The organism is bacterium (assembly GCA_023150945.1).
GTDB lineage: Bacteria > Zhuqueibacterota > Zhuqueibacteria > Zhuqueibacterales > Zhuqueibacteraceae > Coneutiohabitans.
Map to the genome: position 1 here is coordinate 173,015 of JAKLJX010000008.1, position 57,671 is coordinate 230,685.

The window sequence follows — 57,671 nt, forward strand, 5'->3', positions numbered from 1 at the left end:
CGCAAAAGCTGCGCTCGCTGTTGACCCTGATCGGCATCATCGCCGGCGTCGCCTCGATCATAGCGGTAATGACCGGTATTTCCGTCATTCAAAACACCATGGAAAAGGAAATGAGCGTCCTGGGGACGACCACCTTCCAGGTGCAAAAATGGCCCGCCGGCGGCTTCAATCATGACGTCGACTGGCGGAAGATTCAACGGCGCAAACCCGTGACCGTTGCCCAGGCCAATGCCATCCGGGAAAACGTCAAAGCGGCGGATCTGGTGGGCGCGGAATTGTGGAGTTTCGGACACCTCGCCCGCTTCCGCGGCGAGGCCACCAATCAAAACCTGACGATCTGCGGCGGCACGCCCGAATACTGCGCCAACAACACTCACTTCGTGCGTCTGGGCCGCAACCTCACCAATCAGGACGTGAACACCGGCAGCTTTGTCGCCGTCATCGGCCCGAGCGTGGCGGAGACTCTTTTTCCGTTCAGTGATCCTCTCGGCCAAACGATCAAAATCGATGACCGCAAATACCGCGTGATTGGCGTGCTGGAGGAGAAAAGCTCGGCGATGGGCGGCAACTACGACAACTATCTCCTTGTCCCCATCACCACCTTTCAGCAGGTGTATGGCATGCGTGATCAGCGTGGCAATGACCGCTCGGTCAACGTCACGGTGCGGGCGCGCCGTCCGGAAATGTTGCAGGACGCCATCGAAGAAACGCGGCTGGTGCTGCGCGCGGTGCGCAGAGTGCCGCCGCGCGAAGAGGATGACTTCACCGTTTTCACCAACGACAGCATGATCAAGTCATTCAATCAGGCCACTGCCGGCGTCAAGCTGGGCGCATTTGTGGTGGGCATTGTGGCGCTGGTGGTTGCCGGCATCGGCATTATGAACATTATGCTGGTGTCGGTGACGGAGCGCACCAAGGAAATCGGCATTCGGAAATCACTGGGCGCCAAACGCAAGAGCATTCTTACACAGTTCTTGATCGAGGCAATCGTGTTGTGCAATGTCGGTGGGGCAATCGGCGTGCTGGCCGGTTTTGGTTTGGGGAATATCGTGTCGATTATGACCGGCTTTGCGGTGTCGGTGCCGCTGGAGTGGGCGTTGGGCGGATTGGCCTTTTGCACGATCGTCGGCCTCACTTTCGGCATGTGGCCGGCGATTGTAGCTTCCAAGCTCGATCCGGTGAAAGCCCTGAGCTACGAATAAACCCCGTTACAAGCAGCCGGCAATGTCAGCTTGCGGCTCCCGAAAACAGAAAACCCAGTGCCGGCACTGGGTTTTCTTTTTCTGCAATCTGTCCGCACTGTTGCCAGCGCCTTGTGCTTATTGTGCGTTCAAGCTCGCCTTGTAATCCTTCAGATTGGAAAATCCCGCCTTTCGCGCTTTTTCCCAAAGCAGCTTCATCGACGCAGCGGTTTTGCGATTGCGTTTGCCTTTCAGGCTGGCGGCGGGTTTCGCTTTCTTGGCCTTGACTTTGGCCTTGGCCTTGGCCGGCGCTTTGGCTTTGCGGCGTTTGACCACCGTGCGCACCGCGGGCTTGGCCGGCGGTCTTCCCGTACGAAGCTGCGCTTGTAGTTCCGCGATTTCAGCGTCAACGCGGCTCCGCTCGGCCATCAGGCCTTCCAACGCGAGAGTGAGCACTCTTTTCCGATCGACCGACATGTCGTGTTCCTTCCTTGTGATTAAAGTTGATTCTTATGGGGCACCATGAAGTCATCAAAAGTCTCTTTTCATACCAAGCTTCATTGTGCTCATAACAGCCGCCCTAAGAAGAACAATATCGCGGTAAATGTCAAGTGATTTGCTGCCAGGCGTGCCTTGGGCAATTTTCCGGGAAGGGTATGGTCGAGATTGCGAGAACCGCATTGCGGATATACCTGATTACTCTGCCTTCTTTCGTTATCAAACTCAAAGCGCTGCTACAGACTTCATTCGTTTCTTTGAGTTGACACCTGTCGGATCGAGCCGAGATGAGCTTCCAGGCCATAGGGCGCGCAAAGTCAAAGTAAGATTCTGAAAGATTCTTGACCACAAAGCAACCGCTTGCGCCGCGGCGAGCGCGGAGTCTTGAAATCAAGAGAGTCCTTCTCCGCGTTCTTCGCGTTTCGGCGGTGAGCTTTTGAGGTGAATGGCACGGCAGTGTGCCCCAATCTTCACAAGATCCTTGCTGGATGACAGCGGTGGTGGATACTTCGTGCGAGACAACAGTGTATGAATCGGGCCTATTGCCGCCCGCGGGCTTGAGGTTTCAGCTTGTCTGAAACCTGGCGTGGTTTCTTTAAGGTGAAATCGTTGCCTTAAAGGCAAGAGATCCCTCCAACGGATTGAAACAACCCAGCGGACTAAGAAGAATTCGCTGGGTTGTTTCAATCCGTTGACGATTTCGTTTGTGTTGCGGTTTATCCGCCTTGGCCTTTAGCGTTTCAAAACCAGAACAAAATTCTGAAAGATTCTTGACCACAAAGCAACCGCTTGCGCCGTGGAGAGCGCGGAGTTTTTGAAATCAAGAGGGTCCTTCTCGGCGGTGAGCTTCTATGGTGAATGGCGCGGGCATGTGCTTCACTCTTCACAGGATCCTTACCGGATGACAGTGGTGGTGGATACCTCGTGCGAGACAACAGTTTACGAAACGGGCTTATTGCTGCCAGCAGGGCATCGGGTTTCAGCTTGTCCATAACCTGGCGTAGGCGCTTATAAGCGCCCTATCGACAAAAAATTGTCGATAGCAAAGAAGTAATTCTGTTGCTGCCCGAAGGGCCACTTTTCCCAGGCGAAGTCTTGGGCAAAGCATAGCTTTCTTGTAGCGTTTTTCAAGTGCGTGCACAGGAATCGTAGTCTTACCTCCTTGATGGGCACTGTGGCAACCGCGAATCTACTGGCTTTGACAGCCGCCCACCAGGGGCGGGGACTACGAACCTGCTCACCCAATTGAAAACCTCTGTAGCTTGTTGAGCATTGATGCAGTCACGCATTTCATGACCCCGAGCGCCGCCCACCAGCCGCGGATACTGCGAAAGATTTCCGATTTTGAACGTCAATCTTCAGAAGAGACCAATGAGTGCAAAAAATGCAAAGAAGTTCACGCCAAGATGCAGAGCCGCAATGGTTCCGCAAAGAAAAGCTTTGCGGTTTCCTCGCGGCTTGGCGTGAGATTTCTCTTTTCGGTTCCGGTTCGTCCGGGATGGGCTATGATTCTTGTTCCATGCCTGGGTGGCAACCATTGCAATGCAAGACTTGGGTATTTTCACCCACCGCAACCACGCGATTGTCTCGCCGGTGCTCGGAATTGCGAGCAAATGTTTCAAAAAGTTACAGCGCCATAACAGACTGCCTCCAGTGATCGATTTCAAACCATGCTTTTCTTCTCGCTTCGAAATCATTAGCTGCGCGGCTCTGCATTGATAAATATCGACTTGACTCCCACAATGCCTTTCTTTGGTGCACGAGTAGCCACATCCAGACGGCAAGAAGGAATGTTTGTGGCACGAAGACGACTTTGGCAGCAAAGTTGCGATAAGCACAGGTGATTTGTCCGGCCTTCCTGACAGCAAGCCGGCCGATGACATGCAATCAAGTTCCAGGTGCTTTGCAACCAGAATATCTGAGCAAGGAGTGAGGTCGATGAAACGAGCGAGTTTACGACGTTATGTTTTACATGGCCTGTTGATCTTTCTGAGTGCCGCCGCCTCGGCGCAGGAAATCAAAGTCTGGACCGGCGCCGCCTCCCGCGACTGGTCGGATGCCGGCAACTGGCTGCCCGCCGGCCAGCCGCAGGCAACAAACACCGTCATCATCAAGAAGCCGGCAAACGGCAACCTGCCGCTTCTCACTGACAATCCCACCGTGGAAAATCTGACCATCGAGCTGGGCGCCAACTTGACGATCAACGGCCACACGTTGACCGTTGCCCGTGATTTCAAAGTCGGCACCAGCGGCATCGTGAGCGATCACTTGATTATGACCAATGCCGCTGATCAGATCATCATCAATGGCAACGCGACATTCGCGGCGCGCACCCGGCTGGAGGCCGGCCGGCTCGTGCTGCGCGGCAATCTTGTGCAAGAGGCCGTGAACCTCGCGCTGCAACCGGCGGGCACCGTGATCATCTTCGAAGGCAGCGCGCCGCAAAGCGTGCGTTTCCAGCGGCCCGGCACCAACAACCAATCTTTCCTGCGCGATGTCATCGTGCGCAACCCGGCAGGTGTATCGTTCTTAAGTGAAGTGCACGTGACCGGCTTGCTGCAGTTGCAAAATGGCGGCCGGCTGGTGCAAGCGGATTCGGTGGCAACCTATTTTCATCAGCAACTGCCGCTCACCTCCGCGGGCGACTATCGCGTGCGCAAAACTCTCGTGGCCAGCACGATGGTGATGGATGCCGATCGCGCACTGCCCAACGCGGAAAACGACTTGACCATCCTCAGCCGGCAGGCACTGACTCTCAACGGCCACAAGCTGGTTGTGGGCGGAACTCTGACCGTCAAAGCTTATGGCGATCAGAAGCATCTGATCCTGGCGCAGGCCGCAGACATGTTGGAAGTCGGTGGTGACGCCATTTTCGAAGGCTACAGCACGCTGACCGCGGGCACGATCGTCGTGCGCGGCGAATTGCGGCAACGCGTCAGCAGCGCGGCCCTGCAACCTGCCGGCACCGTGTTCGTGCTGGAAGGCACGCAGCCGCAGACGGTGAGCTTCGAGCGGCCCGGCTTGGTGAATCGTTCTTTTCTGCAGGATTTGATTATCAGAAATCCCGCCGGCGTTCACTTCGCGAGTGATGTCTACCTCACCGGCCGGTTGACCATCGCAGCCGGCGCCGTTTTACAGGGAAGCGGGCAGGGCACATACTTCACGACTGCGCTGCCGAACCTCACGGGCGGCAGCTATGCCATCACCAACAGCTTCGTTGCCGGCGCGCTGGCACTCGACAGTGATCTGGCGCTGCCCGATGCCGGCAATCATCTCACGATCTTGCCGCGCAACTCTCTCACCCTCAACGGCCACACGCTGCGGGTCGGCGGCAATTTCACTGTGCGGGTGTTTGAAGAATACAAGCATTTGTTCATGACCCAGGCCGCGGATACGCTGGAGATCAACGGCAACGCGGAGTTTCAAGGGCAAAGCGAGTTGACCGCGGGCGCGATCATCATCAAGGGTGATCTGGCGCAGAAGATCGGCGGCAAATCGCTGCAACCGGCAGGTACGCATTTCATCCTCGCGGGCCGCGCGCCGCAAACCGTGTTCTTCGAGAAACCCGGAACCGGCAACCGTTCTTATCTCCAAGACCTCACCGTGCGCAATGCCGCCGGTGTGACTTTCGCCTCCGACATTTACGTTGCCGGCAAGCTCGAGCTCGAAACGGGCGCCTTATTGCAGCAGCCCGCCGGCTTCAGCACCAACTACACCACCGCCCTGCCGGGCATCGCGGCGGGCACCTATGCCATCCACAACACCAACATCGCCGGCGCGCTGGTCATGGAGCAGGACTTGCTTCTGCAGCAACCGGCAACCAACGTCACCATTCTGCCGAAGCAATCGCTGACGCTCAATGGCCATACGCTGGAGGTGGGCGGCAACTTCAAAGCCGGCGTGTTCAGCGCGGAGAAGCATTTGATCATGAACCACCTTGCTGACCGCTTGATCGTGAACGGCGAGGCCACCTTCGAAGGCTTGAACGTGCTGCAGGCGGGCACCGTCGTGCTGCGCGGCAACTTGACCCAAACGATCAGCGCCGCGGCCATTCAACCGGAAGGCACGGCCTTCATTTTCGACGGCAGCAAGCCGCAGATCATTTCGTTCGAGCGTCCCGGCACCGGTACGCGTTCTTATCTGCGCGAAGTGACGGTCGACCGCGGTGCCAGTGTGCGCGCCATCACCGATGTTTTTGTCACCGGCCAGATCAACAACTTCGGCACGTTCGAAGTCATCGATACCCGATCGCTGTTCCTGGGCAGCGCCGCCGGCATCAACCACCAGGGCGGCACGCTGGTGGGTAACGGCACGGTGAGTACGCCGGCGCTGTCGCTCACCAACGAAGGCGTGGTGCGGCCCGGTGCCTCTCCCGGCATGATGCGCATTGCCGGCTCCTACGAACAAAAGCCCGCCGGCAGGTTGATCATCGAGATGGGCGGATTGCAAGCCGGCACGCAGTATTCCCGGCTGGTGGTGACACACAACGCGATCTTGGACGGCACGCTGGAATTGGAACTCGCTCCCGCCTACCGCGCGAGTGTGGGAGACAGTTTCCGCGTGATGGAGTATGGCTCGGCCAGCGGCCAATTCAGCCAGGTGATCAGCAACCCGCCCAAGAACATCGAGTTTCAGGTGCGCTATCAGCCCAAGGGCGTGGATGTCTTTGCCGTCGCGGCGGCCAATCGCGCGCCGGTGGCACAGCCGGACTCCATCACCACGCGCATGAATACGGCCGTCACCATCGCGATTCTGCGCAATGATCTCGATGCCAACGACGATGCCCTGCGCGTGACCGCGCTCGAGCTGACCAACACCATCGGCCAGGCTAAGATCGCGAGCGACAGCAGCGTCATCTACAGCCCGCCGGAAAATTTCCACGGCAAAGATTCTTTTGGTTACACCGTCGAGGACGGCCGCGGCGGCAGCAGCACGGCGCGCGTGTACGTGACGGTGACCGCGACCAACCGGCAACCGGTGGTGGCCGCTGCCATTCCCGATGGCACAATCAAGGAGAACAGCGGCGCGGTGATTTTGTTTGACAAAATGCGTACGGTTTTCATTGATCCCGATGGCGATGCGCTCACGCTCAGCGCCAGTGCCACCCCCGGTCTCACGGTTTGGCTCAGCGGTGATTCGCTCTGGGCCTCGCCGCAGCAGGATTTCTCCGGGCCGGTGCAGGTCACTGTTACCGCGCGCGATGACTCGAATGCCGCGGCGATGACGAGCTTCACCGTGAACGTCATCGGCGCGAACAAGCCGCCGGCAGCCTTCAGCCTGTTGCAGCCGCAGGACGGTGCCATTATCAATCCGCTGGTGCCGGTGATCATGCGCTGGCAGGCCGCCAGCGATGCCAACGGCGATTCACTGGTGTACAGCGTGCGCCTTTTCAATGGCAGCATCGATACCACGATTGCCGGACTCAAAGCGCCCGAGCTGCGCTTCAACGGCAAGGGCTTTCTGCGCGGCGCGACGACTTACCACTGGCTGGTTCATGTTCGCGATGCGGAATTCACCACCGCCAGCACGGACACGTTCAGCTTCACCACAGTGGCGGTCACCGCGGTGGAAAATCACGCCGGGCAGGTGCCGGCAACCTTCGCGCTCGAGCAGAACTATCCCAATCCCTTCAACCCCAGCACGACGATTGGCTTTGCCCTGCCGCAGGCGGGTGAAGTGAGTCTGGTTGTTTTCAACAGCAACGGCCAGTTGGTGAAACGGTTGGTGGCGGGCAGGATGCCGGCCGGACGGCACAGCATGGTGTGGGATGGCACGAATGATCAGGGCGAGCGGGTGGCCACCGGGATGTACTTGTATGTGATCAAAGCCGGCAACTTCACCGCGCAACGCAAGCTGGTGCTGGCGAAGTAAGCGCGCGCCGCCAGGCGCAGTTGTTGCGATCCCTTGGTGACCAGCTCATCCGGCGTGATGGGCTGGTCATTTTGTTTTATATGGGGCAGCGACGGTGCTCATGCGTCGCGCGGCAACAGGATCACGAACTCGGCAAAACGGCCTTCTTCGCTCTCCACGGCAATCTGGCCGTGATGCTGTTGCACGATGATGTCATAACTGATCGACAAACCCAAGCCCGTGCCTTGTCCGGCCGGCTTGGTGGTGAAGAAGGGCGTAAAAATCCGGTCGCGAATTTGCGGTGGGATGCCGTTGCCATTGTCGCGGATGCGGATTTCGATTTGGTCGCGCAGGTTGCGGGTGCGCACCGTCAGGGTGGGGGAGAAGCCTGTGGGGTTCAGCTTTTTCTTCTCATTGGCCGCAAAGCAGGCATTGTTGATGAGATTAAGAAACACGCGGCTCAAATCCTGCGGGATGACGCGTAGCGGGCCGATGCTGTCGTCATATTCTTTTGTAATGGTGATGTTGAACGACGCATCGTTCGCGCGCAAACCGTGATAGGTCAGATTGAGCGCCTGATCCACCAGCGCGTTGATATCGGTCCATTCGCGCTCGCCGGTTTTGCCGCGCGAGTGCTGCATCATGCTCTTCACGATGCTGTCTGCGCGTTTGCCGTGCTGGTTGATCTTCTCGGCGTTTTGGATCAACGTATCGACAATCTCCTCGATCATGCCAAAATCAGCATCATCGATTGTCTCCTGGTCCTGGCCCTTCGTCCGGCGCTTTTCCAGCTCCTCCCGCAGCTCCTTCGCCAATTCCACGGAAAGCACGGCGAAATTGTTCACGAAATTCAGGGGGTTTTTGATCTCGTGCGCGATGCCGGCGGTAAGCTGGCCCAATGACGCCAGTTTTTCCTGGGTGATCAGTTGCTGCTGGGTGGCTTTCAGATGTTCATGCGCCTTGCCCAGCGCCTCATACGCCGTGCGCAGCTCGGCCGCCTTGCGCAGCTCCAATTCCTTGCGTTCATTTTCTGCTTGCAGCACCTGCGCCTGCGTCTCGTTGACGCGCGCTTGCGCCTCCGCGGCCTGCGCGCGCAGCTCCGCCTCGCGAATTTGCGCCTGCGCCCGCTCTTTGGCCAGCAGCCGCTGCCGCTGGATGCGATCCACCGCGAAAATACCGGCCAGCAATAACGCACCGTAAGCGGCATAGGCCCAGCGCGTGCGCCACCACGGCGGCGTGATCGAGAAATGCAAATCCGTTCCCGCCTCATTCCACACGCCGTCGTTGTTGGAGCCTTTCACCCGCAGCGTATAATCCCCGGGGTCAAGATTGGTGAAGGTGATTTCGCGCTTGTTGCCGAGTTGCAGCCAGCGGTCATTCAATCCTTCCAGCATGTAGGCGTATTGGTTTTTCGCGCTATTGCGGAAATTGAGCGCCGCCACTTCGAAGGTGAGAATCTCATCTTTGTAAGAGAGCCGGATCTGCGGTCGCGCCGCCACGCCCTTCTCCGCGAGGGCAACGCCTTCCGCCACGTCGGTGTTGTGGCGCTTCAGGCCGGTGATCACCACCGGCGGCAGATGGGGATTGTCCTTGACGCTGTCCGGATGAAAAACGTTGAAGCCATTGATGCCGCCGAAATACAGTTCGCCGTTGCGGCCGCGAAAGGCAGCCTCGGCATTGAACTCGTTGCTTTGCAGGCCGTCGTGCACGTCGTAATTGCGGAAGCTCTCGTTGCGCGGATCAAACTTGGACAAGCCACTGTTCGTGCTCAGCCACAGATTGCCGTGATCGTCCTCCAGAATGCCGTAGATCACCGCATTGGGCAAACCCTCCTTCTCCCGGTAGTGCTTGAACGTTTGCGCCTGCGGATCAAAACGATTGAGGCCGGCGCGCGTGCCGATCCACAAGATGCCGGCGCGATCTTCATGCATCGACCAAATCGTGTTGTTGCTCAGGCTGTTGGGATTGGCGGGATCGTTGCGATGATGCCGGAACGTTTCGCTGCTGCGGTCGAATTCTTCGAGGCCTTCGGCTTCCGTTGCAATCCAGAGCCTGCCCGCGCGATCTTCATGAATCAGCCAGATGGCATTGGAGCCGATGCTGAGCGAATCGCCGGGATCGTTGCGAAAGTGGCGAAAGGTCTCGCTGGCGCGGTCGAAGCGGTTGAGTCCCCCGCCCCAGGTGCCGATCCACAACACGCCGGGCCGGCTGCGGTCTTGATGAATGGCAGTGACCCACTTATAGCTCAGGCTGCGGGGATTTTGTGGGACGCGCTGATAAGTGCGAAAGCGCACACGGCCGCGGTCATCGCGCCACTGGCGTGCCAGCCCGCCCTGTGTGCCAATCCACAAATCGCCGGCATGATCTTCATCAATGGCCCACACGGAATTGTTGGGCAAGCTGTGAGGATCGCGTGGATCATTCTGAAAGTGGCGAAACGTCTCGGTGGTGCGGTCGAAAAGATCGAGGCCGCCGCTCATCGTACCGATCCACACGCGGCCGCTGCGGTCTTCATAGATCGACCACACCGAATTATCGCTCAAGCTGTGGGGGTTCTCAACATCATGCTGATAATGGCGGAACGGCGCCGGCGCCCGATCGGCCCGGCTCACGCCGTCACGCGTGCCGATCCACAAATCTCCGGTCCGGTCTTCACAAGCAGAGTAGATTTCGTTGCTGCTCAGGCTGTACGGATCTTGCGGTGCATGGCGATAGTGCCGAAAGGTTCCCGTCGCCGCCTCATAACGATTCAGGCCGCCGCCATGCGTGCCGACCCACAGCGTGCCGGCGCGATCGACATAAACCAGCCACACATCATCGTGACTCAATCCTAAAGGATTGCCGGCCTCGAAGCGATAACGCGTGAAGATTCCCGCCGCGCGATGCTCCCGCGGCAGGCAGGAAAGCCCGCTTTTGGTGGCAATCCACAGGTTGCCCAGCCGGTCTTCACAAAGTGATCGCACCCAACCTCCGTTCAGGCTTTGTGAGTCGGCGGGATCATGTTGGTAGCGAACAAACCTGCCGTCCGCTCGCGCCTCGGGATTCAAACGCGACAGACCGCCGCCCCAGGTGCCGATCCACAACACGCCGGCATCATCTTCATAAAGCGAACTAACCGAGCTGTGGCTCAAGCTGTGCGGATTTTCCGCCTCGTGAAAATAGCGCGTGAAAACGCCCGCTGCGCGATCATAGCGGTTGAGGCCTCTTTCCGTCCCCACCCACAACGTGCCCGAACGGTCCTCGAGTATGGCCAGCACATTGTTATGGCTCAAACTCCCGGGATTTTGCGGATCATACTGATAATGCCGGAAGGTCTCAGTGACTGGATCGAATTGATTGAGGCCGCCACCATCGGTGCCGACCCACAACGTGCCGCTGCGATCTTCATAGAGCGACTCGATGCGCGTGCCGCTCAGGCTCTGCGGATTTTGCGGATCCGGCCGGTAGATCGTGAAACCGTAGCCGTCATACTGGTTCAGCCCGTCCTGCGTGCCGAACCACATGAAGCCCTGCCGGTCCTGCAGCACACATTGCACGGTGTTTTGCGACAGCCCCTGCTCGACGGAAAGGTGTTCCAGGCGCAGCCGCTCGCCGGCATTTGCCAAACGCGATTGGGCGGAAAGCGTTGCGCTCCCTAATGCTCCGTTCAGACAAATGGCAAAAACAAGCGCTCTTCTCATGGCCGCCGGCTTTGGTTCAAATTCAACTCGCATGGAGATTTGTCTTGCGAATCAAGTGAATATAGTTATCTTTCCGCAACATTCCACTTCTAATCTCATTGCCAGGAGACCAGCCATGCCAGACGCCCAGGGCAGCATCACGTTCGTGAACGAAAGCGTATACGTTGTCACCATTCAGCGCGGGGACACGCCGGTCATCGATTTGGGGCCGACCGAATCATCCACCCAAAGCACCACCGCGGGAGAAATTTGGAAAATCATCGACAAAGACACCCGGCGCCTGGTTGACACCGTGACCGGCACTGACGGCAACCAAACCTACCGGATCAAATTCAAACGCGGCCGCGGCGAACCGGTGAAGAGTGGTTCGGGCGGCGATTAAGGCCGCAGCCTGCGAGCATATTGCGGGATTTGCATTCCACGCACTGCCAGGCCGCACCGGCCGACTCGCCGGCCCACGCCGACAGCGTGAAAGAACGGGCGCGATTCCCGCCTGCCCTTCCTCTTCGAATTTGCCGATCGCGCCTGCTTTTCCTTCCTGCGACAACTCCCGCCGGTGGGCAGATCAGTTTTTCACCCGTCATCTGGAGAAGTGATGCTTATGCGCCCCCAATTTTCCGGTGTCAGCCGCTGCTTTGCGAGGTTGTCCGGAGCCGTCTTTGCTTGCGCGCTCTTGCTGCCGCCGCCGCTCGCAGCCCAGCAGGAGTCAGTGGTGCTGGTGCACGCCGGCAAGGTCTCGGGCTATGGCGTGGCCTACGGCAAGCCGGGCAACATCGTCACCGCGCTGCACGTGGTCGCCGGCCGGTCGCCCATCACCGTGGTTTGGAAGAATCAAAAACTCCCCGCAACCATCGAGAAGACCTACGCACCGGCAGATTTGGCACTGCTGCGCTTGCAGGCTTCCCCGCCGCCCAACATTCCCATTTTGCAGATCTATCCGGGCGACGCACCGCTCGACACGCCGCTCAACTTCTGGGAAGCGCCCGACAAAACTTCCCGCATGGATAAGAAAGAAACCAAACTCGACCGTGTCATCGCGCTCGAGCGATTGGACAATCGTCTCGCGCAACAGCCGGCGGCACTGGCGGCGGCACTGTGTTCGAATGGCGGCAGCAATTATCCCACCTTGAAAACCAGCGTCTTCAAATTCGAAGAAAAGAACATCAAGAAAGCCCATTCCGGCTCACCGCTGACTTATCAAGGCCATCTCGTTGGCATGGTCGACGGCGGCCCGCCGGTCAACGGCAAAGGCTTCATTTGGGCGATTCCCGCGGCCGGCAACTTCACCAAGTTGGTGAGTCAGGGCGCGACGGCTGCACCGGCCAGCCCCTGCACCTCCGACCGGCTCTACAGCGGCCTGCGTGCCGACAATCCCCATCTGGAGAATGACCCGGCGCTCCGCGAACTCGCCGACAGCAGCCCGTTTCACGTCGTCGATGACAACGGCAACCCGCTCGCCTTTGCGCTCGAATATCGCGCGAGCTGCAGGGATATCTACGACACTCTGTTTGAGGAGGAGCAGGTCTATCTGCGCGATTTGGTGCAACAGAATGAAGAACCTTTCGCCGAGGACGAGCGTGCCACGCTGGATGATTTGTTTGCACACCTCATCGAGGTCTATCAGGAGGACAACACCGGCGCCACCATTGCCCTGCCGGCTGAAAGCGACCTGAGCATCGAAAAAAGCGAGGGCCACACGCTGATCGAGGCCTCCAGTCCGGTGGCCGGCATCACGATGATCATCTTTGCGCGCAACAACAATTCCCTGGAAGAAAGCCGCGCCGCGCTGGCCTGGTTCGAGAATTACGTTCTCAGCGACCGCGAAGACTGGCAGGCCGAGCCGGACGAACCAGACGATATCGACGATTTCCTCGATGACGCGGATGAACCTTACTACAGCAAACTGATGGAGCGTGTCGCCCGCGATGATAACGGCGATTACACCGCCGAATTCCTGGCTTCGCTCACCATTGATGACACCGATTTTCTCGGCGTTGTGGTGAAAGTGAACGACTGGGCGGCGGTGAACGATGACAAGGAAGAGCGCATATTCCTCTACCTGATGGAAGCCTGCGCCATTCTGACTGATTTTGCCTATTATTGATCCGCAACCTGCTGCACTGCCTGCGGTCTCACACTTCCCGCCGCGATGAACACCGCTGTTCCCGGCGGGATTTCTATTTTCCAACGCACGCAGATCCCGCCGCCAACCGTATCACCGTACGATGCCATAAAGCTCCTCGTCCTGCCGCGTCAATTGGCAAACTGGTGCCGTTTTCAGCCAGTTGAAAATGGCCGGCGGCGTCCACCAGATGAGGGCGGTGCCGTCATCCGCCGCGGTGATGATCCTGCTTTCCTCCGGCGAGAAGGCCGCAACATTGACTTTGAGCGCATGTTTGCCATAGTGCGCCAGCACTTCACCCTGCAAATTCCACAACCGGGCGCTGGCATCAACCGAGGCCGTGAGCACCTGCCTGCCGTCGGAAGAGAACACCAATGACGTGACCGCATACTTGTGCGCAAAACTGGCCTGCAGGTTCGCTTGCTCATCCCACAGCTTGACGCTGCTGCCGGCCGTTGCCAGTAGACGCCCATCGGGTGCAAACGCGACCACCCGCACCTTTTCCCGCTGCCGGAGCACCTTTGCAGCAGCCGAACCGTCGGTGCGCCACAGCCTGGCGGTGCTGTCGGCGCAACCGGTCAGCAGCCACTTGCCCTCCGGCGAAAAAACCGCAGCCAAAACTTCATCCTCGTGTTTGAAAACCCTGACCGCGCCGCCATGCGCGGACCACAAGGTGGCGGCACTGTCGGACGCAACGGTGAGAATATAGCGGCCATCCGGCGCAAACATGGCGTTCAGGACCTCGCCGTGAGGAGAAAACGTCGTGAGCAAAGTGCCGTCTGGCGTCCACAATCTCGCCGTGCTGTCGCGCGCGGCAGTCAAAATCCGGCTGCCATTGTCGGGCGAAAAAACGGCGGTTTCCACCGCGCCCCGATGCGGCAGGCTCACCACGCGCCCCTCTTCGAACAACCACAACCGCGCTCTGCCATCCCGGCAAGCAGTGAGAATGCGTTTTCCATCCGGCGAAAAGGCCGCTGCGTTCACCACCCCCTCATGCGCCAGACTGTCGAGCAGCAGGCCGTGCTCATCCCACAGTCGCGCCACGCCGTCATACGAAGCCGTGACGATGCGCCTGCCGTCCGGTGAGAAGCTCGCGGCCGTGACGCCCAGACCGTGTTGGGTCAGCCGATGCACGAATCGCTGCGAGAGATCCCACAGCTTGGCGGTGTGATCATTGGCCGCCGTGAGCATCTGCCTGCCGTCCGGCGAGAACACTGCCTGATTGACTTCGCCGTTGTAGGTGAACGCACTGAGGAAATTGCCCTGCTCATCCCAAAACCGGATGGTGCTGAGACTATCGACCGTGATCGTCAACAGGCGCTTGCCGTCGGGTGCCAGGGCGGCCGCCACCACACTGCTGTCAAGATTGCGCAACACCTTTCCTTCGCCATCCAACAATCTGGCCCTTCCCTCCGACGAAATCGTCACCACACGTTGGCGATTGGCGGCCGGGATTACCCGGTAAATCTGCTCCTCCTGCTGCAGGCGTTGCAGGAGCGCGCGAAAGTCTTCATCTTCGCTGCCGGCAAACGATCTCAAAATGCGCGTGCCGTCAGTCGAGAAATTCGACAGATCAGCCGGCTGGCCGGAGAGCAAAGAATCGCGATCGACGAGCTTGCCCTCCAGCTCCCACAAACTGACCACGGCATTCGCCAGCGTCAAAATCTGTCTGCCATTCGGCGAAAAAGCCGCGGCTTTGACTTCATAGCCTTCGTGATCGAAGCTCTGTCTCAGATTCCCGCGCTGATCCCACAGCTTGGCGAATCCGTCCTCCGCGGCCGTGAGAACTTGCGTGCCGTCCGGAGAGAACACCGCGGTATTGACGTGCTCGGCATGGGTGAAACGTGCGGCATAGAACGGTTGCCGGTCTTGCGAGTGAAAGATTTCGCTCAATGTGCGCGCCACCAATGCCGGAGATTGCGTTCCCAGAATCGCGTAGGCCGCTGCGGCTAGGCGCAATGCCCTGGTGTTGTCCGCTCGGAACAAATCCCGGGCGCTGAAAGCCAGTTGATTGGCCTGGGCGCGTTGGTAGTTTCGTTCCGAGACCCGCCACTGCCAGCCGGCGAGCAGGGCAAACAGCAAAATGCACACGGCAAGCCCATTGCGGAGGACGCGATTGCGCTTGCGTTCTCTTTCCCGTTGCGCCTTGCGCGCGCGGCTGATCTGCAACAAACGTTCCTCATCAGCATCCAACTGCCGCATGCCCGCCCGGCCCTGCTCCACCATCTCCAGGTCGGTGTCATTCAGCCAGATGTCTTTTTGCCTGGCACGAAACTCCTCGATCCTGCTGTGCAAGATGCGCGCGGCCTGCTGGCCCGGTTTGACCGAGTTGCTGTATTCCTTGATCACCACCGGCGCAAGCAGGGCATGCGCCAAACTGGTGCCATGCAACGAAACCTCGGTGAGCAGGTAGAGATCGCGGCATTTGCCGAGAAGCCGGCCAATCACCTCCTGACGGCCATGATAGATCTTCTGCAGTTGCGCAACCCGCAGACTCTGTGCACTGCCGGTGGGCGTGAGGTGCTGATGAAGCAAGTCCAACACCAAACCGGACTCCACGACGCCTGGCTCCCAGTTGCTGAGCTGTTCGAGCTGTTGCTTGAAAAACGCGCCAACCAGGCCGCCGCTCTGCTTGAGTTCCAGATACTGCCGTAGCGTCAGGCGCGGCGCTTGCGCGTTCTCGTTGACGGCGGCTTGCCACAACTCCGTCAGCACGATTTGCAGCATCGGCGCCAGCGGCGAGTCCTCGCTTTCCAGCAGATCGTCGGCGATGAGGTCCGGCAAGTTGCCGTTATTGTTCTTTTCAATTGCCAGACGAAATTGACTTTGCGTGGCCGGATGATGCGTCACGCCCTCCACGGCCTCAACGATTCCTTCCCGCGATAGCGGGCGCAGAAACACTTCGGCAAAGGGCAGCGCCAGCGCTTGCAAGGCTTCGCGTACGGGAAGAGAAATCTCCTCGCGGCAACTCAGAATGAGTTTCCCGCGCGGCTGCGCCTGGGTTGGCGCGAAAACCGGTTGCACGAGCTGCAAAGAGACGCGCAGGTGTTCCGCCAGTGCGGCTTCGTTGTGCTCGCGACCGTCCACGTTTTTCTCGAGCGCATCGAGCACGAGCAGCAACGGCCGTTCATTCTTCTCTTCGATGCGATGCCACAGATCCGCAAATGCCACTGTTTCAGCGCTCCGCGCCGTGAGTTTTTGCCGCTCATTTTCCAACACCTGCCGGGCGAATCCCGTGCTGGCGGCCAGAGCCTGCTGCAATTCAGCCAGTTGGAGGCGAAGCTCCTCCCGCCCGCTGGATTGCACGGGCGGTAACCCGCACTCGCTGCCAACTGCCTCCAGCGCTTGCGTTAGGGTGTCCGCCAAGTTTTGAGAGGAACGGCAACGGACGTACTTTATCGTGTAGTCATTTTCGAGGCGCGGCCCCAGCCCGGCCTGCAGCAAAGAGGATTTGCCCACGCCGGCTTTGCCGGAGAAGAGAAGAATCGGTTGACTGCCGGCGGTGATTTGGGTATGCAGCCTGCGAATCTCCTCGCCACGCCCAAAGAAGATCGCCGCGTCCTCCTTCTCGAAATCTTTTACCCAAACATACGGTGCCGCCGGCAGCCGGCGATAATAACCTTCCGGCAGCGGCAAGCCAAACAGCGGCTGATGGGCGGCTGCCGGCAGGTTCCACTCCTTGACGATCTCCGCGCCCGGGCGAAAGTAGATCTCCCATGGAAAACGATCACTGACTTCGGCCTGACCCTTCCAATGCAGCGCGCGGAGATTGGCCGTGCCTTTCTCGACTTTGACTTGATCCACTGCTTCCGCCCAGGCGCGATCGATCGTGAGACCGGCGGCCAGGCCGCGGTAAAATCGCCCGGAAAGATTGGTGGCCACAGCATCGTCAATCTTCTGCGAGGTGCCGATCACCGCGGGCAATCCGGCTGCGATCAGATCATGCGCCTGTTGCTGCGAACAACAGCCGTTCAAAAAGACCAACTGCAAGCCCTTCTGCCGCGCGAGAAAAGAGACCAGGCCCTCGCTGTGCGCAATGGCGTGTTCGCCGGTCAGCGACTCGAGCAGAAGCTCATAGCTGTCGGCATGGCCACCGTAGTGAAAAATGGCGATGCGATCCTGATACTCTTGAAACACGTCGAGGATGTTTTCGACCGTGGTGTTGGAGCGCTCCACCACTTCACACAGCCCGGCCTGTCGCGCCTTTTGCATGGCCTTGCGGATGCCGTCCAGCTCGAGAGGAAGATTGCGCAGATACGCACCACCCTCGACGCGATCCTGCGCAAAAGCGAGGAAGATTGCGGGTTTGTCGGATCGTAGCGCTGCCATCGACTATTTGCGGCCTGTTACAGATTTGCGCTTGCTCGCTGCTTTTGCCGATCCCCGGGTCTTGCTGCCCGCCTTCTTGACGGCTTTCTTCTTGGCGGCTTTCTTTTTTCCAGCCTTCTTCTGTACGACTTTCTTCTTGGCAGCTTTCTGCGGACCGGCTTTTCTCCTGGCAGTGCTCTTCTTCACCATCACCGCGGGGGCAAGTGCCGCTCCGCGCGGTCGAGGCGTGCGTTCCCGCTCGACCGGTGCTTCTTCCTCCAGTGCTTCCCGTCCGCGCGTGAATTCGGGCGGCAGCTCGAGGTCAAGCTCGGATTCCGGCAGGCGCAGGCCGCGGGTGGCCGGCACGCCCAGCACTTGCTTGGCGCGCGCGAAGTATTTCACCCGATCTTCGAGGCCCTTCAAGCCGCCATTGATGCGCTTGGTGATCGTTTCGAACATTTCGCCATCGGCCAGTTCGTTCAGGCCGTTTTCCCGCCAGTACAAACCGGCAATGCGAAACCCCACCTCCGGGGTCGCGGCTTGGTCGGGATGATTGATAAGATCGACGTTGAGCCGGCTGCCGTATTTCTGATAATTCTCACGCCCGGTGATTTGAATCGGGCCGCGGCCGCGAAAGCGCCACCCGTCGCCGCTGGCCTCGTCGCCGTTGCCGATGCGGTTGGCATAAACGTAGTTCGCCAGCTTCTCGGGATTGCGCTCATATTTCTGCGCCGTTGCCAGGTCGGGGAAGCGCTTGGGCCAGGTTGCCATCAGGCCCTTGGCGGAATAATTCAAATTCTCGGCAAAGATGGTCAACTCGCCGGACTCGTGGGCAATCTGCGCCAGGAACGCGGCCTCGCGCTTGGGCGTGTTTACGGCAAACTCATTCAGCGCCGTTTGCAGCGCGGGCAGAAAGGACGCGCGCTTGGCCTCCGGCAGTTTGGGCATGATTTGTTTCAATGAATCATCGGTGACCATAATGGTTCCTTTGGTTATGGTTTGATAATCCCAGCATCATGATGGTTTCGCATCTTGAGCACCGAACCGAAAACCGCGACGGCTGCCCACGTTCACAAGGGTGGGCAGCAATCATGGCCGGCATCACCACGCCACCGCCTGCAGCGCCTGCTGCCCGGCCGCGGAAATGAAGTAATTCAAATGATGGCAGGCCACGTTAACCCGCTTGGGCAAGGGATTGCGGCCGCCGTCGATGCCGAGAATACTCTCGACGCCAACCGCAATATCATGCGCGCTGTTGCCGAACAAAGCGTCCATCACCAAGCCCTTGCCGGCCTTGGCCAGCATTTTGGCAAAGAATTGATCCGACGGCTCCTGGTAGGTTGCGATATCGCCGGCGAGAATGGTGTAGCGCACGCCGGGATCGCCGCTGCTGTTAAGCGTGGTGATGAATTCCGAAGCAGGATGCATCTGCTCCAGCGTGGGCGTGATCTTCTTCGAGCGATTGAGCGCGAACAGAATGGCGCCGTTGAACGGAATCAGCGCAGGAACATAATTCATCGCCACGCCGGTGAGCACGTTGAGAAGCTTGCGCGCGGTATCGATCTTGCCGAAAGGCGAGCCTTGATTGGGCGTGCCGCACATCACGAGATGATCGACCATGGTGTTGCCGCCTTCACGCTCGATGAACCAGCGCGACACCAAGCCGCCCATTGAGTGCGCCACAAGGGTGAGCTTTTTGTCGTCATGCGCGCCCAGTCCGGCGGCTTCCAGCCTTTTCTTGAGATCCAGCGCCGTCTCCGCGATCGGCGTATTGAGATTCTCATAATCGAAGGTCAGCACCAAATCGAACTGCTGATCGAGGCCGGCCAGATGCAAACCCGTGGCGAGGTTCTCGGTGTCGCCGATGATGCCGTGAATCAGCACCACGAGGTTCCGCGCGGCATTCACTTTTTCGGCCAGCATGCTTTTGTGCCGCGCGATGGTGCCATCCGCTTTGTACTCCACCCAGCACAGTTGATTGACGTTCTGCTTGAGGTAGGTTTTGAAGAAATACAGCTTCAAGGCCTTGCCCACGCTGCGACGGTTGTCCGGCACCTCGGGAATGTGGTCAATGCTGATGTGCGTGTTGCCCTGCTCGTCTTTGACCGGATCGCCGCCGAGCAGGACGTGCTGGCCGTCGAACACCAACGGCAGAATGCCTTCATTCTCCTGCAACGGCACATGCAACTCGACTTCCAGGGGGTTTTCCCGCAAGGCCTCGGCGTTTTGAATGTCGGTCAATTCCAGAACACTTTCGTTATCCCCGCGGGTGCCGGCAAAATTGAGCATCGCCATGCCCTGGCGCTCGAAGGCTTTGTAGAAATCAACGACCTCGCCCACTCCGCGCGTTGCCGTCCGCACCGCGTTCAGGCTGAGATTGGCTTTGAACGAGGCATGCGCCTTGACGACCACCTGCCCACTGGCGAGCTGGGCCGCGCGGCTGCCGATTTGATCCTGCTGGCGGACGATCTTGATGCGCAGGCTCTTGGTGAACCAATCATTCTCATATTTCTTGACCGTCTTGGCGGGACTGAAGCCGCGCGTGGCAGACAAAACCTTGCCCAACTCCAGCGCCTCCTGCGTCAACAAGAAATCATCCACTTTCTCGGTGCTGACAATCAGCTTGAAATTTTCGCTGGCGTGATTGGCCGGCTCCTCCACCCAAAACTCCACCGCCGGATCACCGCCCACTTGCAGCGTGGTATACTCCTCGCCCGGCGGCACCGGCTCGTTGCTGAAAACCTGAATGCCGTAGGCGTTGGAGAAATGCGCAAAAACCATGTGCAGGGTTTGTTGGGTGCGGTTGCGCACTTTGAACTTGCCCGGGATTTTTTGCCATTCGCCGCCGGACTTGACGTAGTCCAGCGTGATTTCACCGGCAGGATAGTCGTGCTCGCCCTCCGGCAGTTTCTCGGAGAAGACAAAATCAACCAGCGCGGTGTCCATCTTGGTGCCGTGATTTTGCAGCGCCCAGCTTCGCTCCCAGCGAACCACGTGTTTAAGAATGGCCAGCATGGTCCGCAGGGATTCTTCCGGGCGCTGAGGATTCAGCTCCACTCCCTGAATGAGGAGATCCATTTCACGCTGCCGGAGCACAAGCTTGCCGTTCTCGACCGCAAGCGCGTATTGCGTTCCTTCAGCGATCTCGGTGAGCGTCGCGTTGACCGAGCCGTCCTGCGCCAGCGCGTTTTGCAGCAGCTCTCTGTGCTTCTCATCTTGGGCGCAATAAATCGGCAGCGGCGGCACCGGCAGCGTGGTGATTTCCGCTTGATAGCGCGCCGCCGGATCGCCGGCGATGCCCAGGCGCAATTCGCTCTTTTGCGGCCCGACCATGACGGTCGCAGCGCTGCCGGCAACGCGCGAGGGCTCGTCTTCCCGGTACAATGCCAGCGCCACGCTTTTCTCAGGTTCGGTGGGCAAACCATGCAGCGCGCCCGCGTCGATCTTCCAACTGTTGCCCTCGCAGTAGACGCTGTAACGCCGCGCTGCCTGCGAAGCAGCCCGGCCGAGAAATCCGCTCCAGGCATTGAAATTCTCATAGGCCTCGAACTGCGGATTCTGGTTGTCGGCGCGTGTGCGCACCGCCGCGCGGCAGCGCACGAACAGATCGGCATAGGTGATGTCGCCGCCGCACTTGCTCAACACCTCCAGCAGGGTGTCGGTAAACACCCCGCTGCAATCCGGCGTCTCCTGCGCTTGTTGCGTGCGTTCGCAGGCCGCCAGCAGGATGTGCCGGCTGGCTGGAATGGAGAGCGGCTGTTTCTTTTGCTGCAGCCTGGCGTAGTAACCCTCCACGTAACTGTCCAAGGGCCGCTCCGCAGAAACTTCATGGGTGACACGTGGTTTCAAGCCGCGAAAAGCGTCAACTGTGCGCGTGCCCGAGCCGGAATGGCAGCAATCCAAAATGACGGCCACGTGGGGATTGTTCTTTGCCAGTTCGGCCAGCAACACCGCCAGTTCCTTGTCGGCCAGATCAAATCCTCCGGGCCGGCGGCTGTCATAACACACCAGGCCTTCATCTTTGCCGACGGAAAAGAACTCTTTGAACGCGGCCGCGGATTTCCAGCGCGCGCCATGTCCACAGTATTGCAGCACCGCCACGTCACCCTCTCTAGCTTTGCCGAGATGGCTGCGAAATTGCTTGATGAGATTGCCGCGCGTGGCATCGCTGTCTTTCAGTACTTCGATCGCAAGCCGCGCTTTGTCGAAGGTGCCGGTCAGAAAGTCTTTGAAGTGATCAACATCATTGAGGCAGCCCGCGAGCCTGCCAACCTCCGGCGCATAGTCATTGATGCCGACGAGCAGGGCGTAGATTTTTGCAGCCATCTTTTTTCTCCGATTTGGAATGAATGACCGTTACTTCACATACAACATTTTGCGCGTCGCTCGAAATTCGTGCCCGCCGGTGACGCTGAGACGATAGAAATAGACCCCGGAGGTCAATGCTCTCATATCCGCCACGATCTCGTAATAGCCGGGCTCGCGGGATTTGTCTTCTTCCAAAACCAAAACCTCGCGTCCCATCATGTCAAAAATCTTCAAAGTCACACGGCCGGTCACCGGCAATTGATAACGAATCGTGGTGCTGGGATTAAAGGGATTGGGATAATTTTGCTCCAGCGCAAAGGTCGTGGGCACTGCCGGCAGGCCCGCCGTGTTTTGCCTGATATAGAACTCATTGCCAACCAGAATGGTCAGGCGCCTGGAAGGATAAGCATCAAAAAGACGAACCGCCAGTGCCGTCTCCGTCCTCAAATCGTGAACGATTTTGGTGACTTCATCAACCAGCAGAACGCGCAATTCCTTGGGCACGGCTGCCACATTCGCAAAGCGGAGCTGCACCGCATGCGCCGGTTCGCCTTTAACCGCGATTTCCCAGCGCTGGCCCTCGCTATCCAGCGCGCGGAAATCAGCAGTCAACTCGGCGGGAGAATTCCACTCCGGATGCGGGAAGCTGAGTCCGATGCCATCGGGCAGAAAAGGCGGCTCGTGCCAATCGTAGTCATCCAGATCATCTTTTGCTTCTTTTCTCACGCCGAAATAGTTGACGGCATCGCTGAATTCGCCGCTGGCTGCTGTGATTTGAATCGACCATTCGCCATCGCTGAGTTGGGTCTCTGCACTGCCGGCTTTTGCAGCATTGCGCGCGAAAGGTTCTTTGTCATTGGCAAAAACAATCGTGTCGGCTTCACTCGCGCGAATGAACAAACCGCCCCAGGGTTCCAATGCAAGTTCAGGCTCGATAGTCGGATTTCGCCACTGGCCGTCATAGCTCCACACCTGCACCTCTGTGCCGTGATTGCTCAACAACGTTCCTTTGCGTTTCAACTTCAATTGATTCAACTCAATGCGCGTGTTGTAGGGATTGCCGATCAGCGTCCAGTCACCGCCGCGCAATTGCCAGCCAGAAATGTTACCCAGCACGCCATCCGTCGTTTTTGCCGTTGTGCTGGAAACAGCATTCGTCAAGCTGCCACCGTCGCGGCGAATCATGAAATAACCCGCGCCGGTTTGCATTTGAATGTTCTCGTCCTCCTGCCATTGATTGTTTCCCGAATACGCATAGAAACGCCAGTTGCCGCGGCGGCCGTAATTGCCCAAATCTCTGAAAACATCTTTTGCTTTAGGCGAATTGGGCAAATCCAGCGGAATCGAAACGATGCGATACGCTGCGCCGCCAGTGCCGCTCGGCAGGCTGCGGGAGTTGCCCAGCGCGCCGGCAGCGATATTGACCGGCAGAGAGAAAAAGTCAACGGCACCGTTGGACAATGTTGCACTCCGCCCGGCCTTGTCGGTGGCGATGATTTGATAGTCAAGGCCCCGGCTGTTCACGCGCTCGCTGTCGATCACGGCTGTGCTGTTCACGAACGCGATCTTGCGCGCATTGCGATCCCACGTTTCACCAACGCGCCGGAAAAATAGATCGAATCCGGCGAGATTGTCTTCCGCAACCTGCTGCATGATGCTGACGCCACGGCCGGGCGTGGCGTTGGGCGGGGCGGTGTGCGGAAAGGGCGAAAAATCGGGATTGCTGCGATCCAAAACAATCGTGGCCGTGCGCACGGCAGATTCATTGGCTGAGAGGTCTTTGAACTTGGCATAAACGGTTTTCAAGCCGTCGCCCGGCGAGAGCCCGAGCACGCCAACCGCAGTGTATTTCACCCAGCTTGTCCCGCTGAAATTGGCATTCTCCGAATAGATCATGGAATCAGCCGCGTCCGCTGAGAACAAAAGGTCGACGGTATCGCGGGGAGTAAAGGCGGCGCCGCCGGCGAGATAGAAAAAATTGGCAACCGGCGGTGTGGTGTCCAGTGTTTGCAGATAGACCCCATTGTCAGTCGCGGCAAAGAAGCGATTCGACACCGGCAGATAGCCGAGATCATTGACATTGAGCTTGCCCAAGCCGGCTTGCAGGGCAGACCAATTTTGTCCGTCCGCGGTAAACGTCCAATAGACGCCCTGGTTTGTGCCGGCGTAGATGCGCCCGGCAAGCGCGGTCAACACGCGCACGTTCTTGTCATGCAGCGGCGCGCGGGCCGGCGTCCAATTGACGCCGCCGTCATCACTGAACAACACGCCACTCGAACTGGTGCCGGCATACAGCCGATTCTCCGTGAGAGTGAAAGCCGTGACCGATTGCTCCGCCATGGGCGCATTGGCGCGCACCCAATTGCGGCCGCCATCGGCACTCAAGAAGACGCCACTCGCCGTGCCGGCCACGATGGTGTTGGCGGTAGCGATGAGATGATAAACACTGCTCGCGTTGAGAGGTTGATGGGCGGGCGTCCAACTGGCGCCGCCATCGGTGCTGAAGAAAAGGCCTTTCTCCAGGGTGCCGGCGTACAGCGCGCCCTGCTGAAACAGCAGGCTCAACACGGTTTCATTGAGAGGCAAAGTTGTCCAATTCTCTCCGCCATCGCTGCTGCGGATGACGGCGTTCGTTGTTCCGCCATACAGATCGCCCGCAACCTGAATCAGCGAGAACAAATATCCGCCGCCAGATTGGGGACGCTGCCAGGTGACGCCGGAATCCGTGCTGTAGATCAGGGCCTTGCCGAACAGTGAGCTGAGTATGACCGATCCGGCAGTGGCGTACAGCTTGACGGCCTGCCCGGCGTCGCGCAGATCGATGAAAGGGCTGATACTCTGACTGATATCAGCCCAACTCTCGCCCAAGTCCGCGCTGCGGAAAAGCTGCAGCTTTGCAGCCCCCACGGTCGTTGTCGCCAGAGCCAAGACGTATTTCAGATCGATTTCCGCGTCGAATATCTTGTTTCTCTCTGCCAGCCCGGCATAAGCAGGCGCCCAATTCCTGCCGTTGTCGGTGCTAATGTAAACGCCGCCCGGCGCCCAAAAGGCGGGGCCAACGTCGCGCGGAATTTTGTCGAGCACACTGGCGTACAGCGTTCTGCCAACGGCACGCAAAGCGGAGATGCCTTTTTCGGAGACGGCATCCAAAGGCGGGCTGGCGGAAATCCAGGTTGCGCCCTGATCATAGCTCAGGAAGATGCCGCTGCGCGCAGTGGCGGCGATCACGATGCCATTGACCGCAGTGATACTGGTCACGAAGGTTAATGCGCCTTCCTTCCAAGTCTGTCCGCCATCGTCGCTGACCAGGAATGTGGCTCTGTCATCCACTTCAGGCAAGGATGCCCAGGCGAAAAGCTTGTTGCCTGCTGCCACCAATCCTCGGAACACATTGGTATTGAGTCCCGGGCCGTAGACTTGTGTCCAGGTCTCGCCGCCGTCAGTGCTTCGCCAGATTCCCCTGGTGTCCATATCGCGCCCATGATTTCCGATAAAAAGCATGCCATTCGCAGCAGCCAGCAATTCGCCATTAGTCGGCAACTTCACGGCTGTCCAGTTCATCCCCGCGTCCGTGCTCTTGAATAGACCCAAGCCGAATTTGGTCAACGCGTAGAAGGTGTTACCCAACGCAACGATTTGATCGACGGACTTGTCCTGCATGGGCGCAGCGGCTTGCGTCCAGTGGTCGCCGCCATCGCGGCTGTAGAAAACTCCGGCACTGTCGGTGCCCGCATACAAGCTCTCGTTGAGTTCGAGGAGGCACCTGACCGTAGTCTCGGCCAGCACCTGCTGCCAGGCAATTCCGCCTGCCACCTCGCTGCGAAAAATTCCATTACGGTCCACCGCGATAAAGAGGCGGCCCTGGGCCGCCAGCAACGGACGAACCTTTGCCTGCAGCGGCGTGGCGACGGGCGCCCATGCAAGTCCGGCGTCACTGCTGCGATAGAGCGCGCCATTGGATTCGGCAAAGACGAATGACGGTTTTTTCGGATCAGCCCAGAACGAGCCGACGGGCACTTTGCTGTCGCCCGGTCCCGTGGTTCGCCAGGCGTCGTCACGGTTTTCGAATTGTGCAGCGGCCGGCCTGCCGGCGGCGAGCAGAATTATGAAGACAAAACCGGCTGTACACCGAATGCTCTTTTGCATGAACTTCTCCTGGTTCAGCGCCACCCGTTTGACGATTGTTACCTGTCCGGTTCAACCACTCCAAGCCGCCGGCAGCGGCCTGCGGATTCGCGCGGCAGATTTTTCCGCCGCAATCCTTTCGGTCGTTTTACTGCCCGCTCGGCAACGCCGGCACCTCCGCCAGGGCCGGCGGCGGTTTCAGGGCGTTGTAGAGAATCGCGCCGGTTGCTGTCAGTGCCGTGGCGCCCGCCGGCAACAGCCAACTTTTGTTTTTCGACCAATAGGAAGGCACTTCGAGAAACTGCCATTTTTCCTTGAATTCGATTTTGCCCAGCTTTTCATCGAGATATTTCAGAATCGTCTCGACATTGTTGGCGGTGGAAAAACTGCCCGCTTGCAACTCGGTTTTGAGATTGATGCCCACGACTTCGCCGTTCTTGTTGAACAACGGGCCGCCACTGTCGGAACTCATGAGTAAGCCAGGAGCCTCCGTGCCGACAAAAACCAGCGAGTCTCCCGCCATGAACGAATTGATCACAACGCCAATACCCGGCAGAATCGCCTGCTGCCAATTTCGCCCGCCATTCCTGCTGAAGTAAATGCTGTTCTGTTGCGTTACGACCAACAGCGTGCCGTTGGCATACGCAAACAGATTGTCTTTGACCGCGCCTAATCCGGCAAAACTGAGGGAAGACCAGGTAGCGCCGGCGTCGATGCTTTTGTAAGGCGAGCCGTCGCGCAGCACATAGAGCGTGTCTTCCACGTTGAACAGCAATGCAATGCGATTTCCGGGTCTCGGCAATTTTTGCCAAGTCAGTCCGGCGTCTTGGCTGAACAGCACGCCTTCACTGGAGGCGGCAAAGATGGTGTCACTGGCCCAGGCTTGCAGGCGGGCAAAGCCATTGATGCGAACCGACAATGCGGCCCTCGGGCCGTGGGTTTCCCAAAAGCCCGAGGTTTGCGCCATGCCGCTCACACTTGAAATCGCCAGCAGCGTCGCAGCGGCAAGAAACAACTTGACAGGGATGACAGTTTTCATCGTGATTGCAGAGGTTCAAATTCACTTGATATACAACATCTTTTTCGTCGCCTGAAACTTTTGTTCGCCGGTAATGTCGAGGCGATAAAAATACACGCCCGAACCCAGGCTTTTCATGTCCGTCACCAGTTCATAATATCCCGGTTCGCGAGATTTGTTTTCTTCCAAAACCAGAACCTGCCGTCCCATCATATCGAAAACCTTCAGCGTCACCCTTCCCGCCACCGGCAGTTGATAGCGAATCGTGGTGCTGGGATTGAAGGGATTGGGATAGTTTTGATGCAACGCGAAACTCGTAGGCACGCCGAGCATGCCTTCGGTGTGTTTGTTGATGAAGAAATCGCTGCCGGCAAGGATGACGAGATTTTTCACTCCCGCGTCGGGAATGCGAACGGCAAGCGCGGATTCTTGGCGCAGATCGTAAATGATTTTCGACGTTTCATCGAGCAGCAAAATATGCTGATTCTCCGGAACGCTTTCCAAATTCGCAAAGTTGAGCTGCACGGCATGCGTCGGTTCGCCTTTGACCGCGATTTCCCAGCGATGGCCTTCGCCGGCAACCGGGCGAACATCCGCCGCCAATTCAACCGGCGTGTCCCAATCCGCATGCGGAAATGTGAGGTTCACGCCTGCGAGTAGGAAAGGCGGCTTGAACCAATCGTGTTTATCCAGAGCCTCCTTTGCTTCTTTTCTCACACCAAAATAATTGACTTCATCTGAAGCTTCCCGGCTCGTCGCAATGATTTGCACCAGCCATTCATTTTCGCCGAGCGTAGCTAAAAAGTCGGTGGGCTTTGCAATCGCAATAGTCTCTCCGAGGGAACTGTTGGTCGAGGAATTTTGCGTCACACGATTCTCAGCAAGAGCATTTGCAGGCTTGCTGAACTGCATGCGCGCATTTTCTTTTCTATGGGATTTCTGCTTCTGCGTGCGGACTTTATCATCCTGATTCACGGCAAAGAGATCGGGCAATTGCATTTTCATGATTTCATCAGTAGCCTTCTTTTCAGAAGAAAGCAGATGCACGCTTGCAGACAATACGGGCTCAATCAAATCACCTGGTGGCACAGAAACCTTTCCCACGGGCTTAAAGGGATCATTAGCATTCGAAAAGATGATCGTATCCGCTTGCGCCGCGCGCACGAACAGTCCACTCCAAGCTTCGAGCGCCAGATCTGGGGCCGTCTGGGGATTTTTCCAATTGCCGTCGTAAAGCCAAATCTGTCCGGCAACCGCTTCATCATTCAAGCGCGTGCTATCACTTCTAAACATCAACTGGCCCAGCGTCAAGCGCGTGTTGTAGGGATTGCCGATCAGCGTCCAATCGTTGGCGCGCAATTGCCAGCCCCGAATTTTACCGGTGACGCCGTCCGACGTCGGCGCGGTATCGCCGGCCATCTTGTTGGTCAGCGGACCGCCGTCGCGACGAATCATGAAGTAACCCGCGCCGGTTTGCAGTGGAATGCTCTCGCCTTCCTGCCATTGGCCGTTGCCTTGATAGGCATAAAAACGCCATTTGCCACGGCGGCCATAATCCCCGAGATCTTTAAAAAGAACTTTGGCTGGCGGTGAATTCTGCAAATTCATTGGCGCAGACACCATACGGTAGGAACCAGCGCCAGTGCCGGCAGGCAAGCTGTTAGAATTTCCCAGCTCGCCCTCATTGAGATTGACCGGCAACGAAACAAAGTCAAGCGCATTGCTGCGCAGCGAATCGACATTGCCGGCGCGGTCGGCCACGATAATGCGATAATCGAAACCACTATTGCTGATGAATTCACCGGGAACCTCGATATCGGAGGCGCCATCAGTGTCTTCAAAAAAAGTGAATGATCGTCTCGGATCCCACTGCTGGCCCGGCCGGCGCAACCGAAATGTGATGCTTTCGATATTCGGTTCGGTTACGGAGAATGATACGGTTACCGGCTGCCCCACCTTCGCGCCTGAGGGCGGCGTATGCGAGTCAAACTGCGGTTTGGTCTGATCGAGAGTGATGTCCCAGGAGAGAACTTCCGACAGATTCCACGAATGATCGCGCACTTGGGCATAAATGGTTTTAACGCCTTCGCCTCCAGATTTGATGGTGAAGTTCGGCTCCGTGAAATCGATATTATCATTGTACGCAATCCAAGTCGTGTCGCTGAAATCCGGAGTCTCGGAAACGCGCATGAAATCGGGAGCCCGGTCAGAGCCATCTGCGAGTGGGTCAAAAGCGAATATAAAAAAACGGACATCGCGTGAATTGGTATAATCGGGATTCTCGAAGCGTTTGCCGCCACCGACATCGAAATATTCCAGCTTCGGATTGATGACGTCGAGTTTTTGCGTGAACACGCCCTCGAAGGTTGAAAGAACGAGTTGTTTCGTCCCCGGCATGTGTATGATGTTTCTCGTGTTCAAATCCGTCAGGCCGGTATTCAAGGGGAACCATTGTGAAAGATCGAACTTCTCACTTCGGAAAACGCCATGGCCGTCGGTCGCAACGTAAGCCACGCTGTCGAGCGCGATGATCTTCCAAATATCTTTATCGTCCATACGAACATGATCAATGCTCTCTTCATCGACTGCAAACCAATCGGCGCCGTCGGCGGAATAGAACAGGCCCTGATCGTCCGAAGTGATTCCAGGCAGGCCGCCGGAGCCTGCGAGCAGCAAGTCATCATTGCCAATAACTTGAAACTGCGAGATGCGTGAACCTTGTTCATCACGAAACGGAACGTTTGCTTTTTGCCAGTTAGTCAATCCGTCCGCGCTGAAGTAAATGCCTTCTCCATCCGTGCCGACGTAAACGTTCTCATCAAAGTATGCCAGCGCCGTGACGGTTTTTCTGGCCAGCTCGCCTTCGACAAGATTCCAAGTATTCCCATCAGCGCTGAAGTAAAGCCCTGCGGCGCCGAATCGCGCGCCGGCCCAAAATCCGTCATTCTCGACCTCCATCATTACCAACACCTCACCGGAATTGATTTCCAAAATCCTCTCCCAATCGCCACCGCTATTGCCGCCCTTGGTTCTATAGATGCCCTTATCGGTTGCGGCATAGATGGTTTCTTCATCTTGAGACTCGAGCAGTTGATAAACCAGCACACTATCAACCCCAGTTTGTTCCCACTGCAAACCATCGCGGCTGCGCCATATGCCTATGGCACGGTCCTGACTGTCGGGATACTCTGAGCCAAGTAAGAACCAATCTTGGTCGAAGTGATAAATCAAACTCGAGATTGGCGCTGTAAATGGCGTGACGGCAGGCGTCCAGGATTGCCCGCCATCTAGACTGCGGTAGACGCCGGCGCCGGCGCCATAAGCGAGCAACATTCTCTCATTTGAAACATTTACTCCTCCGGTGGCGATGTGAGTTGGCTGAGGCGACGTGGGAAACCAAACCGGTGCGCCGGTGGGGGCGCGGAACAGGCCGTTGACGAGCGTACCAGCGTACGTATCTTCACCACCGGCATTCGCGGCAAATGCCGTGATATGTGTTCCGGCGATCGGTGGCTCCGCCGGCACCCACGCGGCATTGTTCAGACCGTCGGTTTTGTCGATGTCCACAACTCGTATAACGCCGTCGCTTTCCGTGCCGACAAACAAATATGGCGTGTCAGGATGCAAATCCGAAATGAGTTTGGTAATGGGGGATTCTGTTTGATTCAAACGATTCCACGCCTCACCGTTGATTGAAGTATATACTTCATCTCGTTGATCACCGTCCTGCAGCGACAACGCCAAAAGGGAATCAGGGAAAATCGTCGTGAGGTTTCGGACACTCCCCAGATTCAACGGCACACCATCGGTTCTGACGGCGTTGGTCCATGCGATATTTTGATCAGAGGTATAAAACAGACCGTTCGCTTGCGTTCCGGCAATAATCGTGTCACGATAAAAAAGCATTGATTCGATTCGGTTGCCCGGTAAAGAGTACGTCCAATTTTCCCCGCCATCTTCGCTGATGAAAACGCCATGCTCTTGCGGCTCATTGGCCAGGAAAGCGCCGCGATTTGGCAGCGTGCCGCCGGTGCCGGCATAAATTTTCGAAGCAGAAACAGCCAGGCTGGTTACAATTCTGCCTTCCATTGCGGGGATAGCTTGCCAGCTTCTGCCGTCGTCCGTGCTGGTAAACAGGCCAAACGCGTCTTCAATAATATCTTCATTGAACGCAAGCTTCAAACCGCCGGCAAAGAGCGCCTCACCGTTGCTCGCGATTGCCAGCGCGGTTTTATCGGCCATGCCGCCTTCGGCGCGGTGCCAGCTTTCACCTTTATCCCAGGAATAATAGAGTCCGGAGTCATCAGAATGGTCGAAATTGACCACAGAGACAAAAAGAATATCATTTACTTCGAACAACGTCATGACATTGACGTCATTGAGCTGTTGCTCATCGGCCAATACCCAGGAAACTCCGCCGTCCGTCGAACGGAACAAACCCGTGGCAATGTTTGCGCCCGGCCCGCGCGTGCCAAGATGCAATAAAAGGTTGGTTTGTAAGTCGGCCATTATTCCAGTAACCTCGGCATTGAACTGCGGGCCATTGGTTTGCCACACGCCGGGCGCAGTGGTAACTTGTCCTAACGCGGGTTGCAAGAACCAACCGAACAGCAAAGTCAGAAAAATTCTCAAAGAAAAAGCATGAGATTTCGTCTTCATTTCGATTCACTCCGTATTAGTCCATTGCAAATGGAGCATAAGCCAAAAAAGTGTCCCAGCAGATAGAAATAACCCAGCGGATGTAAAAGCGGTTTTATCAGTTGGGTCGTATCAATCCACTGGCGATCTTTTTGTTTATGGTTCGCAAGGATCCCGCCTCGCCTCACTGTCCGCTGGGCAACCCCGGCACCTCGGCGAGCGCCTCCGGCGGTTTTAGAGCATTGTACAAGACAGCGCCGGCTGCCGTGAGCGTGGTAGCGCCCGCCGGCAACAGCCAACTTTTGTTTTTCGACCAATACGAAGGCACTTCGAGAAACTGCCATTTTTCCTTGAATTCGATTTTGCCCAGCTTCTCATCGAGATATTTCAGAATCGTCTCGACATTGTTGGCGGTGGAAAAATTTCCTTCTTGCAACTCGGTTTTGAGATTGATGCCTACAATTTCACCGTTCTTGTTGAACAACGGGCCGCCACTGTCGCCGCTTTCCAGCGAGAGGTCGGTTTGAACGAACTGCCCTTCTAAATTCTCGCCGCGGATGTATCCGGTTTTGGATTGAAAATAGTCGCCGACCTGCTGCGCGCGGCCGACATTCGCAATGGCTTCGGTCGAATCCACAAATCCTTTTTTGAATTTTTGAAAATCTTTGGTGCTCCAAAAGAACACCGGCTTAACCGGCGGGCAATTCTCTTCAACCATGACGATGGCCAAATCCAGCGCTGCCTCCTCGCTGCCCGGCATGGTTTTGCCGATGATGCCGCTTTCTTCATAGCCGGCAATCTCGAGGCTGAACTCCGTAGCGCCTTCCACCACATGATTGGCGGTCAGGAAATAGCCAACGTTTTGTTTGTCACGGGCAACAAAAAAACCAGTACCCGGCTTCGAGGTTTCGAGCGTTGCGGAGCTGGCGCGAACTTTTTCAATGGCGTATTGCGAAGGGTAGACTTCGTTCCAGGTGGGAAAAAGATCCAATTTCTCCGCGGCAAACGTGCGCGCCGCGAATTGCAGCAGCTCGGCAATGGCAATCGCGTGATGCGTGCCGTCGGCGTTTGGGCGCGCAATCATGCCGAGCACTTTGCCCTCACCGTCGAAAACCGGCATGCCTGCAAAAGTCTCGACCGCAAGGCCGGAGACGGTAAAGGCTTTGTCATCATCTTGAAACGCAACAAAGCTGGCGCGCTGCAAATCCTGAAACGATTGCGCCTCCCCCAATGTCCACAGTGGCGTGTTTTGCGCCTTGCGCAGATCAGGATGCTTGGTGATCGGGATCAAATCTTTCGTTGAAGTTTTAATACGGTAAAGCGCGACGCCCAGATTGTCGTCCGATTGTAGTCGTTCGGCGTCGAATTCCTTGGTTTTGCCGTCCAGCGCGGTGAATCGAACCTTGACTTCGAGTCCGACCGCAAGCTGATTGAGAGCGAGCATGTAAACGAACTGCTTGCTGCGCGCACCGGCGACGTAGAGTCCGTAGGAGGAATTCTGTCCGTCGCTCAACAGCGCGAAGCTGTCTTTTACTTTTGGCAAAATTTCCGCGGCAGTTTTTTCTTGTGCGAAGGCCGCAGGCAGTTGTGTTAAAAGACAAAAGATCGCGAGTAGAATGAATTTTTTGGGCATGATCGTTCTCCTCATGTCGAGTTGGCTGATGGGCCGCAATCTTGAAAAATGTATCCATCTTCGCCCTGTCATCCGGCAGGGATATTGTGAAGCTCCAGGTAAGGCAGCCAAGGACTTCACAAGATTCGCCTGAATGACAAATCGAAAGAGAGATAGAGATAACAGCCCACTAGTAAACGTGGGAATCCAGCAAGAAGCAAGTAGATGAAGCCAGTTTCGACCCAGCAGATTTTCCAGCGGATCGAGACAACCCAACTGATAAAGAGATTTGCATCGGTTGGGTTGCTTCTATCAGTTGGCTAAATTTTTTGAAGCGCATTCTGCTAATTTCACGCTTTAGAACAGATGAATATTATAGCTAAACTCCCGGCCGCCGTGCTCTTTCACTTTCAAAAGCAGCGTCTTCACATTCGCGGCAAGGGGCAGTTCCACTGCAAACGGCACGTCGGAAACAAGTTTCTGATCCTCCCAGACCTTGTCCGGCTTGCCAGGATCAGCGGAAAAGAGCGACACCGTCACTGTCATATTTTTGTCGGGAACCAGCTTGGCTTTGGCAACCAGCTTCTTGCTGGCGGCATCGGGTTTGTGAAAGCAAATCGGAAAGTAAATGTCCTGCGTGCCTTTGCGCGCCGAGGCGATGCCGTCGAGCTGGTCAAGCGGCAAGTTGATTTCAGTCAGGATTTTCGCGGGCCAGGAAAAGACGTTCCAATCCTTGCTGAAGGAAGGATTTCTCGGCTCCATAAAGTACTCTTTTTCAAGATTGAAAATGGAAAGCTTGATGTCGCTGGTTGCGGTCGAAAAAAAGTGCACGGAGACGTTTCCTCCCGCAGCGCTCGCCGGCGCATTCTGCCCCTCGCTGAGCACCAGAGACGTCAGCGCCACTGTTCCCGATACCGGTTTCCATTTTTTGGTCTTGATGCCTTCGAAACGGTTGCCATCGCGCAGCTTGTAGAGATGCTCGCGTTGGATTTGGGCTTCGGCGTTGCCAAACAATACAGCGCACAAGATCACCAGGCTAAAGATTCTTGTGGCTGCGACAGGCGAAAATGGTTTCATGGTTTACCTCCGTTTGTCAATAAGCCAGTTCGTTGCAGAAAATTTCTGACACAGACTTCTCACACACTTACTCCAGTTATTCAAATTCGCGCAATCTATGAACCTCCGCCGTCTTCAGCCACGCGGCGATGCCCGCCGGGGTTTGCCACAGCCGCGCCGTGCCGTCGGCGGAAGCGGTAATTATTTGCCGGCCGTCGTTCGAGAAAACGGCAGAGTAAACCGGGCCTTCGTGTTGAAACGTCATCAGCGTGTCGCCGGTGATTGACCACAACCTGGCGGTAACATCATCCGAAGCGGTAAGAATATGACGGCCATCCAATGAAAAACGCGCAGAATATAGCCCTCCTTCATGCGGATACGTCACGATCAATTTGCCGTCGGTTGACCACAACCGGGCAGTGTTGTCCCACGAGGCGGTGAGCACCTGGTTGCCGTCAGGAGAAAACGCAACTTTCCAAACCCGCTCGGCATCGTGTCGAAACGTTGCCAAACGCTTGCCCTCGAGGGACCAAAGCTGCGCGGTGGAATCTTCGGAAGCGGTCAAGATGCGGCGACCATCGGGCGAAAAGACTGCAGCCCACACTTCGCCCTCATGCCGAAAGCTTCCGATCATTTTCCCTTCCAACGACCACAGCCGGGCCGTGGAATCGTCCGAAGCGGTGAGGACCCGGCGGCCATCGGGAGAAAAAGCAACGGAATAAACCGGACCGGCATGTGGAATGGTCGCCAACAAGCCTCGCTCTCTCGACCACAACCTCGCTGTGTCATCCAACGAAGCCGTAAGAAATTGATCGCCCTTGGGTGAAAAGACGGCGGAATAGACTGTGCCTTCATGTTGAAATCTCGCCAGCATGCCACCCTGCAATGACCACAAGCGCGCGGTTTTGTCGCGTGAAGCCGTGAGAATTAAATCGCCCTCCGGTGAGAAAATGGCCGTCTGCACTTCCGCCTCATGCGGCAACGTCGCCTGCAATTCTCCTTCTGCAGACCACAGCCGAGCATTGAAATCTCCTGAGGCCGTCAGAATGTGTTCGCCGGTCGGTGAAAAAATCGTGGTATTGACTTCACCATCGTGTTGCAACGTGATCAAATCAGTCTTTGCGGCCGGCCACAGACGCGCGGTGCGATCTCGAGACGCGGTGAGAATGTGGCTTTCATCTGCAGAAAAAACGGCTGCATTGACGGCGCCATCGTGTTGCAACGTGGCGATCAACTCACCATCTTTCGACCAGAATCTGGCAGTACTGTCGCGTGAGGCCGTGAGAATGCGGCTGCCGTCTGGCGAACTCATCGCGGAAAATACCGGGCCGCGATGCTCGAATGTCTTCCGCAAATCTCCATTTATCGACCAGATTCTCGCAGTGCCATCGTCGGAGGCGGTGAGGATCGCATCATCATTTGCTAGAAACAATGCAGATCTAACCGAGCCATCGTGTTGAAATCTTTTTTGCAGATTGCCGCTTGCCGACCACAGACGCGCGGTATCGTCATCCGAGACCGTGAGAACAAATTTGTCGTCGGGAGAATTTACCGCCGTATAAACCGGGCCGCGATGCTGAAACGTGATCGCGGTGCCATCGTTGATCGACCAACGTCGGGCGGTGTTGTCGCTCGACGTTGACAGAATCCAATTTTCATCGTTGGAGAAAACCGCCGACAGCACCGCGCCCTGGTGCCGAAAGGCTGTAATCAAACCACCGGACTTTGACCAAAGCCGAACCGAATCATCATCACAAGCGGTGAGTATGCGCGTGCCATCACGTGAAAAACGGATGGTGTTCACATTGTTAGCGTGCTGGTAAGTTCTCACGCTGTCTCCATTCACCAACCATAAACGCGCCGTGGCGTCGTCTGAAGCCGTAAGAATTTCATTGCCCTCCGGTGAAAAGATGGCGGCGTTGACCTCATACTCGTGCGGAAATTTTGCTCGCAACTCGCCGGCGGCCGACCATAGCCGGGCGGTATCATCACGGCAAGTCGTCAGAATTTGGCTGCCGTCCGGTGAGAAAACCGCTGTGGTCACTTCGCTGCCGTGCAACAGGCGACTCGCATAAAATTGCCGCTGCTCGAAGCGAGTTTGATAAAATATCTTCAACAAAGCCTTTTCTGCGGAAGTGGTGGGATGCAACTCATACGCGGCTGCGGCGAGACGCAGTGCTTGCGCGCGGTCGCTTGGGAACCTCTCGTCCGCTTCTTTGGCGAGCAGATTGCTTTGCGCCACTGTGGCTTGCAACTCGGCGCGATTTTTTTGCTTCACGCTCTCGCGCCACTGCCACACCGCAAATCCCGCGAATAGAACAATCGCCGCCACCAAAACTCTGCGAATCTGGCGATTGCGCCGGCGCTCACGTTCAAGTTCTTCGCGGCGGCGGCGGCTGATTTCGAGCAGCTTTTTCTCGTTATCCGATAAGTTCCGCATACCCGCCAATCCCTGCTCGACGATGCGCAGATCCATCTCATCCAGCCAGACCTCGTCGTCCGGGACACGGATTTCTCGAATCTTGTTGCTCAAGATGCGCGCGGCGCGCTGCCCGGGTTTGTCGGAAGTGTTGTATTGCTTGATGACTTCGGAGGCCAGCGTGTCATGCGTCAAACTGGTGGCCTCCTGGCCCTGCTGGGCTTCGGTCAACAGATAAAGATCCTTGCATTTGGCGACCAAAGCTTCGATGATTTGCTGGCGATGTTCATAGGTTCGGCGCAAGGTTTCCAGCGTGCTGCTGTCGGCGGCGCCGTGGCTGGACGTGTGAAAATAGAGAAAGTCCAACGCCAAGCCGGAATCGACGATCTCCTGCTGCCAATGGCGCAACTCCTTCATCTGCTGCTCAAAAAACTCCCTCATCCCAATGCCGTCCTTCTTGAGCTGCTGGTACTGCGCCACGGCAAAATGGGGCGCTTCCGCATTTTCATTACTGGCGACGTTCCACAGCTTGGTCAGCACAATTTGCAGCACGGGCGCCACCGAGGAATCTTTATCTTCCAAAAGATGATCGGCGATCATCACCGGCAACTCCTCATCGACGGTGAGATGGTAGCGCTTTTTCAAGGCCGGCGTTTGCGTGACCCCCTGAAAAATATCGAGAATATCCTTGCGCGTGAGCGTTTCCAAAAACACAGTGGAGCGCGGCAGCAGAAACGTGCGAAAACGCGCTTCGATTTCGGCATGATACTCTTTGCGATAACTCAAAATCATCTTGCCTGTGGGACGCAACGCCGGCGAGCTGAAGATGATGCGCAGCGCCAGCATGAAATCGTCCAATTCGTAGGGAAGTTCCGAATTGGGCCGGGTGAAATGTTCTTCCACTTGATCGAGAATCACCAGCAGCGGCTTGTTGGTGTGCGCCTCGATCACCAGCCATTTTTCCAGGAAGGTCAGAATATCCTCATCAATCAGCACCGCGGTATCCTGCCCGGCTTCTTCGGATAGCGGTGTCGTCAACGTGTGCTGCGCCTGCGTGTCGGTTTTGAAAACCAGTAAACGCGCAATAAACGCTTCGATTTCCTGTTTCACCGGCTCCGGTGAGGTGGCGGCTGCCGCTTCAAGCTCGCGAATGATTTTATCAATGATTTGACCGGGGTGTGCGTCCGCGGCCCCAGCGGGTTGCGCCTCGCTCTTCTCCGGCGGCAACGCCAATCCAGCCAACTGGGGTATCCGCGTAAGTTCGTCTTGGGGAATCTTGGCCAGCTCGCGCTGCAACGCTGCGCCCAGGGTGTGAATCAATCCCTTCTGCGCGTGGCGCCGCGCATAGACCACGGTGTAATCCGTTTCCAAGCGCGGATAGAGACCGGCCTCCAGCAATGAAGATTTGCCCACGCCCGATTGCCCATAGAGCAGAATGATGGGATCGGCATGCGGATCGTTGACGCGGTTGCACAGCGCTCGCACATAATAGGAACGGCCAAAGAAGATTTCCGCGTGCGGCCGTTCGTAGCGCCGCAGAAACAGAAACGGTGATTCCGGCAGATCATGGGTTTTGGGTATCTCCGGCAGGCCAAAGAGAGGATTGCCCACGGCTTCCGGCAGGCTCCACTCCTTGATTTGCTCCGCGCCGTTGCGATAGTAGATCTCCCACGGGAAGCGATCGGAAGTTTCCGCCTGGCCCTGCCAGTGCAGCGCACGAGTGTTGCCGGCGCCTTTCTCGATCTTGATTTGATCGACTGCCTCGACCCAGGCGCGATCAATTCCAAGTCCGGCGGCCATGCCTTGATAGAAACGCACCGACAATTTGGTGGCAACGCCGTCATCGATTTTCTGTGACGTGCCGACCACGGCCGGCAATCCCGCTGCGATCAAATCCAGCGCTTGCTGCTGCGAGCAGCAGCCGTTCAAGAAAATGAGTTGCAGGCCTTTTTGCCTGGCAAGAAACGAAACCAGGCCTTCACTATGCGCCGTCGCGTGCTCACCGGTCAGCGACTCCAGTAGCAGTTCGTAGCTGCCGGCGTGGCCGCCGTAATGAAAAACGGCGATGCGATCCTGATATTCTTGGAACACATCGAGAATGTTTTCGACCGTGGTGTTGGAGCGCTCAACGACTTCGCACAACTCCGCCTGCCGGGCTTTTTGCAGCGCTTTGCGAATGCCGTCCAGCTCGAGGGGCAGGTTGCGCAAATAGGCGCCGCCTTCGGTGCGGTCTTGGGCAAAGGCGAGAAAGATCACCGGCTTCGCGGGGGATTCGATCATGAGGTTGTTCTGCTGGGCTGAACCAGTGGGGCCGGATCTACCATTGCGCTGCGGAGCACGCGGCACCTGCCGGCCCGCTTGGGAAAAATGTGGGCGTCTCTCAAACGACTGGCCTTTCCTGTTTCTTCCCCTGGCTCCGGGTTGATCTTTGGGGGTGGCATATCCCGGCTTTGGGCTGGGGCACTATAATGAATCTTGCAAGAATATGCAAACGAATCGCGAAAAAAATCCCGGCGCCACAAAACGGCCGCCTGAGAAGGTTGCGGGGACTGACGCCACGCCATGAGTCGCCCGAAGTCAAAATAGAATTCTCAAGTTTCCGCAGACATTACCATTTGGGATAAGACGATTGAACCTGCAGCCGGTGTGATTTCCGTATTGCCTGAAAAGAGAACCCTGGCAAGACAGGATGAAAGGCCAGTGGTCTGTTATCTGAATTCGTGGAAGTGGCCTCGCGAGATGTCCTTCAGCCGAATCCCATGAAATACTCGTGCTGTTCCCCAGTCTCCATGAAATCCTCACAGGATGACAATAAGAGCAGATCTGTTTTTCATGGTAACAGGGCACCAGTTTGGGGCTGTGACTTGTTCCGTACCACAGCCAGGTTTTGAGTCAAGGGTTTCAATCACTGTTGCGAGCGCGATTTTCGACACTCGCTCATCGAAGAAAATTGAAAGTCACGCCCGACTCGGGTCTGAATGGTTTTGCCTGGAGTTTTTCCCAGTGTCGCCCGAGGGCTTCAGCTTTCACTGGTTTGAAAACAAGCGGAGAGCCTCTGTCCGAATTCCATGGCCAGACGAGCAGCCCCAAGGCGTGAAATGCAAAAGCGAAGGGCAACGATCGGGAATGGAAAAAACGGCCTTGCCTGCCGGCGGCGCGCCTGTGCGGTGGGATTGACAGCCACGTTCCTGCCGCTTGTTACGCTTCATTCCAAAACCACGCCATTTCATTGCAATGAAACGTTACGCGCTGTAATCGAGGCGCGTGGCAAGACAGAGGCTTGCACCGATAACTCAAACATCAACATGCACCGCCGGCAGGTGCAACTGCGCCGTGCGCGTTGGCATCGCGGTTGCTTTGCGAACGGGCGTGAACCACGAAACCCGAGGACGCCATGATTGACTATCCCAAACTCGCCGAGCAGGAAGCCGATACCCGCCGCCCGGGAAACCGCGAGCAGCGCATTGCTTACGTGGTGACACGGTTTCCCAAGTTGTCGGAAACCTTTGTAGCGCGCGAAGTGCTGGCCTTGCAGCAGCACGGCGCAGTTGTCGAGTGCTTTTCGATTCACCGGCCGTTGCCGGAGCCGCTTCCCGCTGACATGCAGGAACTGGCCGCGGCCACGACTCATCTCTGGCCGCCGCAGCCGCTGGCTTTGCTGGCGGCGATCGCCGGTTTCCTCACCCGCACACCCGCCCGTTTCCTGCAAACGCTGGCGCTGTTTTGGCGGCAGGCGCCGGCCACGTTTGCCGGACGCAAGCGTTTCCTGCTGCACTTTTTTGAGGGCGTCTATCTGGCGCATTTGTGCCGGCAGCGCGGCGTGCGCTACCTGCATGCGCATTTCGCCAACGGGCCTTCCAGCGTGGCCATGGCCGCCAGCGCACTCAGCGGCATTCCCTTCGGCTTCACCAGCCATGCGCAGGACATCTATTCCGATCCGCTCATGCTGGATCTGAAAATCGCGGCAGCGGCCCTGCCCCTCACCATTTCGGAATACAATCGCAAGCACATGCTCGCGAACTACGAAGTGGCATATCCCGCCAAGCTGCGCGTACAGCGCGTGGCCGTGGACGTGACGCAATTCACTCCGGCGACGGTTGCCATGCCCAGCCTGCGGCCGCCGCTGGTGGTGGCGATCGGCCGGTTGGTCGCGAAAAAGGGATTCATTCATCTGGTGCGGGCCTGCAGCCGGCTGGCGCAGTCGGGCGTCAATTTCCGCTGTTGGATCGTCGGCGAGGGGCCGGAACGCGCGGCGTTGCAGGCGGAAATTGCAGCACTGGGGCTGCAGTCGCGCATTCGCCTGCTGGGCGCGCAACCCAACGTGCGCAAGTTTCTCGCACGCGCGGAAGTCTTCGTGATGCCCTGCGTGCAGGATGCCGATGGCGATCGCGACGGCATTCCCACCACGCTGATGGAAGCGATGGCGATGCGCGTGCCGGTCATCTCCACCGAGATCTCCGGCATTCCGGAATTGGTGCAGCACGAGGCCACCGGTTTGCTCGCGCCGCCGGAGGATCCGGAAGCGCTGGCGCGCGCCATGGCGCGGTTGCTGGCGGACGAGGCCTTGCGCGCGCGGCTTGCTGCCGCCGGCCGGCGCTGGATCGAGCAATACCACAATCTGGAAAGCAACAGCCGGCGTTTGTGGCAGTGGATCCAACACCGCATGCTGCAAGCCGAAGCGGCAGAAGACCGCCGCGGGCCGCATCATCCTGCCGGCGCCGCAGCAACGCCCACGCGGCCTGACCGGCGGCGCGCGCCACTGTTTGCCGATCAATTCCAAATCATGTTTGCCTGAGCCGCCACCGGCCGGCTTGAGTCAGAGGAGAAATGAAAATGCTCGGAACCTATGCCATCATCTCGCCGGTGCGCAACGAGGCGAAATATCTGCCGCGCACCATCGCTGCCATGGTGCAGCAGCAGCACCGGCCGCAGGAGTGGATCATCGTCGACGACGGCTCCAGCGATGACACCGTTGCCCTGGCGCAAGCTGCCGCAGCACAGCATGCCTGGATCAAGGTGGTGCGCCGCAGCGACCGCGGCTACCGCGAGCCTGGCCGGGGCGTGGTCGAAGCCTTCAACGAAGGCCTGACGCACTTGTCGTGCAAGACGCCCGACTTCATCTGCAAGATGGACGGTGATCTCGAGTTCGGCCCCGGCTACTTTGCCATGCTGCTGCGCGAATTTGCGCGGCGGCCGCGGCTGGGCATGGCCAGCGGCACCACGTATTTGTGCGGCCCCACCGGCAAGCTGATCGCGGAAAAAGTCGCGCCCGATTTCGTCGTCGGCCCGATCAAGCTCTATCGTCGCGCCTGCTTTGAAGCGATTGGCGGATTGGAGCCGCATCTCGGTTGGGACACGATCGACGTCTACCGCGCCCGCATGCACGGCTGGGAAACGGCGAACTATCCCGAGCTGATCGTCATTCATCTCCGCCAAATGGGCACCGCCAAAGGCATTGTTTGGGGCAAAATGAAAACCGGCATGGGCGATTACTATTACGGCTCGCATCCCTTGTTCGTGCTGGCGCGCTGCCTTTATCGCATGAGCGAGCCGCCCTACGGCGTCATCGGCTGCGCCATCGGCTGGGGCTATCTGCGCTCGCTGCTGCGGCGCGAGGCGCGCCTCGCGGATCCGGCATTCATTCGGTATTTGCGTGCCGATCAGATGGCGCGTTTGCGCGCCCTGTTTCTGCCCTGGAAGCGGCCGCTGCGATCACAGCAATCCCAACTGGCAGCCCAACCGGCGTGACAGTATAAGAATGCAATTTCGGAACTTCGAAAACCTGGAACTTTGGAGCGCAACATGAAAGTCGAGATTCTTGGCATCTCCGTTGATCGCGTCGGCATGGCCGAAACCCTGGCGCGCGTGGAGCAATTCATCACCGAGCGCAAACCGCGCCTGGTGATCACCCCCAACGTCGATCATCTCATCAAAACCCGCAAGGATAGAGAGTTCAAGCGCATCTATGACAAGGCGGATTTGGCGGTGCCGGACGGCGTGCCGCTGTTGTGGGCGGCGCGCTTCTTGGGTACGCCGCTGGTCGAGCGCGTCAACGGCACGGACTTGTTCGAAGCACTCTGCGGCCGCGCGGCGGAGCGGGGTTACAAAGTCTTCTTTCTCGGTGCGGCACCGGGCGTGGCCGCCAAAGCCGCGGCGGTTCTGCGCCAACGCCATCCCAAACTGCAAGTGGCCGGCACCTATTCCCCGCCCTTCGATTTCTTCAGTGATTTCGCGGAGAATCAGCAGATCGAAAACATGATTCGCGCCGCGCAACCCGACATTCTCTTCGTCGGGCTGGGTGCGCCCAAGCAGGAGAAGTGGATTCATCGGCATATCGCCCGGCTGGGCGTGCCGGTCAGCATCGGCATTGGCGCTTCGTTCGAGTATGTTGCGGGCCTCACGCGCCGCGCCCCGCGTTGGATGCAACGCACCGGCCTGGAGTGGCTGCACCGCGTGCTCGAAAGCCCGGGCCGCTATTGGAGACGCTACCTCCTCGAAGATCTCGCCTTCTTCCCGCTGGTGGTGGCGCAGCGCATGCGCCTGGCGTTGCGCCGGCAGGTGCCGCGTCCGGCTTATTGACGCAGGCGCTCGCGGCCCTGCCGCGAGCGAGCCGGCATATCGCTCTCAGCCTGCCAATGGGATCGCAGCAAAACCGGACAATGGTGCCATCTGCAAACAGCTCCCTCATCCCACACAGCCAAGGCCGGGGTGGATTTGACTATCGCCCCGGCCTGTCTTTCTGGCCGCATGGAATTCCTCCCGCCCGCCTGGTTGCGGGCAAGCGCGGCTGATCCGCGCCGCCCTCATCTTCTGCCGTGCGAAAACACCGCCTCCCGCTTTCCACGAAAACAGTTGCCGCTCTGGCGGGAATTTGTATTTTGTGCCATGCCGAATGTTCTTGCGGTTGCATGACGGGTCGCGCAGCAATCGATCAAATTGTGGAGCGAAATCCTATGCTGAAACATCTGCCCTTGCGTCATCCCCAGCCGGATGCGAAAAAATGTATTGCGGTACTGATGGGGCGCGTGCCGCAATCGCGGCCTCCGCTGGTGGAGTACATCGTCGATGACGTCGTGATGCGGCCGATCGTGACGGAGCTGCTCGGCCGGACCTGGGTGCCGGAAGCGGCGGAGCGAGCGGCGCAACAAGCTTATTTGGATAATTTGATCGTATTTTGGCACCGCCTGGGCTATGACTTCATCCGCATTGAACGCAACCTGCCGCTGCCGACGCACCAAATGTACATTCCCGATGCCGCGCCGGCTTCGGACAAAATCCGCGCCTGGCCGGATGAGCACCAGGGCGCGATTCGAACCTGGGAAGACTTCGAGCGCTATCCCTGGCCCACGGTGGCGGAGATGGATTTTTTTCCCTTCGAACACATCAATGCGCATCTGCCCGAGGGCATGGGCATGATTGTCTCGCATGGCGGCGGCGTGTTCGAACACTTGTCCTGGATCATGTCGCTGGAAGGGCTTTGCCATGCGCTCTATGAAGCGCCGGATTTGGTCAAGGCGATTGCCGACCGCCTCGGCCAGTTGATGGTGGGATTCTATGAACAGGTACTCGGCCTCGAGCGCCTGATTGCAATCTTCCCCGGCGATGACATGGGGTTTCGCACCGCCACGCTGGTTTCGCCGCAAACGCTGCGGGAGCTGATTCTGCCCTGGCACAAACGCTTTGCGGCCATGGCACATGCCCGGGGACTGCCCTATTTTCTACATTCCTGCGGCCAGCTCGAAAAAATCATGTCCGACTTGATTGAAGAGGTGGGCATCGATGGCAAGCATTCGTTCGAGGATTTGATCATTCCGGTGCAGGATTTTCAGGCGCGCTACGGCGATCGCATCGCGGTGTTGGGCGGCATGGATGTCAACCGGCTGGCCGGCGACTCGCCGCAGGAAGTGCGCCGGCATGCCCGCTTTCTGATTGAAACCTGTGGCCGCCGCGGCCGCTATGCGCTCGGCTCGGGGAATTCCATTCCCAGCTATGTGCCGCCGGAAAACTATCTCGCCATGCTCGATGAGCTTTTCGAAGTCGCTTGACGCGGCGACGGCGGCCAAGCACAGACGCCGCGTGGCTTTTCACGACCGCGGCGAGCCGGGCTTCATTCCTCGTCATCGAGGTAGGGAAGACCAACAACACCGCGAAGTGATCAATGCTGTCGCCGCACAACTCCACCGGCCGCACCGTTCTTCAGCGCCACCGCGCCGCAAGAAAGCGGAGTTTTTCCACCGCTTGAAAACTCTCCCCGCCTTCGTGATGGTTGTAAGGCCAAACCTTGATCTGCTTCGCGCCCGCATAGTGATTGTAGGCGGCAAACACCGTGGAGGGCGGGCAAATCTCATCCATCAATCCCACGGAAAAAAGCGCCGGGCTGGCTGCCCGCACCGCGAAATTGAGGCCATCGAAATAAGACAATGTCCGAAACACGGCTTCGCTTTGGTCGCGATGCACCTGGCAGAACTTGGCGATTTCCTGATAGGGAAAAGTATCCACGATTTCGGTGGCGCGGCGAAAGTGGCAGAGAAAAGGAACATCCGGCATCACCGCGGCCAGGCCGGGTACCAGTCCCGCCACCGCCAGCGCGATGCCGCCGCCCTGGCTGCCGCCGGTGACTGCCAGACGTGATCCGTCAATCGCGGGATGCGAGGCTGCAGCTTCGACCGCCCGCACGGCATCGGTGAAAAGGCGGCGATAGTAGTAGTTGTGCGGAGCGAGTATACCGCGCGTCAGGAAGCCGGGATGGTGGGGATTTGAGCCTGCTGGTTCGAGATCAGGCGTATCGCCTTTGCGCCAGACGCTGCCCTGGCCGCGCGTGTCCATGATGAAATGCGCATAGCCGGCATTACTCCACAACAGCCAATCGAGCGGCAAGCCACGGCCGCCGCCATAGCCGATGTACTCGACCACGCACGGCAAAGCCGCGCTGCGTTCGCGCGGCAACATCAGCCAGCCCTTGATCGGCTGCCCGCCAAATCCGTTGAACGTCACATCGTATGTTTCAACCAAACGCAAGCCGGAGTCGACCGGATCGAACGTGGCGTGCAGTGGAAAGCGCTGCGCTTGCAGCAGCGTTTCCTGCCAGAAAGCCTCGAAGTCAGGCGGCTCGCTGCGCTCCGGCCGGTAGATTTGAAGCTGATCGAGAGGCAAATCGAAGAACATGAGAAACTCCCACCACCGGGAATAGACACTCCACCCTCACCGTGCGCAGCCAAGCAGCGGCGCGTGGGTTTGTCGACCACGCAGGTTGCAGCGCTTTCGCTTTGGGCGAAACAAACGGCCTCGCCGCCTCACAGCCCCAGGGCTTTGGCCGCGGCTTCGTACTCTTCCGGCCGGACATAGATGATGTAGCCGTAGCTGCCCCTGCCGTCGGAAACGCCGTTGGAAGCATAAATGTTGATGTTGGCTTCGTACAGCTTCTCGTGCACTTCGGCGAGCGCGCCCAGTTTATCATCGCCCTGCGCCAACAGAGCGCGATGCGGGCCGTCCAGGCCGAAGCCGGCTTTGCGCGCGGCATCCATGAACTGCGGGGTGTGCTCGGGAAAGAGGGTGAGTTGGGTGCGCATCGGGCCGGTGGGAATCGCGGAAAAGGCGAGCAAATTGACGCCTAACTCCGCAAGCTGGGAGAGCAGTTTGTAGGCCTCGCCCGGCTGATCTTTGACCGTCGCGTAGAGGTAATCAACGCGTCTGATACTGAAGGACATGGCTCAAACTCCTGAAAGGGTTTCACGGAACAACCTGGTCGGCAGGAATCTACAAAAAGCCGCACAATGAAGCATGCGTTTTTTTCCGCTGCGGCTGTGCTCACTGCACCGCAAAGACCGCGCGCGCCGGCTCGGGCATGCCGAGTTGCACGCCGCGCGCGCCCGGCGAACAACCGCCGACGGTCAGCCGGAACTGGCCGGGTTCCAGTCTCTGCTCGCCGGCCTCGTCCACCAGCATCATGTGTTCCGGCGTGATGGTGAAGGTCAGGGTCTTGCTTTCGCTCGCTGCCAGCGCGACCCGCTGAAAGCCGATCAGCTTATGCTGCGGCACGGTCACCGTTGCCTGCAAATCGCTCAAGTAGAATTGCACCACTTCTTCGCCCGGCCGGTTGCCGGTGTTGGTCACCGTGATTTGCAGCGGCAAGGACTCGCCGGGAGCAATGCGTGCGCGTGGCAGCCGCAGATCGTGATAGGCAAATTGCGTGTAGCTCAGGCCATAGCCAAAGGGATAGAGCGGCGCGGCGGTCAGATAGCGATAAGTGCGGCCCGGCATGCGGTAATCCTCGAATGCCGGCAACTGCGCCAGCGACCGCGGAAAAGTGATCGGCAGCCGGCCCGAGGGTGAAGCGTCGCCGAACAGAATCTCAGCCACGGCCTGGCCGCCGGCCTCACCGGGATACCACACAAACAAGATGGCCTGCACCCAATTCTCAACTTCCCCCAAAATGATCGGGCTGCCGCCGTGCAAAATGAGCACGATCTTCGCGCCCCGGCTTGACAATTTGCGGAGAAATTCGACTTGAACCGGCGGCAGCGCAAGATCCAACCGGTCACCGCGATCCGGTGAAAGAATCGCTTCGCCCTCTTCGCCCTCCAGCAGCGGCGAAAGGCCCAAACATGCGACCACGACTTCGTTGGCCGCCGGCGTGTAAAAGGCCCAATCCTGCGGATTCACGCTGGGCGCGTGCAACTGGGTGCCCACGAGATAGGTCACGCGCATGCCTTCCGGCGCCCGTCCGGCAATGCCTTCAAGAATGGTGGTGAGGTTGTCATTCAATCCAAAATAATTGCCCAGCAGCGCATCGACACTCGCCGCGTTCTGGCCGGTCACCAGAATCTTGCGCGTGTCCGGCCGGATCGGCAAAAGCTGGTCTTGATTTTTGAGCAGCACGATCGCTTTGCGCGCCGCCTCCAGCGCCAGGCTGCGGTGTTCCGCGCTGCCGATCACGCTGGGTGGAATGGCGGTATAGGGCACCATTTCCGGCGGATCGAACAGGCCGAGCTTGAACCGCGTGCGCAGTGTGCGCGCCAGCGCGCGATCGAGATCCGCTTCAGCCAGCAAACCGCGATCAATGGCCTCGCCGATTTTGTCGTAGGTCACGCCGCAGCTCAGGTCGCAGCCGGCCTGGAGCGCCAGCGCCGCAGTTTCCACCGGGCCTGGCGTGAAGCGATGGCGGGCATGGATGTCTTCCAGCGCCCAACAATCGGACACGACGTGACCCTCGAATTGCCACTGGCCGCGCAGAATTTCCACCAGCAGCCGTTGACTGGCACAGCACGGCTCGCCGTTCACGCGATTGTATGCCGCCATCACTGCCTCGACGCCGGCTTCCGTCACCAGTTTTTTGAACGCAGGCAAATAAGTGTCGTGCAAGTCGCGCAACGACACTCGGGCATCGAAATGGTGGCGGTCTTTCTCCGGACCGCTGTGCACCGCAAAATGCTTGGCGCATGCTGCGGCTTTGAGATAGCGGGGATGATTGCCCTGCAAGCCGCGCACAAACGCGGCACCCAGTTCGCCGGTGAGAAAGGGATCTTCGCCATAGGTTTCCTGGCCGCGGCCCCAGCGCGGATCGCGAAAGAGGTTGATGTTCGGCGACCAAAACGTGAGGCCTTGATACTGGCCGGTAAAACCGCGGCGCCGCACCGTTTCGTGAAATTTGGCGCGGGCTTCATCGCCGATGGCGGCTGCGACCCGCTGCAGCAAGTCTACGTCCCACGTGGCCGCCAAGCCGATGGCTTGCGGAAACACGGTGGCGCGGCCGTTGCGCGCGACGCCGTGCAAAGCTTCACTCCAATAGTTGTAGGCGGGAATGCCGAGGCGCGGCACTGCCGGTGCCTCATGCAGCATCTGACTGATCTTTTCGGCGCGCGTCATGCGGGAGAGCAAATCCTGCACGCGCTCGGCCAGCGGACGCGCCGGATCGAGATAAGGAGGAGAGTCTGTCATCATTGCTTGGCCCTGGCAAAAGGCGATGAGCGGCAGGAGCAGCACAAGCAGCGCCGGAAGCAGGCCGGGGCAGCGGAGAAAGTGGCGGCGCATCTTTCAAGCTCCGGCATAAGTTCGCAGCAAGGTGGCGCCAGTTACGGCCGTCACGGCAAATTCGCCCAGGGCCGCGGGCAGCAACGTGAAACGCACGGCAGCGAGCGTCATGCGATTGATGCGGACCTCTCCCGCAATCACGCCCCAGATTTCCAGACTCTCGCCGTTGCAGGCGCCGGTGAAAGTCGCACCCGCGGCCATCTGCACGCGCTCGGTCACGAAGTATTGATTCGCACACAACCGCCAGCGCCGCACGCCCTTCTGCTCCGCAACCAGCTCAGGTGGCCGCAGGCCCGGCTCGACTTGCGCGAAGTTGATCACGGCCATCGCCTTTTCGAGGTGCAATGGCCGCGGCCGGCCATCGTCTCCGACGCGGTTCCAATCATACACACGATAGGTGGTGTCGGAATTCTGCTGAATTTCCGCGATCAGCAGACCGCTCATGATCGCATGCAGCGAGCCGGCCGGCACGCAGATGTGATCGCCCGCCTTGACCGGCAGCCGGTGCAGGAACGGCTCCAGCCGGCCGGATTCGACTGCCTGGCGAAACGCCGCGGGCGTGGTGCCGGCTTTGACACCCAGGATCAACTCGGCGTTAGGCGCGGCCTGCAACACGACCCACATCTCGGTTTTGCCAAGCTCGTTGCCCTCGTGCGTGCGCGCGAAATCATCGCTGGGATGCACCTGCACCGAGAGCGGGAGATTGGCATCCAACAATTTGATGAGCAGGGGAAACTTCTGCCGCGCCTGCGCCCAGGCACAATTGCGGCCGATCAAATCCAGGCCCAGCTCGGCATGCAGATCGGTGAGCAAACGGCCGGCGCAAGGGCCGTTGTCAACGGCGGTCACGCCGTTTTGATGTCCGGAGATTTCCCAGCTTTCGGCGACCACGCCGTGCGGCGGCAGGATGCGCCCCAGCCGTTCGAGATTCCGGCCGCCCCAGAGATAATGTTTCAACACGGGAGTAAAGGTCAGAGGATAAAGGGAGTCTGCCATACGCTGCAATCCTCAAGAAGAAATGGTGCAAAATCAAAAACCCCATTGCCGCCGGGAAGATAGCAAATGGGATTTTCATTTCAGAGAGGATTTTCAGCGGTGTCTGTCTTCCTTCGACCGCTGCGCGCGAGTTGTCCGGGTTGGGGGTTTTGTAAATTGCCAGGCGATGTGCCTGGGTCTTCGCGAGATCCTTTGCAGCATGTCTGCTCTTGGGTGGGCTGTACTTCTCACTGAAGAAACAAAGCTGTTCACGCAAAGCCGAAACGGTTCTGCGAAGAAGAACTTTGCGGGTTCTTTCCGTTTTGGCGGCTTGGCGTGAGGCTTTGCCTTTGGGTTCTGGCTCGTTCGAGTTATGCGTTCAGCTTTTTGGAAATCACAGCCATTTGAGCCACGGAGGCGCTGGGATCGCAGAGTTGCAGCATCAAAAAAACGCCGTCACCTCATTCCAGGTGGGCGAGCGGCGCGGCAAAGGCGTCAGTCAGCGACTTCACCTGCAGGCTGCGCTCGAAATCGGCCAGCGCGATCTTTCCCTCTGTTTGAAATTCGACGGTCACCGGCCGGCCCGGCACGAGATGAAAATAGTTGTCGGTGAAAAATCCCTCATGCTCATCCGCGGTGAGGAAGACATGGCTGGCAAATTGATCCGCGGCCAGCGTGATCTGGAAGCCGTTCGCTGTCGCAGTCACCTGCTTGCTGATTTGGGACGAGGGCAGGCGCAACTCCTTCACTGGCTTGAAGAGCAGCGTGTTCGCCGACAGGACTTCCCCGTTCGCAGCGTGCAGCTCGGCGAGCAGGAAAGCGCGCTGTTCCTCCCCGGCCGGCAGCCATTCATTCTTGTTGAAGGAGAAGTAGTTCGTGCTGCTCAAGGCTCTCACCCACACCGGCCTTTCTTCCTGCCGTAAAACCTTGCCGTTGAATTCGATCAGACTGAGATGCAGCGTCGCCGCCACCGGTGCGCGCTCGTCAGAGACGATATACACTTCAACCTTTGTGCTGTCATGATGTGGGCTGACCAGAATCGGACTGAAGAAGCGGCGGGCGAAGTAATGCAGCGCCTTCCACCGGCCGTAGTAGTCAAGCGAGGACCACGAGGCCACGGGCCAGCAGTCATCGATCTGCCAGTACAACGCGCCCATGCAGCGTGGCCGCAGCCGGCGCAGATGCTCGGTGCCGAGCTTGAGGCCTTCCGCCTGCACAATCTGGCTGACGTACAAAAATGAGGCGAAATCTGTGGGCTCGGGAAATTCGCGCAGCGTGTAGGTGCGAATCAATTCATTGCCGCGGCCGTGCTTCTGGTGGGTCACCATCACCGGCGAGGCCAGGTCATAGTCCTCCGGCAGCGCGAATTGCTTGATGGTTTTGAGCTGCGGGAAAGACTGGAAACCATATTCGCTCATGAAGCGCGGGGTCTGCTGCAGATAAGCGGCAAAAGGTTCGGCGCCGTGCCACACGCCCCAATAGTGCATGTCACCAGAGTTGGGCGAGCCGGGCCAGTCCTCCTGATTGTAGGAAGTGGGCGAACTGGGCCAGTAAGGCCGCGCGGGATCATACGTGGCGCACACTTTGGGCAACACGCCGTGGAAGATTTTCAAATAATCCTGCCATACGCTGTCCGGGCATTGCTGCTGCCAGCCCCAGCCCTTCCAGCCGGCTTCGACTTCGTTGTTGCCGCACCACAACACGAGGCTGGGATGATTGCGCAAGCGCTTGACCTGATGAATCGCTTCCTGCTCGAGGTTGGCCAGGTCCGCGGGCTGCGCCGGATACATCGAACAGGCGAACATGAAATCCTGCCATACCATGAGGCCCAGCTCATCGCACAGTTCATAGAATTTTTCGTTTTCATAGATGCCGCCGCCCCACACCCGCAGCATGTTCATGTTGGCCTCTTGCACGGCATGCAGCAACTTCGCATAGCGCGCGGCGTCGATGCGATTCAGGAAATTGTCGGCGGGAATCCAGTTGCCGCCCTTGGCAAAAACCGGCACGCCATTGACGACGAACTCGAAACTGCGGCCCCAGGCATCCGGTTGCTGCCATAATTCCACCGTGCGCAAGCCCACGCGGCGGGAGGCCTGGCCAACGTTTTTGCCGCCCGCCTGCAACTGTGCGTGAATCGTGTACAGCGGTTGCTCACCCATGCCGTTGGGCCACCACAGCCGCGGGTTCGCAATGGTGAAGTCGAGGCGATGCGTTTGCACGCCGGGGGTCAGCTCGCAGCGGACGGTTTGCGGCGGAAAAGCATTCTCCGCCGAGGCAATTCTGATCTCAGCTTGCTGCGGCCGCGTGGCATGAATCTCGACCGCGGCGGTGAGGCGTGCGCTCTTTTCGGTGAGTTGATTTTGGATGATTTGCAGATCAACGACGCGGGCTTCCTCCCACGCCTCCAACAGCACCGGCTGCCAAATCCCGCTGGTGACGAAGCGCGGGCCCCAATCCCATCCGAAATGATAAGGCGCCTTGCGGGTGTAGGGGCTGGTCTTCTCGCCGTGATCATTGACCGCGGGCAATTGATAACTCAACTGCGCCATGCGCGGCAACACTTCGTTGATGGGCGAGCGGAAATGCACGCGCAGGGTGTTTTCGCCGGCGCGCAGCAGGGATTTGCAGGCCACGCGCCATTCGCGGAACATGTTGTCGGCGCGCAGAATCAGCGAATCATTCAAAAAGACGTCGGCATAGGTATCCAATCCGGCAAACACGAGCTCGACGTTCTCGCGCTGGCGCAGGCCGGCGGCAACCGTGAAGCGGGTCTGATATTCCCAGTCGGTTTTACCGATCCACTGCAATGTGCTTTCGTTGTCGCGATAGAAGGGATCTGCAATCAAGCCCTGGCGCAACAAATCGGTGTGCACCTCGCCCGGCACCTGCGCGGGGTACCATTTCTCCTCACCGGCCTGGCGGAACTGCCAGCCTTGATCGAGTTTCATTTCGCTGAATCCTTCCGGTTGCTCGCACGTGGAAAAAAACATCGCTGAAACCAGCGCTGCCAGCGCAGCAATGCGCCGTCGTCTTGCCGATCGCATGTGAGGCTCCCGTGGTAATAGGCGTCTGCCCGGGAATGTTCCAACCTCGGCTGAGCCGAGGTTGACAAAACTTCGAACACCGCAGCAACTCCAAGGTCCTTAATGCAACGGCCCAGCCGTTGCAGGAACACTTTGCCAGAAGGCTGCGATTTCGGGGGGACACCGATGGTTCACGCCAAGATCGCATCGATTGCCGCCAGCTCGGCTGCGGCGAAATGGAGATTCTGCAGGGTCTGCAGGTTCTCCTGCAATTGCGCCGGCCGGCTCGCGCCGATGAGCACGGAGGTCACGGCGGGGTGGCGCAGAATCCACGCCAGCGCCATTTGCGCCAGCGTCTGGCCGCGCTGCTGCGCCAGCTCATTCAATTTTTTCACCTTCTCGATTTTTTCGGTGGTGACTTGATCCGCCTTCAAAAAGCCCGTGGGTTTGGCGGCGCGTGAGTCCGCCGGAATGCCGGACAAATAACGCGCGGTGAGCAGACCCTGCGCCAGCGGTGAAAAGGGAATGCAGCCGAGGCCCTGCTGCGCCAGCAGCGCGAGCAGGCTTTCTTCCACCCAGCGATTGAACATGTGGTACACCGGTTGGTGAATCAAACAGGGCGTGCCGAGGGCGCGCAGGATTTGGTCGGCGCGGCGGGTTTGCTCGGTGCTGTAGTTGGAAATGCCGGCGTAAAGCGCCTTGCCCTGGCGCACGGCGTGATCCAGCGCCATCATGGTTTCTTCAAGCGGGGTTTCGGGATCCGGGCGATGGCTGTAGAAAATGTCAACGTAGTCCAGTCCCATGCGCTTGAGGCTTTGATCGAGGCTGGCCAGCAAGTATTTGCGTGAGCCCCATTCGCCGTACGGGCCGGGCCACATGAGATAGCCGGCCTTGGTGGAGATGATCATCTCGTCACGGTAGGCGGCCAGATCTTCTTTGAGAATTCTGCCGAAATTGCTTTCGGCCGAACCCGGCGGCGGGCCGTAGTTGTTGGCCAGGTCAAAATGCGTAATGCCGCTGTCAAACGCCAGCCGCACGAGGGCGCGGGTGTTTTCCAGTGGATCGACGTCACCGGCGTTGTGCCACAGGCCGAGCGAAATCGCAGGCAGCTTCAGGCCGCTGCGGCCGCAGCGGCGATAGGTCATTTCTTGATAGCGATCGGGATTCGGTTGCGCGGGCATGATCATTTACCGTTTTTGTGTGCGAGCAACTCATTCGTGTCTGTCCACAAAAGTTCCATCCTCGACGAAGCTGAGACTTCCAAAATTTCGAGCACCGTGAAACGCTGAGATTCTCAATGCCGCGGCCCCGCCGTTGCCGCAGCCTTTCCCTGCAAAGGCGGCAATTTCGAACGGACACGAATCCGTTCATGGGAGAGCAAAAATACACAGCCCCGCACCGCCGCCAAAGAGAGTGACGCGTGCAGGGCTGCGAGGGCGAGGCTCACCGTGTGCAGGTGCTACCTTCCAGACTTCTGTGCCGGTGATCGGCGGAGAAGTCGCATCATCATCCCATTCGTTTGCGCAGGAATGCCGGCACGTCATAATCGGCGGGCGGCTCCGGCATCGGCACATATTCTTCTTCCAGCGGGCGGATAATCGGCTCGGCATGGCCGTTGTGGCCGTTTTTCTCGCGGCGCTGATAGGTCGGAATGTCGAGTTCTTTGACCGTGGTGTCGATGAAGCGCGGCAGCCGGCTTTGCCTGCCGTTGGCCGCGCCGCGGCTGTTGCTGCGAAAGCCGGTGGCAATCACGGTGACGCGCACGTCGTCGCGCATGCTTTCGTCGATCACCGCGCCGAAGATGACGTTGGCCTCACTGCCGGCGGCCTCGGAGACCACGCTGGCCGCGTCATTCACTTCATGCAGGGTCAAATCCGGGCCGCCGGTGATGTTGACCAGCACGCCGAGCGCGCCCGCGATCGACACGTCTTCGAGCAGCGGGCTGGAGATGGCCTGCTGCGCCGCGCGAATCGCGCGCTCGTCGCCATTGGCTACCCCCGCGCCCATGAGCGCGTCCCCCATCTCGCTCATCACGGTGCGGACGTCGGCGAAGTCGAGATTGATCAAACCCGGAATGGTGATCAAGTCGGAGATGCCCTTGGTGGCGTGCAGCAACACGTCGTCCGCCTGGCGAAAGGCCTCCACCAGCGGCGTGCCTTTGGGCACCACCGCGAGCAGGCGCTGGTTGGGAATGACGATCATGGTGTCCACCCGCTGCTTCATCTCCATCAGGCCTTCTTCCGCGCGCTTCCAGCGTTTGTTGCCCTCGAAGCTGAACGGTTTGGTGACGATAGCGACGGTGAGCGCGCCGAGATCCTTGGCGATTTCCGCGACAATCGGCGCGGCGCCGGTGCCGGTGCCGCCGCCCATGCCGCAGGTGACGAAAACCATGTCGCAGTCTTCGAGAATCTCCGCGACCATCTCGCGGTCTTCTTCGATGGCTTTGCGGCCGATTTCGGGATCCGCGCCCGCGCCCAGCCCGCGCGTGGTGGTTTTGCCGATTTGGACACGGTGCGTCGACTTGGACGTGTCGAGCGCTTGCACATCCGTGTTGATGGCGACGAAATCAACACCGGTCAAGCCCGCGGCAATCATACGATTGACGGCATTGCAGCCGGCGCCACCAACGCCGACCACTTTCATGCGTGCCGCCATCAAGCTGCCTTCATCGAAATTTAATCGTAGATTCATGGAGACTTCTCCTTGCTGGTAGTAGCTCCTCGCGGAGCCGCCGTTCGTCATTCCCCGGCCGTTGCACGCCAGGGGCGCTGCGACTGAGCTGGCGGGGCCGGTCAGGCCGCGCGATTTACCACTCCAAACCACCGCTTCATGCGGTCGGCAATCTTGTCGAACAAATGCGTCTCATTCGGGCTGGCCAGACCTTCAGCTTCGGCTTTATGCTGATAGCCGTAGAGAATCAAGCCCACGCCGGTGGCATGATTCGGCTTGTTCACTTCGGCGGTCACGGAATTCACGGTATTGGGCACGCCGAGTTTGACCGGCATGTCGAAAATCGATTCCGCCAGGTCGATGATGCCGGGCAGCATGGCGCAGCCGCCGGTCAACACTGCGCCTGCGGTCATGAGTTTGAAGTAATCGGATTTCTTCAGCTCATTGAGCGTGAGCTCCAAAATCTCCTCGACGCGCGGCTGGATGATGTCAATCAGCACCTGGCGCGAGACCTTGCGCGGCGGCCGGCCGCCGACGCCGAAGACTTCAATGGTCTCTTCGCGGTCATGGTCCACGTGCAACGCGGCGCCGTGCGCGATCTTGAGCAGCTCGGCGCGGTCGATGGGCGTGCGCAGGCCGTGCGCCAGATCATTGGTGATGTTTTTGCCGCCCAACCCGACGATGGCGGTGTGGCGGATGCAGCCTTCGTAGAACATCGCGATGTCGGTGGTGCCGCCACCGATGTCGAGCAGAGCCACGCCCAGATTCTTTTCGTCATCGGTCAGCGTGGCGAAGCTGGAAGCGAGCGGCTCGAGCACGAGATCCTGCACCACCATGCCGGCGCGCTCGATGCAGCGGCAGATGTTTTGCGCGGAGGTCACCGCGCCGGTGACGATATGCACTTCCGCCTCCAGGCGCACGCCGCTCATGCCGACGGGATCGTCGATGCCGCGCTGATCATCGACGATGAAGGCTTGCGGCAAAATGTGAATGATCTCGCGGTCAAAGGGCAGGGCCACGGCTTTGGCGGCATCGATCACCCGGCGCTTGTCTTCCTGGGTGATGACGTGATCTTCGCCGGTCACCGCCACCACGCCCCGGCCGTTGACGCTGCGAATGTGATCGCCGGCAATGCCGGTGTACACCGCTTGTATCTCCACGCCCGCCATGCGTTCGGCTTCGTCTTTGGCGCGCAAAATCGATTGAATCGTACGTTCGAGATTGATCACGACGCCGCGGCGCAAGCCCTCCGAGGGCGTGGTTCCCATGCCGATGATTTTGAGCTGGCCGTGCTCATCCACCTCGGCAATGAGCGCGCAAATCTTGGTGGTGCCAATATCCAGCGCGCAGATGTAATCGAGTACCATGGTCTCTCCTTATGGTCGTTGCTGATTGCCGGGTGTGCGCGGCTGTTCCCGCGCCACTGGCACCGGTAACCAGGTTTATCCCGCGACTCTCGTCACAACTTGGTTCTCAAAGCGCAAATCAATGGCAGCCAGCCGGCCGCCGTGCTCCGGCAGTTGCCGCAGCACGGTATCCAGACGCTCGCAGCGTTCGAGCCAGGCCTGGCGGCCCACATAAACCGGCACCCCATGTGAATAGAGATACAGAATCAATCCCCCGTTGGCCTGCAATTGAAATTCGGAAATGTCGTGATACATCACCGCATTCTGCTGCCGCAGCGTGCGGATGAATTCGCAGAGTTGCACGCCGGCAGCCGACAGCCGTTTGCCCTCTGCCGCAGGATCCAGCGCCGCGCCCGTCACCACCGGCAAATCCAGCCGGACGCCGGCTTCCACCTGCGGCAGCACTTCGCCATCAGCGGCGAGCGGCCACAAACCCTTTTGATTGAGCAGCGCCACCGGCTGCTGTTCTTTCACCCAGATCTCGACGGTCGAGGGATAGGCGCGGCTCACCTGCACTTCGCGCACAAAAGGCAGCGCTTCCAGGCGCGCTTCAATTTCACTGACGTTGATCTGAAACGTGCGCTCGCCCTGCGGCACTTGCGCCGTCTTGAGAATCGTCTCCGCGCTCAGCAGGACATTGCCCTTCACCACGACCTGCTGCACTTGAAAGCTGGCGTCGTGGCCCACCCAATTCTGCAGATGCAGGCCGCTGAGCATGAAGGTGGTTGCAAAGAAGAATGATTTGCCGT

General features: G+C 58.5%; 28 protein-coding genes (2 of these 28 running past the window's edge). 8 read left to right on the forward strand and 20 right to left on the reverse strand.

Features of this window, described 5'->3' with window-relative positions; genetic code table 11:
- A protein-coding gene (locus L6R21_12955; GenBank protein ID MCK6560097.1) for an ABC transporter permease crosses the window boundary here: on the forward strand, positions 1 to 1,202 show its 3' portion. 46 nt of this gene lie to the left of the window's left edge; only the last 1,202 of its 1,248 coding nucleotides appear in the window; its start codon lies off the left edge, out of view; its stop codon occupies positions 1,200 to 1,202.
- A 117-nt stretch (positions 1,203 to 1,319) separates the two neighbouring features.
- Here the strand turns inward: L6R21_12955 and L6R21_12960 are convergent, their stop codons facing one another.
- Positions 1,320 to 1,658 carry a hypothetical protein gene (locus L6R21_12960; GenBank protein ID MCK6560098.1) on the reverse strand — a complete coding sequence of 113 codons (339 nt, stop codon included), beginning with the start codon at positions 1,656 to 1,658 and terminating at the stop codon, positions 1,320 to 1,322.
- Positions 1,659 to 3,617: 1,959 nt separating this feature from the next.
- Between L6R21_12960 and L6R21_12965 the strand changes: the two genes are divergently transcribed.
- Positions 3,618 to 7,550 carry a tandem-95 repeat protein gene (locus L6R21_12965; GenBank protein ID MCK6560099.1) on the forward strand — a complete coding sequence of 1,311 codons (3,933 nt, stop codon included), beginning with the start codon at positions 3,618 to 3,620 and terminating at the stop codon, positions 7,548 to 7,550.
- 98 nt (positions 7,551 to 7,648) lie between these two features.
- Here the strand turns inward: L6R21_12965 and L6R21_12970 are convergent, their stop codons facing one another.
- Positions 7,649 to 11,209, reverse strand: coding sequence for an ATP-binding protein (locus L6R21_12970; protein MCK6560100.1), 3,561 nt, complete (start codon positions 11,207 to 11,209; stop codon positions 7,649 to 7,651).
- Between the two features lie 115 nt (positions 11,210 to 11,324).
- Between L6R21_12970 and L6R21_12975 the strand changes: the two genes are divergently transcribed.
- Both L6R21_12975 and L6R21_12980 read left to right on the forward strand, forming a co-directional pair.
- The gene (locus L6R21_12975; protein ID MCK6560101.1) at positions 11,325 to 11,591 is read left to right on the forward strand and encodes a hypothetical protein; all 267 of its coding nucleotides are present in this window, start codon (positions 11,325 to 11,327) and stop codon (positions 11,589 to 11,591) included.
- Between the two features lie 213 nt (positions 11,592 to 11,804).
- The gene (locus L6R21_12980) at positions 11,805 to 13,313 is read left to right on the forward strand and encodes a serine protease (GenBank protein MCK6560102.1); all 1,509 of its coding nucleotides are present in this window, start codon (positions 11,805 to 11,807) and stop codon (positions 13,311 to 13,313) included.
- A 111-nt stretch (positions 13,314 to 13,424) separates the two neighbouring features.
- Here L6R21_12980 and L6R21_12985 read toward each other — a convergent pair whose 3' ends face one another.
- The 9 genes from L6R21_12985 to L6R21_13025 form a co-directional block, all read right to left on the reverse strand.
- Positions 13,425 to 17,660 (reverse strand): AAA family ATPase, encoded by a 4,236-nt coding sequence (locus tag L6R21_12985; protein ID MCK6560103.1) that lies wholly within the window; start codon positions 17,658 to 17,660, stop codon positions 13,425 to 13,427.
- A 3-nt stretch (positions 17,661 to 17,663) separates the two neighbouring features.
- A complete protein-coding gene (locus L6R21_12990; protein ID MCK6560104.1) occupies positions 17,664 to 18,587 on the reverse strand; it encodes a glycoside hydrolase family 19 protein in 924 nt (307 codons plus the stop codon).
- 153 nt (positions 18,588 to 18,740) lie between these two features.
- The gene (locus tag L6R21_12995) at positions 18,741 to 21,965 is read right to left on the reverse strand and encodes an alpha/beta fold hydrolase (GenBank protein ID MCK6560105.1); all 3,225 of its coding nucleotides are present in this window, start codon (positions 21,963 to 21,965) and stop codon (positions 18,741 to 18,743) included.
- A gap of 30 nt (positions 21,966 to 21,995) precedes the next feature.
- Complete coding sequence (locus L6R21_13000; protein MCK6560106.1) at positions 21,996 to 26,093, reverse strand: T9SS type A sorting domain-containing protein; 4,098 nt, start codon at positions 26,091 to 26,093, stop codon at positions 21,996 to 21,998.
- Positions 26,094 to 26,220: 127 nt separating this feature from the next.
- Positions 26,221 to 27,111, reverse strand: coding sequence for a hypothetical protein (locus tag L6R21_13005; protein ID MCK6560107.1), 891 nt, complete (start codon positions 27,109 to 27,111; stop codon positions 26,221 to 26,223).
- 21 nt (positions 27,112 to 27,132) lie between these two features.
- A complete protein-coding gene (locus tag L6R21_13010; protein MCK6560108.1) occupies positions 27,133 to 31,749 on the reverse strand; it encodes a T9SS type A sorting domain-containing protein in 4,617 nt (1,538 codons plus the stop codon).
- A 163-nt stretch (positions 31,750 to 31,912) separates the two neighbouring features.
- On the reverse strand, positions 31,913 to 33,361 hold the full coding sequence (locus L6R21_13015) for a serine protease (GenBank protein MCK6560109.1): 1,449 nt from the start codon (positions 33,359 to 33,361) through the stop codon (positions 31,913 to 31,915).
- Between the two features lie 336 nt (positions 33,362 to 33,697).
- Positions 33,698 to 34,417: a hypothetical protein gene (locus L6R21_13020; protein ID MCK6560110.1), complete on the reverse strand. Its 720-nt coding sequence runs from the start codon at positions 34,415 to 34,417 to the stop codon at positions 33,698 to 33,700.
- Positions 34,418 to 34,493: 76 nt separating this feature from the next.
- Positions 34,494 to 39,095, reverse strand: a complete 4,602-nt coding sequence (locus L6R21_13025) for an AAA family ATPase (protein MCK6560111.1) — start codon at positions 39,093 to 39,095, stop codon at positions 34,494 to 34,496.
- A 1,114-nt stretch (positions 39,096 to 40,209) separates the two neighbouring features.
- Here L6R21_13025 and L6R21_13030 point away from each other — a divergent pair.
- From L6R21_13030 to L6R21_13045, 4 genes are all read left to right on the forward strand, one after another.
- Complete coding sequence (locus L6R21_13030) at positions 40,210 to 41,610, forward strand: glycosyltransferase (GenBank protein MCK6560112.1); 1,401 nt, start codon at positions 40,210 to 40,212, stop codon at positions 41,608 to 41,610.
- 38 nt (positions 41,611 to 41,648) lie between these two features.
- Entirely contained in the window at positions 41,649 to 42,563 is a 915-nt protein-coding gene (locus tag L6R21_13035; protein ID MCK6560113.1) for a glycosyltransferase family 2 protein, read from the forward strand.
- Positions 42,564 to 42,617: 54 nt separating this feature from the next.
- Positions 42,618 to 43,394, forward strand: a complete 777-nt coding sequence (locus tag L6R21_13040) for a WecB/TagA/CpsF family glycosyltransferase (protein ID MCK6560114.1) — start codon at positions 42,618 to 42,620, stop codon at positions 43,392 to 43,394.
- A 374-nt stretch (positions 43,395 to 43,768) separates the two neighbouring features.
- Positions 43,769 to 44,860 (forward strand): hypothetical protein, encoded by a 1,092-nt coding sequence (locus L6R21_13045; GenBank protein ID MCK6560115.1) that lies wholly within the window; start codon positions 43,769 to 43,771, stop codon positions 44,858 to 44,860.
- 151 nt (positions 44,861 to 45,011) lie between these two features.
- Here the strand turns inward: L6R21_13045 and L6R21_13050 are convergent, their stop codons facing one another.
- The 9 genes from L6R21_13050 to L6R21_13090 all read right to left on the reverse strand — a co-directional run.
- On the reverse strand, positions 45,012 to 45,980 hold the full coding sequence (locus tag L6R21_13050; GenBank protein ID MCK6560116.1) for an acetylxylan esterase: 969 nt from the start codon (positions 45,978 to 45,980) through the stop codon (positions 45,012 to 45,014).
- Between the two features lie 128 nt (positions 45,981 to 46,108).
- Positions 46,109 to 46,522 carry a hypothetical protein gene (locus tag L6R21_13055; GenBank protein ID MCK6560117.1) on the reverse strand — a complete coding sequence of 138 codons (414 nt, stop codon included), beginning with the start codon at positions 46,520 to 46,522 and terminating at the stop codon, positions 46,109 to 46,111.
- A gap of 100 nt (positions 46,523 to 46,622) precedes the next feature.
- Complete coding sequence (locus L6R21_13060) at positions 46,623 to 48,845, reverse strand: glycoside hydrolase family 3 C-terminal domain-containing protein (protein MCK6560118.1); 2,223 nt, start codon at positions 48,843 to 48,845, stop codon at positions 46,623 to 46,625.
- Positions 48,846 to 48,848: 3 nt separating this feature from the next.
- The gene (locus tag L6R21_13065) at positions 48,849 to 49,841 is read right to left on the reverse strand and encodes a class I mannose-6-phosphate isomerase (protein ID MCK6560119.1); all 993 of its coding nucleotides are present in this window, start codon (positions 49,839 to 49,841) and stop codon (positions 48,849 to 48,851) included.
- A gap of 440 nt (positions 49,842 to 50,281) precedes the next feature.
- The gene (locus L6R21_13070; protein MCK6560120.1) at positions 50,282 to 52,771 is read right to left on the reverse strand and encodes a glycoside hydrolase family 2 protein; all 2,490 of its coding nucleotides are present in this window, start codon (positions 52,769 to 52,771) and stop codon (positions 50,282 to 50,284) included.
- 266 nt (positions 52,772 to 53,037) lie between these two features.
- Positions 53,038 to 54,027, reverse strand: a complete 990-nt coding sequence (mgrA, locus tag L6R21_13075; GenBank protein ID MCK6560121.1) for an L-glyceraldehyde 3-phosphate reductase — start codon at positions 54,025 to 54,027, stop codon at positions 53,038 to 53,040.
- Positions 54,028 to 54,352: 325 nt separating this feature from the next.
- Entirely contained in the window at positions 54,353 to 55,537 is a 1,185-nt protein-coding gene (gene ftsZ, locus L6R21_13080; GenBank protein ID MCK6560122.1) for a cell division protein FtsZ, read from the reverse strand.
- 101 nt (positions 55,538 to 55,638) lie between these two features.
- On the reverse strand, positions 55,639 to 56,883 hold the full coding sequence (gene ftsA / locus L6R21_13085; GenBank protein ID MCK6560123.1) for a cell division protein FtsA: 1,245 nt from the start codon (positions 56,881 to 56,883) through the stop codon (positions 55,639 to 55,641).
- 75 nt (positions 56,884 to 56,958) lie between these two features.
- Positions 56,959 to 57,671, reverse strand: partial view of an FtsQ-type POTRA domain-containing protein gene (locus L6R21_13090; protein MCK6560124.1) — the 3' portion only. Its footprint extends 16 nt past the window's final position; 713 of the gene's 729 nt are visible here — the last part of the coding sequence; its start codon lies beyond the right edge, outside the window; its stop codon occupies positions 56,959 to 56,961.

Bases quoted from the DNA above. Each gene is read 5' to 3' on its own strand.
- L6R21_13050 (MCK6560116.1), bottom strand. From the start codon at position 45,980: ATGTTCTTCGATTTGCCTCTCGATCAGCTTCAAATCTACCGGCCGGAG.
- L6R21_13060 (MCK6560118.1), bottom strand. From the start codon at position 48,845: ATGCGCCGCCACTTTCTCCGCTGCCCCGGCCTGCTTCCGGCGCTGCTT.
- mgrA (MCK6560121.1), bottom strand. From the start codon at position 54,027: ATGCCCGCGCAACCGAATCCCGATCGCTATCAAGAAATGACCTATCGC.
- L6R21_13040 (MCK6560114.1), top strand. From the start codon at position 42,618: ATGAAAGTCGAGATTCTTGGCATCTCCGTTGATCGCGTCGGCATGGCC.
- L6R21_13010 (MCK6560108.1), bottom strand. From the start codon at position 31,749: ATGAAGACGAAATCTCATGCTTTTTCTTTGAGAATTTTTCTGACTTTG.
- L6R21_13015 (MCK6560109.1), bottom strand. From the start codon at position 33,361: ATGCCCAAAAAATTCATTCTACTCGCGATCTTTTGTCTTTTAACACAA.
- L6R21_12960 (MCK6560098.1), bottom strand. From the start codon at position 1,658: ATGTCGGTCGATCGGAAAAGAGTGCTCACTCTCGCGTTGGAAGGCCTG.
- L6R21_13025 (MCK6560111.1), bottom strand. From the start codon at position 39,095: ATGATCGAATCCCCCGCGAAGCCGGTGATCTTTCTCGCCTTTGCCCAA.
- L6R21_12970 (MCK6560100.1), bottom strand. From the start codon at position 11,209: ATGAGAAGAGCGCTTGTTTTTGCCATTTGTCTGAACGGAGCATTAGGG.
- L6R21_12990 (MCK6560104.1), bottom strand. From the start codon at position 18,587: ATGCCCAAACTGCCGGAGGCCAAGCGCGCGTCCTTTCTGCCCGCGCTG.
- L6R21_13030 (MCK6560112.1), top strand. From the start codon at position 40,210: ATGATTGACTATCCCAAACTCGCCGAGCAGGAAGCCGATACCCGCCGC.
- L6R21_12995 (MCK6560105.1), bottom strand. From the start codon at position 21,965: ATGGCTGCAAAAATCTACGCCCTGCTCGTCGGCATCAATGACTATGCG.
- L6R21_12975 (MCK6560101.1), top strand. From the start codon at position 11,325: ATGCCAGACGCCCAGGGCAGCATCACGTTCGTGAACGAAAGCGTATAC.
- L6R21_13070 (MCK6560120.1), bottom strand. From the start codon at position 52,771: ATGAAACTCGATCAAGGCTGGCAGTTCCGCCAGGCCGGTGAGGAGAAA.
- L6R21_13035 (MCK6560113.1), top strand. From the start codon at position 41,649: ATGCTCGGAACCTATGCCATCATCTCGCCGGTGCGCAACGAGGCGAAA.
- ftsA (MCK6560123.1), bottom strand. From the start codon at position 56,883: ATGGTACTCGATTACATCTGCGCGCTGGATATTGGCACCACCAAGATT.
- L6R21_13000 (MCK6560106.1), bottom strand. From the start codon at position 26,093: ATGCAAAAGAGCATTCGGTGTACAGCCGGTTTTGTCTTCATAATTCTG.
- L6R21_12965 (MCK6560099.1), top strand. From the start codon at position 3,618: ATGAAACGAGCGAGTTTACGACGTTATGTTTTACATGGCCTGTTGATC.
- L6R21_12985 (MCK6560103.1), bottom strand. From the start codon at position 17,660: ATGGCAGCGCTACGATCCGACAAACCCGCAATCTTCCTCGCTTTTGCG.
- L6R21_13055 (MCK6560117.1), bottom strand. From the start codon at position 46,522: ATGTCCTTCAGTATCAGACGCGTTGATTACCTCTACGCGACGGTCAAA.
- ftsZ (MCK6560122.1), bottom strand. From the start codon at position 55,537: ATGAATCTACGATTAAATTTCGATGAAGGCAGCTTGATGGCGGCACGC.
- L6R21_12980 (MCK6560102.1), top strand. From the start codon at position 11,805: ATGCTTATGCGCCCCCAATTTTCCGGTGTCAGCCGCTGCTTTGCGAGG.
- L6R21_13045 (MCK6560115.1), top strand. From the start codon at position 43,769: ATGCTGAAACATCTGCCCTTGCGTCATCCCCAGCCGGATGCGAAAAAA.
- L6R21_13005 (MCK6560107.1), bottom strand. From the start codon at position 27,111: ATGAAAACTGTCATCCCTGTCAAGTTGTTTCTTGCCGCTGCGACGCTG.
- L6R21_13065 (MCK6560119.1), bottom strand. From the start codon at position 49,841: ATGGCAGACTCCCTTTATCCTCTGACCTTTACTCCCGTGTTGAAACAT.
- L6R21_13020 (MCK6560110.1), bottom strand. From the start codon at position 34,417: ATGAAACCATTTTCGCCTGTCGCAGCCACAAGAATCTTTAGCCTGGTG.